Genomic DNA, 55,069 nt, shown 5'->3' with positions numbered 1-55,069 from the left:
GTAGATGCAAAAATTTTGCAATTTCGCAGCATGACGTTTCGCATTTTGACGCCGGCAAACCCGGTGCTAGCGTCTGTCCCAAGCAAGATCGGAACAACCGACGCGCCAGATGGCACTTGGAGGAACCGAACATGACTGCCGAAAGCTCCGACCGCGACCCCCTGCCGTTCGCCGTGCGCCACGCCTTCCCCATCGTCGCCGAGACGGTCGAGGCGCTGGTCCGCGCCAGCCATCCCGGCGCCCTGGCGACTGATCCGGGCAAGGCGAGCCTGGTCATCGCCACCCTCGCCGATCTCGACGGCCTCGACCTCGCCGAGGGGACGCGCGTCGTCGTCCTCATCGACCACGCCGACCGGCGGCCGGTCCAGGAGGCCCGCGCCCGCGGCGCCGTGGCGGCCATTCCGCTGGATCTTCCCGCCGACCATCTGCGCGCCGCCCTGGCGAGCGTCCTGTCTGCCCGCTCGTGGTGGCCGGTCGTGACCGCCGTGGACCCCGACGGCGACCTGTCGTCGTCGCGCAAGCTCGACGCCCTGTCGGGCCAGCAGTTCAAGGTGCTCGACCTGATGAGCCGCGGCCGGCTCAACAAGCAGATCGCCTATGACCTCGGGATCTCCGAGGGCACGGTCAAGTCGCATGTCTCCTCGATCCTGAGGAAGCTCGGCGTGGAGCGCCGCACCCAGGCGATCGCCACTTTCATCACCGCTCACGAAGCCAGTGCGCGGATGCCGGTGCGTGGCGTGCCGGACGGCGCCGCCACCCATCTGTCGCGCGCCACCCACGCGGCGCGCTGAAACACTCCGCAGCATCCCTCATAGATTGCCGCACGCCGCTGCCCTAGGGTGGCGGCGTTCACCCGTCTGAATCATCAGGGATCGCCATGTTCGCTGCGTCACCACGGGTCGCCCCTTCAAAGATCGCTGCCGCCGCGATCATCCTCGCCGCATCGACGGCCAGCCTCGCCGCCCAGGACTATCGCGGATGGTCCTGTCGCGATCTCTGGATGGAGCGCAACCAGATCTACAAGGATGCCGGCTATTGCTTCTCCACGCCGCGCGCCATCCGCACCTTCGGCAATGCCGGCTGCGTCTATGACCGGCAGGGTGACGTGCCGCTGTCGAACACCCAGCGCCGCATCATCCAGGCCATCGTCCGGGCGGAACGGTTCAACGGCTGCACAGACTGACGGCCGTGGCTGTCTCGCGGCGCACCGTCCTCGGCGCTGTGCTGGCGCCGGTCATCCTGCCGCGTCCTGCAGCTGCGGAAGCGGGCCTTGCCCGCCTCGTCGCCGCCTATCCGGACCATCTCGCCGGGCTGGACGGCGACGTCCTCGTCTGGACCGACGGCACGCGCATGGAAACCGGGGCGGGCCGCCCGGAGCGGCCTTTCGACGTCATGCTGCGCGACGCGACCCTTGCCGACCAGTTGCGCCAGGCCTATCCGGCCGGCCCTCCGGCGGGGCCGCCCGGCCGAAACCACAGCCCGGGCCGGATCCGAAGCACCGCCTTCTTCGTCAAGATGTATGGCGACTGCCGAAGGGGCGGCGCAGGCAGACGCCACCGCACCGTCACCTGGATGCCGCAGACGCGGCCCCAGCCCCTGCCGGTGACCATGGATAACGACGTCGCGACGCGGCTGGAGCGCGTCATCGCCGAACTCGAGCGCCTGCCTGACCGGCTGAAGGCTTATCTCGTCCCATCAGCCGGCACGTTCAACTGCCGGACCGTGGCCGATACCGGGCTCCTCAGCATGCATGCCTATGCCGCGGCCGTCGACATCGCCGTCGCCCATTCCGACTACTGGTCCTGGGCACGGGCACGCGGCGACATCCGCTATCGCAACCGCATTCCCTTCGCGATCGCCGAGGTCTTCGAGGCGCAGCGCTTCATCTGGGGCGGTAAATGGTATCATTACGACACCATGCATTTCGAATATCGGCCGGAACTGATCGACGGGGCCTAACGCTCCCAGGCCATCTTGCCGCCATAGGCCATCATGACGAGACCCGTTCCCATGGCGAGCACGCGTCCCGTGGCGCCGGGTCGGCGGGCGAAGGGCAGGGTCCGGAGCGCCACGCCGAGAACGACATAGTAGAGGGTCGACATGGCGATCATCACGCCGACGCCGGCGAGACCGATCGCCAGCGGCTGCTCGGCGAGGCGTGTCACCGCGAAGAGCGAAGAGACGAATACGAGGCTCTTCGGGTTGCCGAGGGCGGTGGCGAGGCCGGTGAGGAAGGCCCGCCGCGGCGTCAGCATCGCCGCAGGCTCGCGCGCGGTGTCCGGTGACGGGGCGAGGTTTCGCCGGATCAGTCCGAAGCCCATCCAGGCGAGATAGAGCCCGCCGGCGACCTTCACCGCCTTGGCGGCGGCGGGAAAGAGCTCGAACAGCCAGAACAGGCCGAAGAGCCCGGCGAGCCCCCAGAGGAACGTGCCTAGCACGATGGCGGCCGCCACGGCAAGGATGGACGCGGCCGGCGAGGACAGGCCCACCGCCATGAACAGGATCATGTTCGGGCCGGGCGTCAGGACGGCGACGAGCCAGAGGCCGGCAAGGGCGAGGAGGGTATCGGCGGGCGACATGGTGTCCGTTGCCTGGGCATTTCGCGCGGCACCCTATCCGTCATGGTCGGGCTTGTCCCGGGCAGGGCGACAAGGCGGCGTTCAGCCCGCGATCCCATCCATGCGGATGGGCAGGCCCGCGGCCTGCATGTGGCGCTTCACCTCTCCGATGGTGAAGGTACCGAAATGGAAGACCGAAGCGGCGAGAACGCCGGTGGCGCCGCCCCTGGCGACGCCGTCGACGAAATGATCGAGCGTGCCGACACCGCCCGAGGCGATGACCGGCACCGGCACCGCATCGGCGACGGCGCGGGTGAGCATGAGGTCGAAGCCCGACTTGGTCCCGTCGCGGTCCATCGACGTGAGGAGGATCTCGCCCGCCCCCAGCGCCACCACCTCGCGGGCATAGGCCACCGCGTCGATGCCGGTCGGCTTGCGGCCGCCATGGGTGAAGATCTCCCAGCGCTCCGCTTCGCCCGCTGCAGACACACGCTTGGCGTCGATGGCCACAACGATGCACTGGTTGCCGAACTTGTCGGCGGCGCGGCCGACAAAGGCGCGGTCGTTCACCGCCGCGGTGTTGATCGACACCTTGTCGGCACCGGAGACGAGCAGCGCGCGGATGTCCTCGACGGTCCGGACCCCACCGCCGACGGTCAGCGGCATGAAACAGGCTTCCGCCGTGCGCGTTACCACGTCGAACATGGTGCGGCGGTCGTCGGAACTCGCGGTGATGTCGAGAAAGGTGAGTTCATCGGCGCCGGCCGCGTCATAGGCCCTGGCGGCCTCGACGGGATCGCCGGCATCGATGAGGTCGACGAACTGGACGCCCTTGACGACCCGGCCGTCCTTGACGTCGAGGCAGGGGATGATGCGGACCTTGAAGCTCATGCGGCGCGCGCTCCGCGGATCAGGGCCATGGCTTCGGCGGGATCGAGCCGGCCGTCATAGAGCGCCTTGCCGGTGATGGCGCCCGCAAGCCTCGCGGCGCGCGGCGTGATCAACTGGCGCACGTCGTCGAGGGAGGCGAGGCCGCCGGAGGCGATGACGGGGATGGCGACGGCCTCGGCCAGCGCGACCGTGCCGTCCCAGTCGATGCCGGTCAGCATGCCGTCGCGGGCGATGTTGGTGTAGACAATGGCGGCGACGCCGGCATCCTCGAAGCGGCGGGCGAGATCATGGGCGGCGAGCGTCGAGGTCTCGGCCCAGCCCTCCACCGCGACCCAGCCGTCGCGGGCATCGATGCCCACCGCCACCTGCCCGGCAAAGGCCTTGGCGGCTGTCCTGACGAAATCAGGATCTCGTACCGCAGCTGTGCCGATGATGACCCGGGAGACGCCCTTGGCCAGCCAGCCCTCGACCGTCTTCATGTCGCGGATGCCGCCGCCGAGCTGGACCGGGAAGGCGGTCGCCGCGCGGATGGCCTCCACCGCCGCCGCATTGACCGGCTTGCCGGCAAAGGCGCCGTCGAGATCGACGACGTGGAGATAATCGAAGCCCTGGGCCTCGAAGGCGCGGGCCTGGGCGGCGGGATCGTCGGCATAGATGGTGGCCTGGGCCATGTCGCCCTGGCGCAGGCGCACGCAGCGGCCGTCCTTCAGGTCGATGGCGGGGAAGAGCCTCATGATGGGGTCCCGGCAGAAAGGTGAAGGACAGGTCGCGCCGGCTGGGCAGGCCCGGTCACGGCCGCCACTCCAGGAAGTTGCCGATGAGAGCCAGACCCAGGGTCTGGCTCTTCTCGGGATGGAACTGCGTGCCGACCATCGTGTCGCGGGCGATCATGGCCGTGACCCTCGCGCCGTAATCGGCCTCGGCGAGGACCACGTCATCGGCCGTCGCGGTGAGGTGATAGGAATGGACGAAATAGGCGTGGAGACCGTCCGGGCCGGTGGGAATGCCGGCAAGAACCGGGTGGTCGCGCGTCACGTTCAGCGTGTTCCAGCCCATATGCGGGATCTTCAGGGCGGGATCGGCCGGACGGATCAGGTCGATATCACCCGGCACCCAGCCGAGGCCTGCCGTCGTGTCCTTTTCCAGGCCACGGCCGGCCATAAGCTGCATACCGACACAGATCCCGAGGAAGGGACGGCCGCGGCCGCGCACCGCTTCCGTCAGGGCCTCGATCATGCCGGGGACACCGGCGAGGCCGGCCTTGCAGTCGGCGAAGGCGCCGACGCCGGGCAGGACGATGCGATCGGCCCGGCGCACGCTGTCGGGGTCGGCGGTCACCAGAACCGGAACATTGAGGCCGCGCTCACGGGCCATGCGCTCGCAGGCCTTCTGGGCCGAATGAAGGTTGCCCGAGCCGTAATCGACGATGGCGACGCTCACCGCCGGCCCCGCACGCTCGGATCGGCCTCCGGAAAGAGGCCGAGAACGGGCTGCGGGCCCATGGGGGCGGCGACCGCCGGCTGCGATGCCGCGAAGAGCGGTTCCGGGCGGGCGGGGGGAACGGTTCCGCGCTCGGCGAAATAGCGCCGCTCGGCCTCGTCCTGCGATCCGGCGACGACCACCGCCACCTCGCGCCAGCCGCGGCGGCGCAGCGTCCAGCGTTTCAGGTTGGTCGCCTCGAGCCCGATCAGCAGGCTCAGGGCGGTCGTGATCATCGTCCGCAGCAGCGGCGACAGGCCGGCAAAGGACAGCGCCAGCAGCGTCAGACCCAGCAGCGCGAGATAGGCCAGCGTCACCAGCCACATGCGCTGCAGCGGAAACCACGCCCAGGGAAACAGGAAGGCGAGCGGCGCGAAGGAATCCGGCACGAACTGGACGGCGTCGTCGCCGGTCCGTCCCGCCGGGGGGAGATGGACGGTGTAGCTCGTCTGGCGCGCCATCAGAGCACTCCCTTGGTGGAGGGGATCTCGGTCGCCCGCCGGGCATCGATGGTGAAGGCGGCGCGTAGCGCGCGCGCGAGACCCTTGAAGCAGCTCTCGGCGACATGGTGGGCATTGTCGCCGTAGAGCGTCTCGACATGCAGGGTGATGCCGGCATTCATGGCGAAGGCCTGAAAGAACTCGCGCACCAGTTCGGTGTCGAAGGTGCCGATCTTGTGACGCAGGAACTCTGTGCGGAAGACGAGGAAGGGCCTACCGGAGACGTCCACCGCAACGCGGGTCAGCGTCTCGTCCATGGGCAGATGGACGTCGGCGTAGCGGGTGATGCCTTTCATGTCGCCGAGGGCCTGGCGCACCGCCTGTCCCAAGGCGATGCCGACGTCCTCCACCGTGTGGTGGTCGTCGATATGCAGGTCACCTTTTGCGCGGATGGAGATGTCGATCATCCCATGACGCGCGATCTGGTCGAGCATGTGGTCGAAGAAGCCGACACCGGTCGCGACCTCGGCGCGGCCGGAGCCGTCGAGATCCACGGACACCGTGATGTCCGTTTCCTTGGTGGTGCGGGTGATCTGGCCCTTGCGCATGGCTTTCTCCGGCGGTTGGCCGGACTTCTAACAGCGGCGGCGGCGGTTTGAAAGGCGGAGCGGTCCGGCGGGCGGCGGAGCCCGCCTTGCGCCGCGCCGCGTTCGGCCTACATCTCGTGCTTTCCGGAGGTTCCATGTCTTCGCAGAACGACGCCTTTCCCGGCTGGCACGCCACGACCATCTGCACCGTCCGCAAGGGCGGAAAGGTGGTGATCGGCGGCGACGGCCAGGTCAGCCTCGGCCAGACCGTCATCAAGGCCAATGCCAGGAAGGTGCGCCGGCTCGGCCGCGGCGACGTGATCTCGGGCTTCGCCGGCGCCACCGCCGACGCCTTCACCCTGTTCGAGCGGCTGGAGGCCAAGCTCGAGCAGTTTCCCGGCCAGCTCACCCGCGCGGCGGTGGAGCTTGCCAAGGACTGGCGCACCGACCGCTATCTCCGGCGGCTGGAGGCGATGATGATCGTCGCCGACAAGGACGTGTCGCTGATCCTCACCGGCACCGGCGACGTGCTGGAGCCGGAGAACGGCATCGCCGCCATCGGGTCGGGCGGCAATTACGCCCTTGCAGCGGCAAAAGCGCTGGCCGATACCGACCAGGACGCCGAGGCCATCGTCCGCAAGGCGATGACCATCGCCGCGGAGATCTGCGTCTACACCAACGGCAACCTCGTGCTCGAGAGCATCGGCTGACAGCATTCGACACAGGGATGTTCGGGCCACGCGCTTTTGCGTCCCCGTCACGTCATGACTTGCGACGCGCCGGCGGCTAGGCTCTCTCCATGACGATGACATCCTCCCCCTTCCAGCCGATCTCTGCGTCCCCTGGCTCGTCCCATCGTTCGAGCGGACCGGCCGGCGGCTTCCCCTGGTGGCAGGCGCTGCCGCTGATCCTGCTTCTCCTGGCGATCCAGGCCGGCGTGCTCTACGCCATGGGGCGCCTGCCGATCTGCGCCTGCGGCAGCATCAAGCTCTGGCACGGCCTCGTCCTGAGTTCGGAGAACTCGCAGCACCTCGCCGACTGGTACACGTTCAGCCACGTGGTCCACGGCTTCCTGTTCTATTTCCTCGCCTGGCTGGTGCTGCCGAAAAGCTCGCTATGGACCCGGCTGGTGCTCGCCGTCGTGATCGAAGGCGCCTGGGAGATCGCCGAGAACACGCCGATGATCATCGAGCGCTACCGGGCGACCACCATCTCGCTCGGGTACAACGGTGACACCATTGTCAATTCGATCGCCGACACGCTCGCCATGGTCGCGGGCTTCCTCGTCGCCGCGCTGCTGCCCGCCTGGGCGACGCTCGGCCTCGCGATCGCGCTGGAGGTGGGCCTCGCGGCGGTGATCCGTGACAACCTCATCCTCAATATCATCATGCTGGTCCATCCGGTCGAGGCGATCCGGCTGTGGCAGCAGGGTGGCGGTTAGCGCCAGTCCTTGATCGGCGGGCGACAATCGCCATCTCTCCGCTCGTCCAAGCCCCTCAGCCCAAGGTCCCGATGACCGACTTTTCCCCCCGCGAAATCGTCTCCGAGCTCGATCGGCACATTATCGGCCAGAAGGACGCCAAGCGCGCCGTGGCCATTGCCCTGCGCAACCGCTGGCGCCGCCTGCAGCTGGACGAGAGCCTTCGCGAGGAGGTGCTGCCGAAGAACATCCTGATGATCGGCCCGACGGGGGTCGGCAAGACGGAGATCTCCCGCCGCCTGGCGAAGCTGGCCCATGCCCCCTTCCTGAAGGTCGAGGCGACCAAGTTCACCGAGGTCGGCTATGTCGGCCGCGACGTCGAGCAGATCGTCCGCGACCTCGTCGAGGTCGGCATCGGGCTGGTGCGCGAGGGCAAGCGCAAGGACGTGCAGGCCAAGGCGCATCTGGGCGCCGAAGAGCGCGTGCTCGACGCCCTGGTCGGCAAGACCGCCTCGCCCGCCACCCGCGAGAGCTTCCGCAAGAAGCTGCGCGACGGCGAGATGGACGACAAGGAGATCGACATCGAGGTGGCGGCGGGCAATCCGCAGGGCCTGCCGATGATGGACATTCCCGGCATGCCGGGCGGCCAGATCGGCATCGCCAACCTCAACGACATGCTCGGCAAGATGATGGGCGGGCGCACCAAGCAGCGCCGCACCACCGTGAAGGAGGCCTACGACCCGCTGGTGCAGGAGGAGGCCGACAAGCTGGTGGACCAGGACAACCTGGTGCAGGAGGCGATCCACCTCGTCGAGAACAACGGCATCGTCTTCCTCGACGAGATCGACAAGATCTGCGCCCGCGAGGGCAATCGCGGTGGCGAGGTATCCAGAGAAGGCGTGCAGCGCGACCTCTTGCCGCTGATCGAGGGCACGACGGTGGCGACCAAGCACGGGCCGGTGAAGTCGGACCATATCCTGTTCATCGCCTCGGGCGCCTTCCACGTCGCCAAACCCTCAGACCTGCTGCCGGAACTGCAGGGCCGTCTGCCGATCCGCGTCGAGCTGAAGCCGCTGACGCGGGAGGATCTGCGCTCGATCCTCACCGAGACCGAGGCGAGCCTCACGCGGCAGTCCATCGCCATGATGAAGACGGAGGGTGTCGACCTCGTGCTCACCGACGACGCCGTCGACGCCATTGCCGATCTCGCGGTGGAGGTGAACGCCTCGGTGGAGAATATCGGTGCGCGGCGGCTGCAGACGATCATCGAGCGGGTGCTCGACGACATCTCCTTCACCGCCGCCGACCGGGCCGGCGAGACCGTGACGATCAACGGCGCCTATGTGCGCAAGACGGTCGGCGACCTCGCGCGGAACGCCGACCTCAGCCGCTTCATCCTCTGAGCGGCGGCCTCGTGCGCCTAGAGCGCGAAGCCGTTCTCGGCGGCGAGGGCCTTGAGATTGGCCTCGGGGCGGGCGCCCATATGGCTGATGATCTCGGCGGCGCAGAGCGCGCCGAGGCGCAGCGAGGTCTCGTGCGGCAGACCACGGGACAGGCCGGCGAGGAAACCGGCGGCGAAGAGGTCGCCGGCACCCGTCGTGTCCACCACCTTGTCGACCGGGACGGCCGGCGCGGCGACGAGGGTGGCGCCCTCGACGGCGACGGCGCCCTGCTCCGACCGGGTGACGACGGCGAGAGCGGCATCGGCGCGTAGCGCGTCGAGCGCCGTGGCGAAATCGGCGGTCTGGTAGAGCGACTTCAGCTCGCTCTCGTTGGCGAAGACGATGTCGACGGTCTTCGCCTTGATCAGGCCGAGGAACTCGTCGCGATAGCGGTCGACGCAGAAGGCGTCCGAGAGGGTGAGCGCCACCTTGCGGCCGGCGCCATGGGCGATCTCGGAGGCCTTCAGGAAGGCCTTCTTGGCCTCCGGCGGATCCCAGAGATAGCCCTCGAGATAGGTGATGCCCGAAGCGGCGATGGTCTCGGCGTCGACGTCGGCGGGAGCGAGGTTCTGGGCCGCGCCGAGATAGGTGTTCATGGTGCGCTCGCCGTCCGGCGTTACCAGGATGAAGGAGCGGGCGGTGGCCGGACCCTCAGTCGCATCGGCGGTGGGAAAGTGGATGCCGGCGGCCTTCATCCCGTGGCGGAAGGAGGCTCCGAGATGGTCGTTGCGCACCTTGCCGAGAAAGGCCGGCTTCAGGCCGAGCACGCCGATGCCGGCGATGGTGTTGGCGGCCGACCCCCCTGACATCTCGATCGTCTGGGCCATGGCCGCATAGATCGCCTCGGCCCGCGGCTCGTCGATCAGCATCATGGCGCCTTTCGGGACGCCGAGGCGGGCGAGGACATCGTCCTCGGTGCGGGCGAGCACATCGACGATGGCATTGCCGATTCCGGCGACGTCGTAGCGGGTCTGGGACATGAAGGGCTCTCGCGGCGAAACTCTGGCGCCCTCTACACGCTGGGGCGCCATCCGGCAACGGCGCGCCATTGACTTCTCGGCGAAGTTCGGTTGCTTCGACGGGAAGAAAAAGACGGGCGCGGAGGACGTGGATGCAGATCGGCGTGGTGGGGCTCGGGCGGATGGGCGCGAATATCGCCCGCCGGCTGATGCGGGCGGGCCATGCCTGCGTGGTGCATGATGCGCAGGCGGCGACCACCGAGGCGCTGGCAGGAGAAGGGGCGGTGGGTGCTGGCTCCCTTGCCGCGCTGTGCGGGGCGCTGGCGGCACCGCGGGCCGTCTGGGTCATGCTGCCGGCCGGCGACGCCACCGAAACCGCCATCATGGAACTCGCCGACCTCCTGTCGCCCGGGGATACGGTGATCGACGGAGGCAACACGTTCTGGAAGGACGACATCCGCCGCGCCAGGGCGCTGGCAGCGCGCGGGATCACCTATCTCGACATCGGCACCTCCGGCGGCGTCTGGGGCCTGGAGCGCGGCTATTGCCTGATGATCGGCGGCGAACGGCAGGCCGTGCAGCGGCTGGATCCGATCTTCGCGGCGCTCGCCCCCGGCCGTGGTGCCATTCCCGCGACGCGCCATCGGGACGGGCGCGAGAGCACCGCCGAGCAAGGCTATCTCCATTGCGGGCCGAGCGGCGCCGGCCACTACGTCAAGATGATCCACAACGGCATCGAGTACGGGATGATGCAGGCCTTTGCGGAGGGCTTCGACATCCTGCGCAACGCCGCCTCGCCGCGCCTGCAGGAAGACCAGCGCCTCGATCTCGATGTGGCCGACATCGCCGAGGTCTGGCGGCGCGGCTCGGTCGTCACCTCCTGGCTCCTCGACCTGACCGCAGAGGCGCTCGCCGCCGATTCGGCCCTGGCGCAGTTTTCGGGCCATGTCGCCGATTCCGGCGAGGGCCGCTGGACCGTGGAGGCGGCGATCGAGCAGGCGACGCCGGCCGAGGTGCTGACCTCCGCGCTCTACACGCGCTTCCGCTCGCGCCAGGACCACACCTTTGCGGAAAAGGTCCTCTCCGCCATGCGCAAGGGCTTCGGCGGCCACCAGGAGCCGAAATGAAGGCCGGCCTTTCGGCAGCGGCAGCCGCACATCCGCCCCTTGCCACGGCACTGATCGTCATGGGCGTGTCGGGCTCGGGCAAGTCGACCATTGGCCTCGGCCTGGCACGGGCGCTCGGCTGGGACTTCCGCGACGGCGACAGCTTCCACCCGCCCGCCAATGTCGCGAAAATGCGCTCCGGCGCGCCGCTGACCGATGACGACCGCTGGCCCTGGCTCGACGCCATCGGCCGCCACGTCGCGGGGCTGGAGGACGGCGGCGGCCATGTGGTCATCGCCTGTTCGGCGCTGAAGCGCGCCTATCGCGACCGGCTCAGGGCCGGCGGCGCGCGGCTGCGCTTCGTCCATCTCGACGGCTCATTCGACCTGATCGGCGGGCGCATGCGGGCGCGGCGCGACCATTTCATGCCGCCGAGCCTGCTGGAGAGCCAGTTCGCGACGCTGGAAGCGCCGGCGCCCGACGAGAAGGCCGTGACCGTCCCCATCGAAGACGATCCGGAAGCGATCGTCGCGGCGATCCTCGCCTGCCTTGCGGCCTGAGGTCAGCGCCGGCCGGGGAACCGCGCCCTGTTGCGGGCGAGATCGGCGAGGGCGCCGGCCCGCACCGCAGCCATGTCACATTCGCCGATGACGATGCCGTAGCCGCGCTCGGCGAGCATGAGCGGGTCGCGGCCGGGGATCGGGATCGTCCCCAGAACCTTGCCGGCCTTGAGCGTCGCGTCCGCTGCCCGGTCGATGCTCGCCAGCACATCCGGCTCGGTCAGGCGTCCAAGCTTGCCGAGCGAGCCGGCGAGGTCGTTGGCGCCAATGAACAGGCAGTCGGCGCCCGGCAGCCCGGCCATCGCCGCGGCATTCCGCGAGGCGAGGTCGCTCTCCACCTGGAGGGCGAGGAACGTGTCCTCATGGGCGGTGTCGATGTAGTCCTCGGCGAAGCCATAGAGCCCCGAGCGGGCGACGGAGGCGGAGTAGCCGCGGCGGCCGCGCGGCGGATAGAGGCAAGAGGCGATGATGCCCTGCGCCTGGTCCACGGTGTCGATCATCGGGACCATCAGCGAATGGATGCCAGCATCGAGCATCCGTTTGAACATGCCGGAATCGTGGCTCGGCACACGCACCATGGCATCGCCACCGCCAGCCTCGACCGCGCGCACGCAAGCCAGCGTCTCCGCCATATCGATCGGCGTATGCTCGGCGTCGATCAAAACGATGTCATAACCGGCCAGCGCATAGGTCTCGCAGACCGCCGGCGCGCCGGAGAAAACCCAGGCGCCAAGAAGTTTCTCGCCCGCCAGGGCGCGGCGCTTGACGCGGTTGCGGGTCATGGGGTCGTCCTCCGGTTTGGCGGGTTTCTCTGTTCCGCCAGGATGGCAGCTGCCGCATCGATGGCGGCGAGATCGGGGATGCTCGTCTGGGCGCCGGGCCGGCTGCAGGCGAGCGAGCCTGCGGCCGCGGCGAATTCGAGGGCGGTTTCCAGGCCGCGGCGGCGGTCGAGCGCCGCGGCGAGCGCACCGCAGAACGTGTCGCCGGCGGCGGTCGTGTCGACCACCGCGACCGGATAGGCCGGGGATTCGTGGCGGATGCCGTCGGCCCAGCAGATGGCGCCCTCCGCGCCAAGCGTGACGGCGACGGCGAGGCCATGGCGCGCCGAGATCTCCGCGGCGACGCCATCCGCGCCGCCGTCGACAAGGCCGAAGCCGGTGCCCAGCGCCAGCACCTCGTGGGCATTGACGACGATCACGTCGACGAGGGCTGCCAGGTCCGGCGAGACCGGCCCCGCCGGCGCGCGGTTGAGGATGACGCGCAGGTCGCGCGCGCGGGCCCAGCGCGCCGCGGCGAGGATTTCCGCCTCGGGCACTTCCCATTGCAGGAGGAGCGTGTCGCGCGCGGCCGGCGCGAGGCGTTCGAGCGCCGTCGCCCGGACGGCGGCATTGGCCCCGGCGGCGACGACGATCTGGTTCTCGCCCGCGGCGTCGACCGCGATGAAGGCAACGCCGGTCGCCGCATCGACCGGGGCGACGGCGGACAGATCGACGCCTGCCGCTGCGAGGAGGGAGAGCGCCGGCGCGGCGAAGCCGTCCCTGCCCACCGCTCCGACCAGCGCGACCGCGGCGCCGGCCCGTCGCGCCGCGAGGGCCTGGTTGGCGCCCTTGCCGCCGGGGATCAGGGCATAATCGGATCCCGCCACGGTCTCGCCCGCGCGCGGGAGGGCCGGGACGCGGGCGACCAGGTCGATGTTGATGGAACCGAAGACGATGATCATGACGGGCGGGGGCAGCAGGGAACCAAGGCTTGCGCCGCGGCCGGGACAGGGTCAAGCCGATGGAAGCAGGGCGGCCTTGCACGCTGCGGGACGTCCATCACCGCTTTTCATTTGCCCTGACCGGGCAACCGCCCCATGTGAACCGTCATGAGCCCTCCTACCGCCGCCATTGAGGTCGAGAACCTGATCAAGGATTACGGACCCGTCAGGGCCGTCGCCGGGCTGAGTTTTGCCGTGGCCGGCGGCTCGACGACGGCGCTGCTCGGCGGCAACGGGGCCGGCAAGTCGACGACGATCGGCATGATCATGGGGCTCGTCCTGCCGACATCCGGCACGGTCCGCGTGCTCGGGACGGACATGGTGCGGCGACGCCACGACGTGCTGCACCGGATGAATTTCGAGAGCCCCTATGTGGACATGCCGCACCGGCTGACCGTCCGGCAGAATCTCCAGGTCTTCGGCATGCTCTACGGTGTGCCGGACCTGTCCGCCAGTATCGCGAGGCTGGCCGACGAACTCGACCTTACCGCCCTGCTTGACCGGCCTTCGGGTAAGCTCTCGGCCGGACAGAAGACGCGGGTGGCCCTCGCCAAGGCCCTCATCAACGAACCGGAGGTCATGCTGCTGGACGAACCGACAGCCTCGCTCGACCCGGATACGGCCGACTGGATCCGCGGCCATCTGGAGCGCTACCGCGACCGGCGCGGCGCGGCGATCCTCCTGGCGTCGCACAACATGGGCGAGGTCGAACGGCTCTGCGACCGCGTGATCATGCTGAAACAGGGGCGCATCGAGGACGACGCGTCGCCCACCGACCTCATCCGCCGCTACGGCCGCAGCAGCCTCGAGGAGGTCTTCCTCGACGTGGCGCGTGGCCGCCGGGAGAATGCCGCATGAGTGCCCGCACCCGCATCAAGATCTGCTGCATTTCCTCGCTGGCCGAGGCCGAGATGGCGATCGCCGCCGGCGCCGATGCGCTCGGCATGGTCGCCGCCACGCCGCCGGGATCGGGCATGGTCGATGATGCGACCATCCGGGCGATCACCGCGGAGGTACCGCCGCCGATCGCGACGTTCCTCCTCAGTTCGCGGTTGACCGGGCTCGAAATCGCAGAGCACGTGCGGCATTGCGGTGCCAGCACGATCCAGATCGTCGACCATATCGATCCTGCCGAGATCGCCGTCCTCGCCGTGTCCCTGCCCGCCATCCGCCGGGTCCAGGTCATTCATGTCGACGGCCCGGCAGCGCTCGACCTGATCCCGCGCTACGAGCCCTATGTCCATGCCTTCCTGCTGGATTCGGGCAAGCCGGGCGGCACGATGCGCGAACTCGGCGGGACCGGCCGGACCCATGACTGGGACGTCAGCCGCGCCTTCGTCCGGGCAACGCGCCGGCCGGTCTTCCTCGCCGGTGGCCTGACGCCGGCCAATGTCGGCGAAGCGATCGCAAAAGTGGCGCCCTTCGGCGTCGACCTGTGCACGGGGGTCAGGACCGACGGCCATCTCGACCCGGAAAAGCTCGCCGCCTTCATGGCGGCGGTGAGGGCTGCATGAGCTTTTCCATCCAGCGCGTCGGCGCGCTCTGCCTGCGCTACATCTATCTCCTCGCCTCGTCCTGGCCGCGGCTTCTCGAACTTGTCTACTGGCCGGTGCTCAATCTCCTGACCTGGGGGTTCCTGCAGACCTATGCCATGAGCGCGACCAACAGCACGCTGTTCGTCGGCGGGGCGCTGGTATCGGGCCTGCTACTTTGGGAGGTGCTTTTCCGCGGACAGATCGGCTTCTCGATCTCGTTCCTCGAGGAGGTCTGGTCGCGCAATCTCGGCAATCTTCTGATGAGCCCGCTGCGGCCGGCCGAGTTCGTCGCCGCCCTGATGGTGATGAGCCTCGCCCGGCTCGCGGTCGGCATGATCCCGGCGACCATCCTCGCCATCGCCTTCTTCGGCTTCGACCTGGCGCGGCTGGGAATCGGCTTCGCCGCCTTCTTCGCGCTGCTCGTCGTCACCGGCTGGGCGGTCGGGCTCGTCGTCTGCGGCCTGATCCTGCGCCACGGTCTCGGCGCGGAGAGCCTCGCCTGGACCATTATGTTCGTCTTCTGGCCGCTCTGCTGCGTCTATTATCCCCTGAGCGTGCTGCCGGCCTGGCTGAAGCCCTTCGCCCTGGCGTTGCCGCCGACCCATGTCTTCGAGGGCATGCGAGCGGTGCTGTCGGAGGGCGTGCTGCGCCTCGACCTGCTGGTGGCCGCCGCCGCGCTCAACGTGCTGTGGATCGTCGCGGCCTCCTTCGCCTTCGCAGCCCTGCTGGATAGCGCGCGGGACGCTGGAACCCTCTTGTCCAGCGGCGAGTGACGGCCGCACTTCGTCTTTCGTCTGATGTCACTCGAATACCACGTTCATTGCGGGTTAACGCCTGACCCTGCACGCTTCAGGTTGCCTGGGCTGGAGCAAGTCCGTTACAAATTTTGGCAGTGCAGCAATCGAGATTGGAACTGTGCGGGTTTGTGGGCCTTTTTCTGACGCCAAGACCCGACAGGTCGCCCGACCGGACTGAAGCGACCTGCCCCAATCCTCCCCGTCCCCGGAGGCATTTGCGTGCTTTACCACTGGTACGAAGCCACCCACGCCATGCTGTCGCCCTATCGGGCCATGGCCGACGCCACCAAGCTGGCCCTGAACAGCCCGGTCAATCCCTTCTCGCACATGCCGATGGCCAAGCAGATGGCCGCCGGCGCGGAAATGTTCGAGCGCGCCACCCGGCGCTACGGCAAGCCGGGTTTCGATCTGCCGACGGCGCTTGTCGGCGGCGAACGCGTCGCGGTGACCGAGACCGTCGTATGGAAGCGGCCCTTCTGCGACCTGGTTCATTTCCAGCGCGCGGTTCCGGCGCGTCGCCGGCCAGACCCCAAGGTGCTGATCGTCGCCCCGATGTCGGGCCATTACGCGACGCTGCTGCGCGGCACGGTCGAGGCCTTCCTGCCGAACCACGAGGTCTACATCACCGACTGGCTCGACGCCCGCATGGTGCCGCTGGCGGACGGGCGCTTCGACCTCGACGACTATGTCGACTACGTCATCTCGATGCTGCATTTTCTCGGCCCGGACACCCATGTCATGGCGGTCTGCCAGCCGGCGGTGCCGGTCTTCATGGCCGTGGCGCGCATGGAGGCCGAGGACGATCCCTATGTCCCGACGACGCTGACCCTGATGGGCGGCCCGATCGACACCCGGTCCAACCCCACCGCGGTCAACAAGCTCGCCGAGGAGCGCGGCACCGACTGGTTCCGGCGCAACGTCATCACCACCGTGCCGTTCCCGCATCCCGGTATGATGCGGCCGGTCTATCCGGGCTTCCTGCAGATCAACGGCTTCATGTCGATGAATCTCGACCGCCATGTCGACGCCCATCGCGAAATGTTCCACAACCTCGTCAAGGGCGACGGCGACAACGCGCAGAAGCACCGTGGATTCTACGACGAATATCTGGCGGTGATGGACCTCACCGCCGAATTCTACCTGCAGACCATCGAGCGGGTCTTCGTCGAGCATCACCTGCCGCGCGGCACGATGATGCATCGCAGCCAGCGGGTCGATCCCAAGGCGATCAAGCGCGTCGCGCTGCTGACGGTCGAAGGCGAGAAGGACGACATCACCGGCGGCGGACAGACGCTGGCGGCCCACGGGCTCGCCACCTCGATTCCCGAGGACATGCGCCATCACCACCTGCAACCGGCGGTCGGACATTACGGCGTCTTCAACGGCTCGCGTTTCCGGGCCGACATCGCCCCCCGCGTGATGGATTTCATGCGCACCCATGCCTATCGCAAGGCCCAGGCCGCCAAGGCTCCCGCCAAGGACAAGCCGTCCGCCAAGGCGACGGTGCTCAAGATGATCCACGGCGGGCGCACCGCGGACGCGGCGAAGGGCGACTGACCCCGGCGGACGGGATCCGCCGGTCGCGTATTCCCGCTCCGGGCTGGCAGCAGACCGTGGCGGTGTCCGGACGGCCCCGTCTTCGCGGCTGGCCTCCGCACAGCCGACTCGGTTAATCTGATCGCATGTCGATCATCCGCAGGCTGTTCCAGCGCGAGCCCGATCCGCAGGCGATCACCGTCTCGCATGAGGGTGTGCCCTATGCGGTGGAACTGCGCCGCCTGCCGCAGGCGCGCCGTTTCACCCTCAGGGTGCGCGCCGCGAGCCGCGACGCCGTGCTCTCCATGCCGGCGCGGGCCAGGCTCGCCGACGCCATCGGCTTCGCCGAGCGGCATGGCGCCTGGATCGCCACCCGGCTCAACCGCATTCCCGAGGCACTCGGCTTCGCCCACGGCGCCGTGGTGCCGCTCCGCGGCGTGCCCCACACGGTCGTCCACAGCCCGGAACGACGCGGCACGGTTTCGGTGGAGGAAGGCGCCATCCTCGTTTCGGGCGATGCGGCCTTCCTGTCCCGCCGCGTGCAGGACTTCCTCAAGCGCGAGGCCCGTAAGGACCTCGAGGCGGCGACGCGGCACTATGCCAAGCGGCTCGGCGTCAAGGTGACCCGCATCGGCATCCGCGACCAGGCGAGCCGCTGGGGCTCGGCCTCCTCGTCGGGGGCGATCAATTATTCCTGGCGCCTGATCCTCGCCCCGCCCTTCGTGGTCGACTATCTGGCCGCGCATGAGGTGGCCCATCTCCGGGAGATGAACCATTCGGCGCGGTTCTGGCGGATCGTCCGGGATCTGTGTCCCGGCATGGACGCGGCCAAGGCCTGGCTGCGCAGCAATGGGGCGACCCTGCACCGCTACGGGGCGGATTGAGCGGCACCGCGGGCGGGCCGCTCAGGCGATCTGCTTCTGCACGAAGACGAGATCGAGCTTGCGGCCGAACTTCTCGCCGATGCCCGGCATGCGGCCGACCTCGATGAAGCCGGCGCGCCGATGCAGCCGCAGCGAGGCGGTGTTCCGGCCCTCGATCCCGCCGATCATCACATGCTTGCCGGCGGCCTTGGCGCGCGCGAGCAGGCCCGCGAGCAGCACCGAGCCGACGCCGGAGCCACGCCGGTCGTCGCGCACATAGACGGAATGCTCGACGGCATTGCGGTAGCCAGACCAGGCGCGAAACTGCAGGTAGGAGCCGAAGCCCACAACGGCGCCGTCGTCCTCCGCGACCAGCACCGGACTGCCTGTTGCCAGGCGGTCGCGCAGCCAGGCCTGGCGGCTGGCGAGATCCACCGGCTCGTCCGACCAGATGGCGGTGCTGGTGGCGATGGCGTGGTTGACGATGGCGAGGATGGCCGGCATGTCCGCCGCGGTCGCGTCGCGCACGCTTGCCGCCGAGACGGGCGTCCCGCGCGGCGGTGACAGGTCCTTCAGATAGTAGGTGGTGTCGCAGAAGCCGCCATCCGGCAGCAGCGCGAAGTCGGGCACGAAGCCGAAACGCGACCAGCCGCCACGCTCGTAGACGCGCCTGGCCTCCTCGCTCGCAGTATCGAGGATCAGGAGATGGCGGCCGCGTGACAGCGCCTCCTCCTCGACACGCCGCAGCATCGAACCGGCAATGCCCTGACGGCGCCCATGGGAATGGACAAGCATCTTCTTCACCTCGGCCCTATGGGGCTGGTTCGGCGGCATGTCGAGCCCGAGCTGGGCGGTGCCAATGACGCGGTCGCCGAGAAAGGCGGCGACGAGAACGGTATCCCCGGCGGCGACGCTGTCGGCGACGCGCCCGAAAAAGGCTTCGCCTTCCGCCTGGCCGAAGGGCTTCATGAAACTGACCGAGGCCCCATGGGTGACACAGTCGACCAGAACCGCCGCCAGGTCCGGCCGGTGGTGCCTGATCGCCGCGGCATCGAGCGTTTCGATCGTGATCATCGGCGCAGTCCCGGAGGCGCGGCATGGGACACCAGCACGACGCAGTAGCGCGCCGGCGCATCGGTGCGATTCTCGAAGACCAGTGGGGTGTCGAGCCGCATCACCCGGCAATCACCGGGTCCGAGGTCGGTGGTCAGGCCGTCATAGGTCAGGGTCAGCGTCCCCGCGAAGACCCAGACGAACTGCTCGACCGGGATGACGACGATGTTGTCATAGGCGACACGTTTGCCCGGCGGCAGCATGACCTCGACGATATCGGTGCCGGAGGCATTGGGCGGGGCGACATTGCGGCGGGTGTAGCCGGTTTCGGGGTCGGTGCGCACGGCCGAGCTGGCGGCACGGCGGACCGGATCAGGCCGCGGCTGCGGCCTTTCGAAAAGCGCCCCGAGGGTAACGCCGAGGGCCGCACCGAGCTTGACCAGGAGAACCGCCGTGGCGCTCGCCTCGGCGCGCTCGATCCGCGAGATCATGGCACGGGACACGCCCGACAGGGCCGCCAGCTGATCCAGGGTCAGGCCCTTGGCGGCCCGCAGATCGCGCACGCGCTGGGCGACGATCTGGTCGAGGTGGTCGGTCGAATCCGCGGCGCTGTCCATGTTCCGAGAGTATCATTCCCGGATAATGGAATCAACGATGGCCGGCGCCTATGGCGCCATGGCGGCGACCGCCTCTTCGAGCCTCGCGATGTCCTCGTCGCGGGACAGGCGATGGTCGCCGTCCTTGACCAGCGTCAGCACCACGTCGTCGCGGGCTATCTTTTCGGCGAGCAGCATGGCGTGGCGCCAGGGCACGTCCGGATCCTGCATGCCCTGCAGGATGTGGACAGGGCAGCCCGTCTCCACCAGGCCGCCGAGGACGAGGTTGCGGCGCCCGTCCTCGATCAGGGCCCGGGTGATGGGATAGCCGCCCGGATCATAGGCTGAGGGACGGATCCAGCAGCCCTCGGCCATGATCGTCCGCCGGACCTCCTCGGGGAAGGACGGCCACATCAGCGCCTCGGTGAAGTCCGGAGCGGGGGCGATCAGCACCATGGCGGTAGGGGGGATGGCCATGCGACGGGCGACCAGGAGAGCGATCCAGCCGCCCATGGAGGAGCCGACGAGGACCGGTCGCGGTCCGGCCCGCGCGACCATGGCGGCGGCTTCCTCGGACCAGCGGGAGATGGTCCCCTCCTGGAAGGAACCTTCCGATTCGCCGTGGCCGGAATAGTCGAAGCGGAGGAAGGCCCGGCCCGTCCGCGCGGCGAAAGCAGCGAGCGCCTCGGCCTTGGTGCCCTTCATGTCGGACTTGAAGCCGCCCAGCCAGACGATGGTCGGTTCCCGCCCCGGAACATGGCGCCAGGCGATGCGGCGGGCGGCAGCGCCAGTTCCGACCGTCAGGAAATCCGGTTCGGGGAGGGTGATCACGGTGGCATATCTCCGAAACGGGAAAGCCGGGGGCGGTCCTGACTACCCGGCCGCGCGCCCCGGAGGCAAGACAGGCGCACAAAACGCCGGCAACCATTGACTTTCGCGGCGTTTCTCCCGATCTTCCCCAGCCTCCGGATGATCCGCAGGTGGGTATGCGTCTTTCCCCGTCGGCAGGGGCGCGGCCTGCGGCGATCCGGTCCCAGAAACGTGGCAAGGAGACGCCCCCATTCGCAGACCCATGAGAGCCGCCGCCCCCGTCGAGCGTGACGGGCCGCGCATCAACGACATGATCCGTGTCCGCGAAGTCCAGTTGATCGATGCCGAGGGCGAGAACCGCGGCGTGATCCAGACTCGCGATGCCGTCCTGATGGCTGTGGAGGCCGGGCTCGACCTTGTCGAGGTCGCCCCGAACGCCGTGCCGCCTGTCTGCAAGATCATGGACTACGGCAAGTTCAAGTTCCAGGAGCAGAAGAAGGCTGCCGAGGCCCGCCGCAATCAGAAGACGGTCGAGGTCAAGGAGATCAAGCTTCGCCCCGGCATCGACGATCACGACTATGAGACGAAGATGAAGGCGATGAAGCGCTTCTTCGAGGAAGGCGACAAGGTTAAGGTGACCCTGCGCTTCCGCGGTCGCGAGATGGCGCATATGGATCTCGGCGTGAAGGTTCTCGACCGGGTCAAGGGCGATACGGTCAACATCGCCAAGGTCGAACAGGAATCGCGGCTCGAGGGTCGCCAGATGATCATGGTGCTCGCGCCGAAATGAGGCTTGCCGGCCTCCGGCGCGACCCTGCATTGTCACCGACGCCTGCGATCCGATCGCAGGCGTTTTCGTTTCGGGATCAGCCCGAGCACATCAGATCCGGGAGACAGGCATGTCCGCCACCGCCGATATCGGGACCTTGCGGCGCGACCTCGCGGCAGCGCTGCGGCTGGCCGCACGGTTCGACCTCAACGAGGGCATCTGCAACCACTTCTCCGTCGTGGTGCCCGGCGCGGACGAGCGCTACCTGATCAATCCCTACGGCATCCACTGGGGTGAGATGCGCCCCGACGACCTGCTGCTGATCGACGGCGAGGGCACGATCCACCAGGGCTGGGGCGAGGTGGAGGCGACCGCCCGCAACATCCACGTCGCCGGCCACCGCGCCAATCCGCGCCACCAGGCGATCCTCCACGTGCACATGCCCCATGCCACCGCCCTCACCATGGTGGAGGGCGGCCGGTTGGAAATGGCGCACCAGACGGCCTGCCGCTTCCTCGGCCGGACCGCCTATCAGGGCTTCGGTGGCGTGGCGCTCAACGCCGATGAGGGAGAACGCATCGCCCAGGCGCAGAAGGATAATCCCCATGCCGACGTGATCTTCCTCGAACATCACGGCGTGACCATTGGCGGGCCGACGGTCGCGGTCGCCTTCGACGATCTCTATTACCTGGAACGTGCCTGCCGACAGCAGGTTCTGGCCCTGTCGACCGGACTGCCGCTGAAGATCATCCCCGACGAGCAGGCGCGGCAGACGGCGCGGGAGTGGATGCAGGTCCTAGACTACCAGGCGACCAAGCATTTCCAGGCGCTGATGCGGATCAACGGTTTGTGACGGCCCGCGACCATCGGTGCATGGCGGACCAGTTTGGAACGGTGCTAATCAGCGTGCGCGGTCCTTGATCAACGTCAAGGCCGAAACGGACGTGCTTCGGCACATTCTGACATCCCCCGACCTGTCGCCGGGGCTCGCACGGATCGACGAGCCATGACCTACGCGCATTTTTTCGAGCAGGCCGTCTCGCGGCTGAAGGACGAACGCCGCTACCGGGTCTTCGCCGACCTCGAACGCAAGGTCGGCCAGTTTCCGCAAGCCATCTGGCATTCTCCGGCCGGCCCGCGCGATGTCGTCATCTGGTGTTCCAACGACTATCTCGGCATGGGCCACCACCCCAAGGTGGTGGAGGCCATGGCCGAGACCGCCCGCTCCATGGGCGCGGGCGCCGGTGGCACGCGCAACATTTCCGGCACGTCGCATCCGATCGTCGAGCTGGAGCGCGAACTCGCCGATCTCCACGGCAAGGAAGCAGCTCTGGTCTTCACATCCGGCTACATTTCCAACCAGGCCGGCATCTCGACCATCGCCAAGCTGCTGCCCGATTGCCTCATCCTGTCGGATGCCCTCAACCACAATTCGATGATCGAGGGTGTCCGTCAATCCGGCTGCGAACGCGTCATCTTCCGCCATAACGACCTCGCCCACCTGGAAGAGCTGCTGATCGCGGCGGGCCCCGCCCGCAACAAGCTGATCGTCTTCGAGAGCGTCTATTCGATGGACGGCGACATCGCACCGATCGCCGCGATCTGCGATCTCGCCGCGCGCCACCGCGCCATGACCTATATCGACGAGGTCCATGCCGTGGGCATGTACGGGCCACGGGGCGCGGGCGTCGCCGAACGCGACGGACAGATGAACCGGCTCGACGTCATCGAAGGCACGCTCGGCAAGGCCTTCGGCGTCATGGGCGGCTATATCGCGGGATCGGCGGCGGTGATCGACGCGGTGCGCTGCCATGCGCCGGGTTTCATCTTCACCACCGCCCTGCCGCCGGCCATTGCCAGTGCCGCGGCCGCCGCCATCCGTCACCTGAAGGGCTCAGCCATCGAGCGCGACATGCAGCAGCGTCAGGCAGCCCGGACCAAGCGCGTGCTGGCGCTCGCGGGCCTGCCCGTCATGGTGTCCGACACCCATATCGTGCCGGTCCTGGTGGGGGACGCGGAGCGCTGCAAGGCGGCAAGCGACCGGCTGCTGGCCGATCACGGCATCTACATCCAGCCCATCAACTACCCGACCGTGCCCAAGGGAACCGAGCGCCTGAGGATCACGCCAGGCCCGGCCCATACCGATGCGATGATCGACGATCTGGCCGGCGCCCTGCTGCAGGTCTGGCTGGATCTCGGCCTGCCGGTCCAGCGATATCAGGCAGCCGCCGAATAGGCCGCTGCCACTCAGGCGGACACCACCTCGGTGGTGCGCATGCGGGCTAGCGGCAGGCGGGAGATGACCCGGTCGATCTCGGCGGGACGCATCAGCCGGAACCGCACCGGCGCCTTGTGAACGTCGGTCATGGGTTTGCCGGCGGTGACGCGCCAAGCGGTGACCAACATCTCGTAGGTCTCCGCATCGACCCCGGCGATATGGCAGATGGCGCCCAGCGCCTTCTCGTCGTCACGCTCAAGGATCTTCCGGCCGGCATCACGGTCGCGACCGATGCAGCGCATCAGCAGGTCCACCGCGGGAACGATCTGCCGCTCTTCGGAGAGTTGCTGCAACTGTTCCAGAAGCTCCTCGCCGGTCGGGATGTCCCGCGAAGTGGCGGCGCCGAATTTCGTCGCCAGATCGACCGGACAGTCGGGACGCTGGGTGAGCATGGAACGGACCGCGGGATCGGCCCCGTGGCGCGCCACGATCTCGGCGAAACCTTCCGAGGTGAGGTGCGCGCCTGCATTGCGCACCAGCGTCAGGACGGTGGCGGCCTCCCCGTTCTCGACGATGGCCCGCGAGATCAGCGCAGAGACCTTCTGCCGCTTGGCAATGATCTGCATATGCTCCTGGCGGTCCGAGGCGCAGACACGCAGCATGATCTCGTCGGGCAGGTCGGGCGCGTTGAGAATGGCTTCGGCGACGGTGATCACGTCGCAGGCGAGAGTCGTGGACGCTTCCGGCAGGCTGGCCGCGCAGCGGGCGAGACGTGGAGAGGCGCGGACGCGGCTGGACATCGGCGCGTCCCGCAGCGCCTCGGCGACTATATTGTCGAGCACCAGCGCCTTGCGCGAATCCGCATTCAGCCGCTCGCGGGAGATTTCGTCGACAAGCTCCTCCACCAGCGCTCCGCGCAGCTTGGGCGCGAGAGCGCCGATCATCGAATTGATCGGCTTCAGGGCTTCGTCGAATTGCGCTGTCATCCACCACAACCTTTGGGATCGCAGGATGCCGCAGATGTCTTAATCAGACCTAAACCATCTGTTGCCACGCCAAGGGGCGTCAGGCGTCCCGGGGCTCACCGGCTGGGGTGAAGCCGAGACCGACCAGCGCCGGAGCGGCTGCCGCCAGCGCCGCCTCGAAGCGGACGAGAGCCGCCGGGCGTCGCGGCACGGCAGCGACGGCGAAATCGTAGTGTTCCAGGCCGAGCGGGATGAAGCCGAGACCGAGGGCGGCGGCGGCCGGCGCGATGGCAAGGCCCCAATCGGCCCGGCCCTGGGCGATTGCGGCCACCACCGCATTGTGGGAGCGCGGCTGGTTCCAGTAGCCTGGCGGCTTGCGGCCGGCGAGGAGCCCGTCCAGGAGCACCCGCGTACCGGCACCGGTATTGCGGTTGACCATCAGGCAGTCGGGATCGGCCACGGCCGCCGCCAGAGCCGCCTCGGGCACGGTGTGGCCATCGAAACGGCTGTCGCCGGGGCGATAGACAAGGCCCTGCATGCGGCGCCAGCCTGGAACGAGGCGCATGCCATCCGTCAGGAAGGGCGCGTTGTAACGGGAACTGGCGGCATCGAGGAGGTGGATCGGCGCGATGTCGCATTCACCCCGCCTGAGGGCGGCGAGACCGCCGAGACTTCCCAGGGCATGGGAGCGTGCCGTAACGCCGCTATCCGCCAGACGCTCGATCACCGCGTCAAGGCCGGTGCAGTGGCTGCCCATGATGGTGAGGTCGGGCGCGGCGATATGGGGGGCGAAGAGCGTGACGCTGGTCTCGGCGCCCGGCGCCATGGCTTCACTCAGCGCATCGATGGTGAGAAACCCGTCCGCCTGGCTGAAGGCGGTGACCGCTCCCGAGCCCTTGCCGACGGGATAGGCGGCAAGGCCCTCGGGGCCTTGTGAGAGCGCCACCATGACGAATTCGGTCCGGCCGAGATCGGAGGGAATGCGCGCCGCGGCGCGCGCCGTGACACCGATTTCCGCCCGCTCCGGCAGACCTGCCAGAAGGCGCAGGACCGGGGCGACGATGTCGTGGAAGGTGAACATGGCCGAGGTCGGGAAGCCCGGCAGGATAACCACCGGCTTGCCCTCGCAGACGGCGAGGCAGAGCGGCTTGCCCGGCTTCAGGGCGACGCCATGGGCAACGATGCCCGGCGCGCCGAGCTTCTCGACGATGCGGTAGGTGAGGTCGCCGGCGCCCTTCGAGGTGCCCCCGGACAGGATCACGGCATCGCAGGTGGCATGGGCTTGCCGAATGGCCGCCTCAAGCGCCGCTGCGACATCGGGGATGGCGCCGAAGCGGATCGGGGTGCAGCCGTTCTCCTCCAGGGCAGCGGCGACGATGGGGCCGTTGGAATCGTAGATGGCGGCGGGCCTTAGTGCGTCGCCCGGCGCCACCAGTTCGTCGCCGGTGGAAATGACCGCGACCCGCGGCTTGCGCCAGACGGGGGCCGCCGCGGCACCGACCGCCGCGAGCATGCCGATCTCTCGCGAGCCGATCACCGTGCCGCGGCGCAGGAGGGTTTCGCCACGGGCGATGTCGGAACCGGCGAAGGCGATGTTCTGCCCCGGCGCGACGGCCCGCTGGACGGACAGGCCCCGCCCCGGCTCAAAGGCGGTATGCTCGATCATCACCACCGCATCGGCGCCGCGCGGGATGGGACCGCCCGTCGCGATGGGCGTGGCCGTGCCGGCGGCCACGGCGAGACCGGGCGGGGTTCCGCAGGCGATGGTCTCGGCGTTCAGCTGCAGCCAGACCGGGGCCGCCTCGGACGCGGTCGGCACATCGGCGGCGCGCAGGGCGAAGCCGTCGACCACCGAACGGTCGAAGGGCGGCGCGTCGACCGGGGCGGCGATGGTTTCGGCGAGGACACGTCCCACCAGCCCGTCGAGGGCCACCGGCTCCGCCCCGAGCGGCGTGAGGTCGAGCGCCGCGCGGAATCGGGCGATGGCCTCGTCGCGGGACAGGACTGTCAGGAACTGGTCCTGAACGATGGCGGCATTCGGGGTCATAGCGGTTCGAAAGGCTCCGTGACGGGGATCGCGGCGAGCGGCGCGCCGGCCGCGGCACCCTCGCTCGCCGGATCGAGGATAGCGACCGCATCGGCGGCGAGCAGGGCCGACAGGGTGACACGGCCGATGCCGAGAGGTTCGAAGGCATCACCGGTGTGGCGCAGCAAGGCGATGTCGGCAAGACCCACCTGCGAAACGATCTTGCGGGTGAGCGGACGGGAGACAAGGCGGGGCCGCCGCGCCGTGGCGCCTGCGACGAAAGGCAGAACGAGGGCATAGAAGCCCGTGACGACGGCATCGAAACGCGGCGCGAGGACGAGCATCCGGCCGGCGGCATCGCCGGACAGCGCCATGTCGCCGCCCGGACGGACGGCGATGCCGGACAGGTCCACCGTGATCCCGGCCGGGTCCGCCGCCAGGTGCAGGGTGAGATCGGCGGGCGGTGCGGTGACGACGGCGCAGCCTGCCGCCGACAGCCGCGCAGCGAGCCAGGCCGCTTCACCACCAGCGCTGTCGCCGGTCACGGCGATGCACGGGCGGCGGATGGCCACGGTGGTGATGCCGGACAAGGCCAGCGCCAGGGCCATCTCGGCGGTGATCGTGACGCCGCCGGCGACGAGCACCGCGTCCTGCGCCAGGTCGCTTCCGGCCAGCGCCGCGCCTTCGCCGGGATAGGCCGCCTGGCCGATCTCGTGGACCGATCCCGAAACGGTGACGGCATCGGCGGGAAGCACCGCATCGGCGCCGTCAGGAAGGTCATCGCCATGGAACAGCCGGCGCGGCGCCGAGGCCATCAGGGCAGGGGTATAGGGTGAGGCGCCGACGAGGTCGGCGCTGGCCACCGCAATGCCGCTCCGCAGCGCGACCGACCGGGCAGGCAGGGCCCTCGCGGCCCGCACCGTCCCGGCCGCGACCCATCCGATCGCCGCGCCCACAGGCACGGTTTCGGCCGCCACGGGCGCGAGACCGGCGAGAAGGCGGGCGAGGGCATCGCCGAGGGGCGTGAGCGTGGGACCGCTGGACATGAGGTTCATATGGGGCGCGCGCCGTTCATGTCACCGGTTGAGCTTTACGATGCCCGCTGGCGCCACGTCATATCCACCCAGGGCCTCGGCGCGGCGGGCGAAGACCGGCTCGCGCAAAAAGGCGAAGAGCCGCTGGGCCGGAGGCTCGAAATAGGTGCGACGGCGCAGCACGAGATCAAAGGTTTCCCAGACCAGGGGCACGAAGCCGAGACCATGCAGGGCGGCGACGGCGCGGGTGGCGATGCCGCAATCGATCTCGTCACCCCGGATGGCAAGAGCGAGGTCCGGCCCCGTCGGATAGGGTACCGGCGCGTGCCGGAGACGGTCGAGGGCCATGCCGGATCGCGCCGCCACGGCCGCCAGCAGCAATTGGGCGCCGGCGCCGGCCGGGCGCAGCCCGATGCGCGCCTCGCGCCGGGCCACGTCATCGAGCGTACCGATGGCCAGCGGGTTCCCGGGAGCGACGAGAAAGCCCTGCTCGCGACGGGCGAAACCAATCACCACGGCGTCGTGAAGGCCCGCCCGGGCGATGACGCCGGAACGGTTCGCAGCCGCGTCGTCGCCGGAGTCGTGCAGGTGAATGGCGGCGGCGGCGACCTCGTTGCGTTCCAGCCGGTCGAGACCCGCCTCGGACCCCTCGGCGAGAAGCGCCAGGCCCGATCCCGACTGGCGCAGAGCCCATTCGAGCAGGGGATCGTGGCTGCCCCCGACGATGGGCGGGGCCGGCTCGGCAACAAAACCGTCGGGCCGGGCGAGACCGGCGGCCACCCAGCGGTCGAGCGCCGCACGGGGAAACAGCCATTTGCCGCTGACCTTCGAACAGGGCACCGCGCCATTGGCCACAAGCTCATAGAGCTTGCGCTCCTTCATGCGGAGATAGACTGCCGCTTCGTCCGTGGTCAGGAAGACATCATCCTGCATAAACATGCCCTTAAGTGCATTGATTCCATATTTGCCTATTCCTATGCATTTTTTGTAGAGTTCGCAATAGTTTGCCTCCGACACTGGATCTTATCCTCCCTTGGACATCTCCCAGTCCTTCGCGGCCGCCATCGGGCTCATCCTCGGCGGCGACCCGGCCTTCCTCGCCATTGTCGGCCTGTCGCTGACCGTGACGCTGTCCGCCGTGGCCATCGCCGCGCTCATCGGCCTGCCGCTCGGTGCGCTGCTGGCGCTCGCGCGATTTCCCGGCCGCGGCGCGGTCATCGTGCTGGTCAATGCGCTGATGGGCCTGCCGCCCGTGGTCGCCGGGCTCCTCGTCTTCCTGCTGCTGTCGCGCTCGGGACCGCTCGGGCCGCTCGGCCTGCTGTTCACCCCGACCGCAATGGTGGCGGCGCAGACGCTGCTGGTCCTGCCTATCGTCATCGCCATCACCCGGCAACTCACCGAGGATCTCCACGGTGAGTATCGCGAGCACCTGGCCTCGATCGGGCTGACTGGCATCAGCGCCATTCCCACCCTGCTCTGGGACGGGCGTTTCGCCCTCGCCACCGCCATCCTCGCCGGGTTCGGCCGGGCCAGCGCTGAGGTCGGCGCCGTGCTCATCGTCGGCGGCAATATCGCCGGCTATACCCGCACGATGACGACCGCCATCGCGCTGGAGACCTCCAAAGGCGACCTGCCGCTGGCGCTCGGCCTCGGCATCGTGCTCATCCTGCTGACCCTCGCCATCAATGCCGTCACCTATGGCGCGAGCCGTGTCGGCGCGCGCTTCGCGGGATGAGCGACATGCGCGACACCCTCTCCGTCCTGCCGCTGACGGTCACCGATCTGGTCTTTGCGGCCGGCGGGCGCCCTCTGGTGGATGGCATCGGCTTCACCCTGCCGAAGGGCGGTCTGACGGTGCTGATCGGGCCCAACGGGTCGGGCAAGTCGCTGACCCTGCGGCTCTGCCACGGCCTGCTGACGCCGACCTCCGGGGTCGTCTCGTGGGCGGCGGCTGATGGGGTCGTCGGTGGCGTGAAACGTCATGCCATGGTGTTCCAGAAGCCGGTCATGCTGCGTCGCTCGGCCCGCGCCAACATGCTGCACGCGCTGGCCGCCTTCGGCCTGTCGCGCAGCGAGAGGGCGACGCGCTGCGCGGAGGCGCTCGAGCGCTTCGGGCTCGCCGGCCTCGCCGAGCGTCCGGCGCGGCTCATGTCGGGCGGCGAGCAGCAACGCCTCGCCATTGCCCGGGCCTGGGCGCTGCGCCCGCAGGTCCTGTTCCTCGACGAGCCGACCTCGCAGCTCGATCCCGGCGCCACGCGCCAGATCGAGGAGATGCTGATGGCGCTCAGGGGCGAGGGCATGACGCTGGTCATGGCCACCCACGACATGGGGCAGGCGCGGCGGCTCGCCGACCGGGTGCTGTTCCTCAACCGCGGCCGCCTCGGCGAGGACGCCGCGGCCGCACCCTTCTTCGCCGGTCCGGCCAGCCCCGAGGCCCGCGCTTTCATCGCCGGTGACCTCGTCTGGTGATCCGGTCCGACAAACCTGAGGAGACAACCATGCTGACCAAGAGACATCTGCTGGGCGCCACGACGGCGTTGCTGGCCTTCGGCGCCGCGGCGCTGGCCCAGGACGCCCGTCCCGCAGCGACGGCAGCGACACCGGCTCAGGCAGGCACCCGGTTCATCACGGTGGCCTCGACCACGTCGACCGTCGATTCCGGCCTGTTCAACCATCTGCTGCCGCTGTTCAGGGCGAAGACCGGCATCGACGTCCGGGTCATCAGCCAGGGCACCGGCCAGGCCCTCGACACCGGGCGGCGGGGCGATGCGGATGTCGTCTTCGTGCATGCGCGCGCGGCGGAGGAGAAATTCGTCGCCGACGGCCATGGCGGCCCGCGCCGCCCGGTCATGTACAACGACTTCGTGCTCATCGGTCCGAAGAGCGACCCGGCCGGTATCAAGGGCTCGCGCGACATCGCCGCCGCCCTGACCGCCATCCAGACCAAGGCGGCGCCCTTCGTGTCGCGCGGCGACCGCTCCGGCACGCATCAGGCCGAACTCGCCCTGTGGCAGGCGGCCCGCATCGATCTCGCCGCCACGCGTGGGACCTGGTACCGCGAGATCGGCCAGGGTATGGGCGCCGCCCTCAACACGGCGGGCGGCATGAATGCCTATGTCCTGTCCGACCGCGCCACCTGGCTGTCGTTCCGCAACCGCGGCGATCTCGACATCCTCGTCGAGGGCGACCGCCGTCTGTTCAACCAGTACGGCATCATGCTGGTGAACCCGCAGCGTCACCCTCATGTGAAACAGGCGGACGGCCAGACTTTCATCGACTGGATCGTCAGCCCGGAGGGCCAGAAGGCCATTGCCGACTACAAGATCAACGGTCAGCAGCTTTTCTTCGCCAATGCCTCGGATACGGGGGCTTGAGATGCGGACGCTGATCATTGCGGCTGTCCTGGCATTGAGCACAGGTTCGGCCCTGGCCCAGGAGACAGTCCTCCTGCACGCGGCGGGGAGCCTGCGTGGCGCCCTGACGGAGGTCTCGTCGGCCTTCGTGGCGGCGGGCGGGCCGAAGGTGACGCAGGTCTATCGCCCTTCGGGGCTGATCCGCGAGGCCATCGCCGGCGGCGAGCGCGCGGAGGTCTTCGCCTCCGCCAACATGACCCATCCCCAGGCCTTGGCGAGCGCAGGCAAGGCGGGGCCGGTGGTCCTCTTCGCGCGCAATGCGCTCTGCGCCTTCGTGCGGCCGGGGATCGAGGTGTCACCGGCCACCCTGCTCGACCGCATGCTCGACCCGGCGATCAAGCTCGGCACCTCGACGCCGCGGGCCGATCCGGCTGGCGACTATGCCTACCAGGTCTTCGCCCGGGCCGAGGCGGTGCGGGCGGGGGCGCGGGCGGCATTGGAGGCCAAGGCCCTGCAACTGACGGGAGGACCGACCAGCGCGCCGGTCCCGGCCGGTCGCAATGCCTACGGCCATGTCCTGGCCGAGGGCAAGGCCGACCTCTTCCTGGCCTATTGCACCAATGCGGGTCCGATCGGGCGCGAGCAACCCGGCATCCGGATGGTGCATCTGCCCGAGACCCTGGCGGTCGGCGCCGATTATGGCATCACCGTCATCGCCAGCGCCTCGCCCGCCGCTTACCGGCTGGCCCTGTTCGTCCTGTCCCCGCCCGGCCAACAAATTCTCGCAAGGCACGGCTTCGTCGCCCCGGGCCTGCCGAAGGAGTGAGGCTCCGGGCCGATGGCACGGCGCCGCGGCGCCGTGCTATGGACGCGGGTTCCATTGTGACCCCGGTGCCATGTCCCAATCCGCCCCGCTCATCGTACCCAACCCCGCCGACCCGCGCCTCACCGAGAGGGTCACCGGCATCAATGAGAGGGGTGAGCGGATCGAGACCGCGGTGACGGTGGAGCGGCCGCTGACGCTCTATCTGAACGCCCAGGAGATCGTCACCATGATGACGATCGGCGATTATCCCGACTATCTCGCCATCGGCTATCTGCTCAACCAGAACATGCTGAAGCCCACCGACGTGGTCACCGGCGTCGATTATGACGAGGATCTCGAGGTGGTGGTGGTGCGCACGGAAGAGCACACCAATTTCGAGGCCAAGCTGAAGAAGCGGACCCAGACCTCGGGCTGCGCCCAGGGCACGGCCTTCGGCGACCTGATGGAGGCCCTGTCGGAAATCTCCCTGCCCCGCTCCGCGTTCCGCACGTCGTGGCTCTACCGACTGACCCACGCCATCAACACCATGCCCTCGCTCTATCTCGAGGCCGGCGCCATCCATGGCTGCGTGCTGTGCCGCGAAGACCAGCCGCTGGTCTATATGGAGGATGTCGGCCGTCACAATGCGGTGGACAAGATCGCCGGCTGGATGTTCCGCCACGGCGAGAGCGGCGCCGACAAGATTTTCTACACGACGGGGCGGTTGACCTCGGAGATGGTCATCAAGACGGTACGGATGGGCATTCCGGTTCTCGTCTCGCGCTCCGGCTTCACCGCCTGGGGTGTGGAACTGGCGCGCCAGTGCGGGCTCACCCTGATCGGCCGCGCCAAGGGCAAGCGGTTCGTGGCGCTGGCCGGCGAGGATCGAATCGTCTTCGATCAGGACCTCGCCTATGTCGCGGACGAGAGCGCCCGTCACCGGCGCAAGGGCGCGGAGGACTGAGGCGTGAACCATCCCGAAACCCTCGGCGTGCTTCTGGCCGGCGGCCTCGCCCGCCGCATGGGCGGCGGCGACAAGCCGCTGCGCAGCGTCGGGGGTGTGACCCTCCTCGATCGCGCCGTGGCCCGCATCGGCCCGCAATGCGACGGTCTCATCGTCAACGCCAATGGCGACCCGGCGCGCTTCGCCGGTCTCGGCCTGCCGGTCGTGGCGGACACGGTGGAAGGGTTCGCGGGACCACTCGCCGGCATTCTGGCAGCCCTCGAATGGATGGCCGCGCAGCGGCCCGGGATGGACTGGCTCGTGTCGATCCCGACGGATTCGCCATTCCTGCCGGCCGATCTCGTGCCGCAATTGCATGCGGCGCGCGCGGCGGCGGGAGCGGCGCTCGCCTGCGCCCGCTCCGGCGACCAGGTCCACCCGGTGGTCGGGCTCTGGCCGGTATCGCTGGCCGCCGACCTCCGCCACGCCCTGGTGGTCGAGGACATGCGCAAGATCGACCACTGGACGGCGCGCCACGGCATCGCCGAGGCCGCCTGGCCGACCTTGCCCTATGACCCCTTCTTCAACGCCAACAGCCCGGAGGATCTGGCTGAGGCCGAGGCGATCCTCGCCCGCTTTCCCGAGGCCTAGGGTTCAGCGCAGCAGGCCATAGGCAAGGAAGGCAACGGTATCGCCGGCGGCGACGCGCTCCACCGGTTCGGGCAGTTCGATCAGGCCGTCGGTCTCGGTCAGCGAGGTGATGACCCCGGCGCCGTCGCGGGGATGTTTCACCGCTTCCATCATCCCATCGCCGCCGCGACGCAGGGCGACACGGACATATTCCCGCCGGCCGGCCTTCTTCCTGTAGGGGAAGGCAGCGCGCACCGGCAGCGCCATGGGCGCAGCGGGCGTGCCGCCTGCCAGAACGGCCAGGAACGGCCGGACCACATGGGCGAAGGTAACGAAGACGGCGACGGGATTGCCTGGGAGGCCGATGAAGGCGGCGGCCTGGCCGGGCCTCTCCGAGGGGATCACGCCCATGGCGACAGGGCGACCGGGCTTGATGGCGAGGCGCCAGAATGTGAGGCTGCCGACGGCCTCCACTGCCGTCTTGACGTGATCCTCCTCGCCGGTGGAGACCCCTCCGGAGGTCAGGATGAGGTCATGGTCCGCGGCAGCCGCGCGCAGCGCGGCGGCGATCACCGTCCGGTCGTCGCCGAGGATGCCGAGATCAGTCACGGCGACGCCGAGGCGGCGGAGCAGGGCCTGAAGCATGAACCGGTTGGAATCATAGAGCTGGGCGGGTCCAAGCGGCGTGCCCGGCGAGACGATCTCGTTGCCCGTCGAGAAGACCGCGACGCGGACCCGGCGGCGGACCGTGATCTGGGTCAGGCCAAGGGCGGCCGCCAGCGCGATGGTTTCCGGTGCCATCAGCCGGCCGGCGGCCAGGGCCAGACCCCCTGCCGGCAGGTCCTCACCCGCCGGGCGGCAATTGGCTCCGGCGGCAAGGCCCGGCGGGAGAACGACGGCGTCGCCTTCAACCCGGACATCCTCCTGCATGAAGACGGTGTCGCAGCCCTCCGGCATCGGCGCACCGGTGAAGATGCGCACCGCCTCCGCCGACCGGGAGGCGGCGGCAACGGCCCCGGCGGCAACGCGCGAGCCGACGGCGAGGCGCGTCTCGGCCCCGGGTGTCAGGTCGGCGAAGCGGACGGCATAGCCGTCGACCGCGGAGTTGAAGAAGGGGGGCAGGCTGACGGGCGCAACGATGTCGCGGGCGAGGATGCGGCCGTCGGCCTCAAGCAGGGGGACCTCTTCTGTCTCGGCGACAGGAGCGAGGCCCGCTCCGACACGGGACAGCGCCGCCTCGACGGACAGAAGCTGGCCGCCGAAGGCGAACTGGTCGGAGGAAAGCTGGGCCATGGCTATCCCGTCCGTGATGCCTTGCGCGGCTGGCGCGCCAGTTCCAGCGGCGGGGTGGCCATCAGGCGCGCGATGACGTCAGCGAGCGGCTCGGCGGCATCCAGCAGCAGGCCGGCAGCCGCTTCGGCGGCGTCCAGGCTGACCCGGGGACCGCTCCACTGCGGTGGATCGGCATCGCAGATCAGCCCATGGACATGGGAGATGTCGGGAAAGAGCCAGGGTTTGCCGTTGGCGGCGCGATGGATCTCGATCTTGGGATGGGCCTCGCGCTTGAAGCCCTCGACGATGACGAGGTCAACGGGGGAGAGCCGCGTGAGGAGTTCGGCCAGGCGCGGCTCCTCGGCTGTGCGCAGTTCGTGCATCAGGGCCCAGCGTCGGCCGGAGGCGACCAGAACCTCGGTGGCGCCTGCCGTGCGATGGGCGTGGGAATCCTTGCCGGGCTGATCGATGTCGAACGCATGATGGGCGTGCTTGACTGTCGAAACAGTGACTCCCTGGCCGGTCAGGACAGGAATGACGCGGGCGAGCAGCGTGGTCTTGCCCGCCCCACTCCACCCGGCAAGTCCGACGACCTTCATGAACGCTCCCGCGGCCCGCGCCCGGGCAAGGTCCCGGCGACCGCGGGAAACTAGGGTGTCGGCCGCGCTGGCGCCAGCCCCTGACGCAAAGACGCCCGACCTTTCGGCCGGGCGCGCATCGCATCACCTGACGGATAGGTTTACTCGGCGGGCTGGGCTGCGGCGTGAGGATGAATTGACCCTTTGCCCATCTTCTCCTCGACCCAGAGCGAATGATGCTCCTTGGCCCAGTTGAGATCGACCTCGCCGGAGGTCATGGCATCCGCCGCGCCCTCCATGCCGATCGAGCCGATATAGATGTGAGCGATCATGGCAGCGATCAGCAGAACGGCAACGATCCCGTGGATGATGTTCCAGAACTGCAGGGCGAGAACCCCGCCCGCCCATTCAGGGAACAGGAGATAGACACCCGAGAGCGACAGAAGGCCACCGCCGATGATCACGGACCAGAAGATGACCTTCTGGCCGGCGTTGAACTTCTTCGCCGGCGGATGCTCGCTGCCGACCAGACCGCCGCCCTTCTTGATCCAGTTGACGTCCGTGCTGTCCGGGAGGTTGTGGACAACCCAGGTGACGAACATGAACACCAGACCCAGCATGAACGGCCATGCGAGGAAGTTATGGGCATATTTGGCCCATTGCGACATGGCGGCGAAGGCGTCCTCGCCGAAGAGCGGCGCCAGGACGAACTTGCCGAAGGTTACGTTCAGTCCCGACAGCGCCAGGATGATGAAGCAGCCAGCGGTCAGCCAGTGGATGAAGCGCTCGAAGGTGGAGAAACGCAGGATCGTGGCGCCGGACCGGCCAGCTTCGATCATGATGCGGCCGCGCGTCATGTAGAACACGACTAGAAGGACCAGCATGCCGAGAATGGCGATGGCACCTATCCAGTGCATGGCGCCCTGGTGGAAGACCCGCCAGGCCTGGCCCTGCGGCTGGATGAGATTGCCGGCGCTGGCGTCGGGGATGGTGATGCGGCCCGACAGTGTCGTGCCCTGGCCCGGCGTCCCCGCGCGCAGTGCATCGAGAAGCTGGCGCTCCTGCACGGCGGACGCGGTCGGATTGACCGAGCTTGGCTGCTGGGCAAAGGCCGGCACAGCGGCGAATAGGGCCATTGCAACCGCAAAGGTGGCAACGAGAGACCGAAGCGAGAAGCGCATCGGATGGTCCTCCCTGCGAATGGACCGCGCCTGCGGTCATCCGGAATTGACGGCGATGAGGGCGGCGGGCGAACCCGCCGCCGCAGCGGGTCAGATGGCGATCGTTTCCTTGTAGGCCGTCTGCCAGCCCCAGGCGCCTGAGCCGTAGCCACGCTTCAGCACACGCTCCTTGTAGATGGTCGCGATCATGTCGCTGTCACCCGCCAGGAGGGCCTTGGTCGAGCACATCTCGGCGCAGAGCGGCAGCTTGCCCTCGGCGAGGCGGTTGGCCCCGTAGGAGGCATATTCAGCCGCCGAGCCGTCAGCCAGCGGACCACCGGCGCAGTAGGTGCACTTGTCCATCTTGCCGCGCGTGCCGAAGTTGCTGACGCGGGGATATTGCGGCGCGCCAAAGGGGCAGGCGTAGAAGCAGTAGCCGCAGCCGATGCAGAGCTCCTTGGAGTGGAGCACCACGGCGTCCGCGGTGGTGTAGAAGCAGTTCACCGGGCAGACCGCCGCGCAGGGCGCGTCGGTGCAGTGCATGCAGGCCATGGAGATGGAGCGCTCGCCGGGCTTGCCGTCATTGAGCGTGACGACGCGACGACGGTTGATGCCCCAGGGCACGTCGTGCTCGTTCTTGCAGGCGGTGACGCAAGCGTTGCACTCGATGCAGCGATCAGCGTCGCAGAGGAATTTCATACGGGCCATGGATCAGGTCCTCCCTCTCACGCTGCCTGGATCTGGCAGAGCGTGGCCTTGCCTTCGTGCATGCCCGTCACCGGGTCATAGCCGTAGGTGGTCACGGTGTTGACGCTCTCGCCGAGGACGATCGGATCCGTCCCCTGCGGATAATTGCGGCGCTGGTCGACGCCCTGGTACCAGCCACCGAAGTGGTAGGGCATCCAGGCGACGCCGGGCCCGACACGCTCGGTGACCAGCGCCTTGACGCGGGCACGACCGCCCTCGGGACCCGCGACCCAGACCCAACCGCCATCGGCGATGTTCCGCTGGGCCGCGTCACGGGGGTTGATCTCGACGAACATGTCCTGCTGCAGCTCGGCGAGCCACTTGTTCGACCGGGTCTCTTCGCCGCCACCTTCATATTCGACCAGACGGCCGGAGGTGAGGATGATCGGGAACTGCCGGGCGATCCCCTTGTCCACGGCGCCCTTCTGATAGGTCGTGTGGAGGTTGGGCATGCGCAGCGTGCGCTCGTCCGCGCGGGCCGGATATTTGGCAACGAGGTCGGTGCGCGGCGTGTAGATCGGCTCGCGATGGATCGGCACCGGATCGGGTAGGTTCCAGGCGATGGCGCGGGCCTTGCCGTTGCCGAAGGGGCAGACGTTCTTCTCGAGGCAGACCCGCTGGATGCCGCCGGAGAGGTCGGTCGCCCAGGAAACGGCGCCGGGATTGGCTCCACCCTGACGCTCGATCTGCGCCTTCTCCTCGGGAGTCAGCACCGCGTCCCAGCCGAGCCGCTGGAAGATGGCATAGGTGAACTCCGGATAGCCGTCCTGGATTGCTGAGTCGAGGCTCCAGGAATTCTGCGCCAGAAGCGTCTCGCCGTTACGCTCCAGACCGAAGCGCGGGCGGAAGGTTCCGCCGCCATCCTTGATGGTGACATTGGTGTTGTAGAGGATATGCGTGCCGGGGTGGCGCAGTTCGGGCTTGCCCCAGCAGGGCCAGGGCAGGCCGTAGAAGTCACCGCCGACGTCAGCCAGTTCCTTCGGCGCACGCAGGGTGACGATGTCGAACTTGTCCTGGTTCGCCATGTGCGCCTTGATGCGCTCCGGCGACTGGCCGGTATAGCCGGTCGACCAGCCACCGCGGTTGATCTCGCGGAGAATGGATTCGGCCTGGGGCTCGTCGCCGTACTTGCCCTTAATCATCGTGTAGTTCTTGAACATCTCGGCGGCGAAACCGAGCTTCTGGGCGAACTTGTAGATGATCCAGTAATCGGTCGCCGATTCGAAGATCGGCTCGACCACCTTCTCGCCCCACTGGACCGAGCGGTTGGACGCGGTCCGCGAGCCGTCACACTCGAAATTGGTGCAGGCCGGCAGGACATAGGTGCCGTCTCGCCGGTTGTGCAGCGACACGAAGTTTGTCGGATGCGGGTCGACCACAACCAGCAGCTCGAGCTTGCCGAGGCCCTCAACGGCCCCCGGGACGCGCGGGATGGTGTTGCCACCGTGCCCCATGACGAACATCGCCTTGACGTTGTCCTTCTGGTCCACCTGCTCGCCGGGCAGAAGGGCGGCGTCGAACCAGCGAGTCGAAGGGATGCCCGAGACCTCCATGTTCTGCTTGCCGGTGCGGGCGGCGCGGCCACCCTTGGCCGGCACGTCGTCGAAGCGCGACACGAAGTAGTCGTAGGGCACATCCCAGACGCGCGACCAATGGCGCCAGGCACCCTCTACCAGGCCGTAATAGAGCGGCAGGTTGCCGACATCGAGGCCCAGATCGGTGGCGCCCTGGACGTTGGTGTGGCCGCGGAAGATGTTGGCGCCATTGCCCGCTCCGCCGACATTGCCGGTGAGCAGCAGCAGATTGCAGTAGGCGCGCACATTGGCCGTGCCGACCGTGTGCTGGGTCGCGCCCATGCACCAGATCAGGGTCGAGGGCTTTTCAGTGGCGAAAAGCTTGGCGACCTTCTCAAGCTGGGCGCCGGGAACGCCGGAGACGTCCTCGACAGTCTTCGGGTCCCACTTCTCGACTTCCTTCAGCACCTCGTTCATGCCGAACACGCGCTTGGCGAGGAACTCCTTGTCCTCCCAGCCGTTCTTCACGATGTGCCACATGATGCCCCACATCACCGGAATGTCGGTGCCGGAGCGGATACGCACATATTCCGTCGCATGGGCGGCGGTGCGGGTCATCCGCGGATCGATCACGATCATGTTGGCGCGGTTCATCTCCTTGCCGACCAGCACGTGCTGCAGCGAGACGGGATGCGCCTCCGCGGGGTTGCCGCCCATGATGATCATGGTTTTGGCATTGCGGATGTCATTGTAGGAGTTCGTCTGGGCGCCGTAGCCCCAGGTGTTGGCGACGCCGGCCACCGTGGTGGAGTGGCAGATGCGGGCCTGGTGGTCGACGTTGTTCGTGCCCCAGAAGGCGGCGAACTTGCGGAACAGATAGGCCGCCTCGTTGGTGAACTTGGCCGAGCCGAGCATATAGACGGAATCGGCGCCGGACTTGCCGCGGATCTCCATCATCTTGTCGCCGATCTCGTTGAACGCCTGGTCCCACGAGATGCGCTGCCACTGGCCGCCGACAAGCTTCATCGGATATTTGACGCGGCGCTCACCGAACACGAGCTCCCGCGAGGCGGCGCCCTTGGCGCAATGGGTGCCGCGGTTGATCGGGCTCTCCCAGGCCGGCTCCTGACCGGTCCAGACGCCGTTCTGCACCTCGGCCTTCACCGTGCAGCCCACCGAGCAATGGGTGCACATGTTCTTCTTCACCGTGATCGCGACACCCGGCTGGGGCGCAGCGACGGCCTCAGCGCGACGGACCGCGCCGAGGGTCAGCGAGCCGACGGCGATCGCGCCGGCGGCGGTGAGACCGGAGCGGGCGAGGAAGGTGCGGCGATCCATCACCCCGGAGGTCAGGCCACCGGCAAGGCCGGCGAGGCGGGTGCGGGAGGCGTCCTGGGACTTTCGCTTGATGAGCATGGGGAACGCCTCTCAGTAGCGGTTGGTGCGGTAGAAGGCCTGGACATACGCAGAATTGGCCTGATAGCGGGCCTTAGTGCGTTCGTTCCGGCTTTCGCGCGTGGCTGTTTGGGCTTCGGCCGGCGCGGCGCCGACAACAGCGGCGGCGGTGACGACTGACGCCCCCGTCATCGCCTTGAGGAAATCGCGGCGGGCCGGAGCGGCGGCGTTTCCTTGGTTCTTGGCACTACCCGACATGGTCGCGTCCTCCCGTTCGTCCCTCGCGCCTCAGGCGTCGAAGGAGAAAGCCTCGTCTTCAATGGCGACGAACAGGCGACCGACCGCGCCGACGGCGGCGTAGAAGGGTCTGCTCGTCATTGATTCCAGATCGGCGAAGAAACGGCCGGCCCAAGGCTTCAGATGCGCCTCGAAGAAGGCCTTCTCCGTCTCGTAGCCCTGACCGATCTCACGGGAGGCGAGATTCGCCATCACGTCGAACAGCAGGGCAATGTGGTCTTCCGGCTCGCGCGAATCGTCCTCGCGGATGATGCCGAGGTCGACGAAGGACTGGCGCACCGCGGCCAGCGGCCGCTCGTGCAGGAACCCCGTCAGATAATAGGAGGCGTAAGGCAGGAGCTCACCACGACCGACGCCGATGAAAAGGTCGAAGAACTCGCGGTTGACCGCCTCGACCGAGACCTCGCCGGCAGCTTTGGCGAGGGCCAGATGGGCCATGCCAAGCGGCGAGGCATCGCCCTTGAGCGCGGCGACGCGGCGGAGCACATCGGCGGTCGGAACGCGGAACAGAAGCAAGGCCAGAAGGCCGTATTCGGCCGACCGCAGCCTGTCCATCTCGTCGACGGCGGCGCGATCCTGGGCCGCCTCCATGGCAACGGCGATGCTGGACCGGCTCTCGGGATAGAGATCGGGGCGCAGCACGTGGCGTCCAACACCGGAGATTTTCTCGACCGCGATCACTCGTTCGGGCGGCACACGGCTCCAGCTCGAAACAGAAGGCTGCGAAATGCCAAGCGCACGCGCCAGGGCACCAACCCCGCCGACCGCCTTGATCGCTTCCTCTAGTCCCCGCTCACGCACTGTTGTGCCCGTTTCTCGCTCTTGGCCGGCGCTTGTCGGCGCGCCTTAGGCCATAGGCTTTCTACATTTGCCTTAGAATAGGTACAAGCTATGGGCCCGCTTGGCAAGCGCTTGTCAGCCCGGCAGCGCGCTGCCGTGACGCCGTGCGACAGGCCGCAAGTCATTCGTATCGCTGGCATTGTTGTGCGTTGCAGCACGACCGGAACCCGATTCAACACCGGTCTGGCGTGGCTTATCCGCGTCATCGCCGGACTCCCCGGCTCCCGGGCTCCCGGAAACCCGCACGGCGGGTGGGACTTGTTGCAATGCAGCATGTTCCGGTGCTGGGTCGGCCGGCGCTTGCGACACATTGTCGTCGTCGCCGGATTTGCCGACCGGTTCCCCCGCCGCGTCGCGCGCGAGCGCCCGGTCGAACATCTCGGCCACTTCGCGGATGGCGTCCCGGCCCGTCTCGATGGGGCCGAAGCCCGGCGCGGCGCCCGGCGTATTGTAATCGTAGGCGTAGTCCAACGCCGGGCTGACATAGTCGCGGATAGCCGGATCGAGCAGCCACATGCGCTGCAGCGCGGCGTTGCGCAGACCGGTCGGCACCCAGGGCTGCATGAAAGCGGCCAGGCTCTGGCCGGGCACGAGGTGCTCGAGCTTCGGAAGTTCCGCCAGGAGGTCGTCCAGCGTCCGGCCCTCGGGAAGGGCCGGCGGCGGTGCCTCGCCGGCGGGCTGCTCAGCCGGGGCCGCAGCCGGCTCGGGCTCGCGCTTCAGCCGCGACCAGCGTGCGATGAACCCTTCATGGCTGCGGCTCACGAGCGCCTCCCCGGGGCCTGACGCCCCGGATGTCCGAGACCGAATTCGGGCTCGGCATGAGGATCCTTGCGGTCGCGCTTGCGCTTGAAGAAGGGCGCATCGACATGGTGCGCATCGACGAAGGCTTGCAGTTCGACGGCGATCTCGTGCGGCATGGCAAGAGGTTCGACCTTGTCCGACACCACATCGACGAAGGCCTCTCCCTCGTAGGGGTCGACGGTGGCTCCCGCCACGAACCAGCCGCCCTCTGCGCCTTCGCGCAGGGCCACCCAGACGGCAGGCCGGGCGGACAGGAGATTGTCGCGGTAATGGGCGGTCTCACCGGAATGGAAGGTCAGCTCCGCCGGGCCCAGATACCAGCGCTCGACGCTGCCCTCGGCGCTGATGAGCGTGCCCGGCGCCACCGCCGGCAGGCCCGGCAGCACGGCCTCGGGGAGCCATTCGAAATCAACCCAGGGATTGGTCAGCTTGCGCTTCACGGCGACGATGCCGACGGTGACGATCTGGACGGGCATGGATGTCTCCCTCAGGCCGCCTGCCGGCCAACGATCGGCAGGCCGACGATCAGGTTCTGCGGCTTGATCCGGAGGATCATGTCCTCGGTCAGCGCCATGATGAGATAGACCGGCTTGCCCGCAAGCTTCGGGTCGACCATGCGGGCATCGGCGAAAACGAGACGGAACAGGCCACAGACGCGGCTCTGGTCGGCCGGATCGATCGCCTCGCCGCGCCACAGCCGGTTGCCGAGGGCAGTGGCCTCGGCATCAAGGCCGACGAACCAGCGCCAATCGGCATCCTCGATGCGATCGACGGGAACGATGGTCGTCTCGACCCCGAGCATATGGGCGATCCATGTTTCCAGCGCCCGGCACAGCGCCTCGCGGGAGCGCGGGTCGCCGCCGACGTTGAAGACCATCGAGAAGGCATCGGAGCGCGACCAGTAGGTCGGCGCGGTCTCGTCCGTCATGATCTCCAGATCGCCCAGGCCGTCGGTGCCCATCATGGCGGCCAGCGGCGAGGTTTGCAGCAAGGCCTGGCGCTCCGCCTCGTAGGCCTCGATGAGCTCCTGGTCCGCCAGGAGCAGGGTTCCGTCCTTCAGCGAGCCCTTCTGAGGGCGGAAGAAGAGTTCCGCCGCGCGCAGCACAAAGGGGTCCTCGCAGCCGTCCAGCGCATTGCGCAAGACGAGATGGACGAGCTGGTTGAGAAAGAGCGGCGGCACGCCCCTGGCGCCCTGGCGGACGATGGCGAGATAGGCCGCCTCGATGCTGGGATGGGCCATCAGCTTGTCGCGGAAGCCGATCATGAACTGCCAGTTCTCACGGGCATCCTCGTCCGCGACGGCGGCAATCATGGCGGCGGTCACCGGGCGGCGCGGGTCGCGCATCAGGTCGGCGTGCAGCGCGCGCTCGGCATCGCAGGCCTCGGCAGGCGGGATCAGTTCCGGGCGGGCGAGATAGGCCAGAATCATCTCGTCGGTAACGGCTAGGCCGCCGCCTTCGACCCGGCGCGTCATGTGATGGCCGGAGGAGACCCAGAATTCAGTGACGGTGCGCGTTTCGGTGGTCATTTGCGGGCTGCCATCATGTCGATCAGGTCGACCCGCTCTTCGGGTCCATCGTCCTCCACGATCTCGTGAAAGGTGAAGGCGCGGGCCGTCGCATGCAGGCTGTCGGCACCGGCGGTCTTTTCGCGGGCGGTGAGGGTGCGGAACTGCTCGCGGATCTCGCCGTCGTCGAGGGCGCGGTGCATGGCCACCAGCGTGCCCTCGTCATGCTCGGCGAGGGATGCAGCGAAGGCGATCTCCTCCGCCGCCGCGGCCCGGGCCGCCTCGATGTCGGGCGCGCCGAGCTTGTCGACCAGGTGGCGGGCAAGGCAGTCGATCGCGGCGGTGCGCTCCTCCGGCCGGATCGGCTGCGCGACGACGAGTGTCGAGAAGCCGAGCGAGGCGACACCGACGAAGCCCGAGCGGAAGGCGGCGCGCTCCTTGCCGGCGAGGCCGGCGACATCGCGGCCCCAGAACAGGAACGTTCCGGTCACCGCCCATTCGCCGGGTTCGGCCGCCCTGGGGAAGACGAAGGTGTCGGAAGGGTCGAGGCGGATGGTGCGCAGCATCATCAAAGCTTCGGCCCTCCCGTCTCGCGGTCGAGCCAGGCAGCGGCCTTCAGCCCGTCGAGAAAGCCGAGGCGGCGCTCCATGTCGCCGACGGCCGGGCGGATCATGAGGTCGCCGGCGGGCGAGAGCGCCAGGGTGTCGCCGGGCCTGTCCTTGGCAAGGCGCTGCACATAATCGGCGAGGATCGGTGCGAAGCCCTGATGCTGGAAGACATCGACGAGCCGCAGGAAGAAGCGGGCGAAGCTCTCGATCAGCATGGAGGGGCCGACGCCCTCGAAACCCTCCTCGTCAAGGGCTGCGGCGGTGGGTGCCTGCCCGGGCTCAACCAGACCCGAAAAGGCGACCCGGATGCTCGCCGAAAAGACCATCCAGGCGGGAACCTCGTCCTCGCCGCAGCGCTTGGGCCAGCCGAGCCGGCCGCCACCAACCAGACCACCGTCGAAGCGGATGGCGTCGGGGAAGCCAAAGGAGACGCTGCGCTCGGGCGGGCAGAGCGCGGCGATGGCGTCGGCGGCAGCGTTCATGCCGATGAAGAAGGCCTTGCGCGCCTCGGCCAGCGGCTGATCGGGCTCGAGGATCACGGCGAACTCGGCGAGGTCGAAACGCCGCACCCACACGAGCGTGCCGGCACCGTCCTCGGCTGCGATCCGGCAGGCATGGGCGAAGGCATCCCCGGATTCGCGCAGCGGGACGGCCCGAAAGCCGGGGGGCAAGTCGAGGGTCGAAGGGGCGCGGAGCGTGACGAGGGCCATGGAGTCCCTTGTTTCGGGGGAGCGGCGACAGGCCGGACTGGTTCTTTTGACTCCTTCCAATATATGGAGAATAGCCGTGGCGGGAAGAGCCGCGGACCGGAGAGCACAATGACGGCAGGCACCACGTTCCTCTGCTCCTGCGAGGAAACCATGCCCTTGCATGGGGAGACGGTGGCGAAGGCGTGCCGGACCAAGGTCCGCACGGCCGACCAGCTCTGTCGCAAGGAGCTCGATTTCTTCAAGGCGGTGGTCGCTCAGGGCGGTGATGTGACCGTCGCCTGCACCCAGGAGGCACCGCTGTTTTCGGAGGTGGCGGAAGATCTCGGCCATGCCGGCCGCCTGTCCTTCGCCAATGTGCGCGAACAGGCGGGATGGTCGGCCGAGGCGCAAAGGACCGGGCCGAAGACCGCCGCGCTCCTCGCCGCGGCAGCCGAGGACATGCCACCGATCCAGGCGGTGTCGCTGACCTCCAAGGGCGTGGCGCTGATCTATGGCCGCGACGAGGAGGCGATCCAGGTGGCGCGCCGCCTCGCGGCGACGCTCGACGTCACCGTCCTTCTCACCCGGCCCGGCGAGGTGACGCCGCCGCGGGAAACCGCCTTTCCGGTGGTCAAGGGGACGATCATCGCCGCCCACGGCCATCTCGGCGCCTTCTCCTTGGACGTCGACGACTATGCTCTCGCCTCGCCGTCGTCGCGGCGCACCTATGTCTGGCAGGTGCCCCGCAACGGTGCCTCCTCCACCTCGGATATCGTCATCGACCTGTCAGGCGGGTTGCCGCTCTTCCCGGCGCATGAGCTGCGACCGGGCTATCTGCGCGCCGACCCGCGCGATCCCGCAGCCGTCGAACGCCTGATCGGCGAGGCGAGCGGCCTCGTCGGCACCTTCGACAAGCCGCGATTCGTCACCTTCACGGCCGATCTCTGCGCCCATTCGCGCAACCAGATTACCGGCTGCACGCGCTGCCTCGATCTGTGCCCGACCGGAGCGATCATCCCCGACGGCGACCATGTCGCCATCGATCCCGCGGTCTGCGCCGGCTGCGGCCAATGTGCCGCGGCCTGCCCGACGGGCGCCGCAGCCTATGCGCTGCCGCCGGTCGACGCGCTGTTGCGCCGCTTGCGGACCCTGCTGACGACCTATGCCGCGGCCGGCGGGGCGGGCGCCGTCCTGCTGATCCATGACGGCGACCACGGCCTGCCGCTGATCGACGCGGTGGCGCGGTTCGGCGCCGGGCTGCCGGCCCATGTCCTGCCGCTACAGGTCAACGAGATCACCCAGGCCGGGCCGGAGGTCTTCGCCGCCGCCCTCGCCTATGGCGCGGCGGGCGTGGCGGTGCTGGGCCGCGCCAAGCCGAAGCACGATCTCCTCGGGCTGACGCGGACGCTGGAGACGACGCGCACTATCACCCAGGCGCTGGGCTACGGCGCTGGCGTGGTGCGGCTGATCGAGACAGACGATCCCGACACGCTGGCGGAGGCACTCGCCCTGCCCTTCACCGGCACCCCGTCGCCCAAGCCTTCGACCTTCCTGCCGATGGGGACGAAGCGCGGCCTGTTGGAACTGTCGTTCCTGGAACTGCATGCGGCGGCACCCGCCCCGGTCGAACGGATCGCCCTCGCCAAGGGGGCGCCCTTCGGCAAGGCCGAGGTCGATCTCGCGGCTTGCACCCTGTGCCTGGCCTGTGTCTCGGCCTGCCCGACGGCGGCGCTGTCCGACAATCCGGACAAGCCCATGCTGCGCTTCACCGAGAGCCTGTGCGTCCAGTGCGGGCTCTGCGAGCAGACCTGCCCGGAGGACGCCATCGCCCTCATTCCGCAACTCGACTTCGTCGCCTGGCAGGAGCCCCGGCGGATCGTGAAGGAGGAGGAACCGTTCCACTGCACCACCTGCAACAAGGCTTTCGGCACGAAATCCACCATCGAGCGGATCGCCGCCAAGCTCGAAGGACACTGGATGTTCTCCGGCGCCAATGCGGGGCGGCGCGAGGCGCTGTTCATGTGCGAGGACTGCCGCGTCGAGCGCGTCGTCAACGAGGGCTTCGACCCCTATGCGGCGCAGCCGCGCCCACGGGTGCGCACGGCCGAGGACTATCTTGCCGAGGCGAAGGCCGGCAAGGACGGGCTGCACTGAACTATTCGGCGCCCGTCGCCTTGGCGATGAAGTCGACGAGCGCCTTGAGATCGTCGGGATCGGTCACCTGCTGCTCCGGCATCTTGGTGCCCGGCGTATAGGCGTTGGGCCCGATCTCGAAGAGGCGGGCGATGGTCTCCTTGGTCCAGACGATGTCCATGCCGCGCAAAGCCGGCGAAAAGTCGTAACCGGGGGCGGTGCCAATGCGCCGGCCGATGACGCCGTGGAGCGTCGGACCGGCGCGGTTGCCGTCGTCGGGATCGAGGGTGTGGCAGGCCGAACAGGCGCGGAAGACCTCGGCCCCGGGATGGTCGGCGAGGCGGGCGACACGGTCGGACGGTCGCGCCAGCACCACCGCGCCGAGATGTTCGCCGGTCGTCGCCAGCCAGCGGCGCACCAGCCGGTCGCCACCACCGGTCATCACTTCGTCGGTCCCCGGACGGAAGGCGAGCGACCAGACCGGCAGCCCCGGGCCGACCAGCACGCGTTCGATCCGGCGCGACGCCCGGTCGACCAGCGCCACCGATCCGCGAATCCCGGCCGCGGCGATCCGCTGGCCGTCGGGCGACAGTGCAACCGCGACGATGGGCGTTTCAGCCGCCGCGATCTCGCCGACCCGGGTGCCGTCGGCAAAGAGGATGCGCAACCGGCCATCGGCGCCGCCGGCAACGATCTCGCCATCGGTCGCGACAACAAGACTGGCCACGGGAAGACCGAGATCGATGCTGCGGGGCGTCGCGCCGTCGAGCGGCGTGACCCGCAGCGTGGCGTCGTGGCCGCCGGTGACGATGGCGCGTCCGTCGGGCGTGAAGGCGACCGTGTTCACGGGCCCACGATGGCCGGAAAAGACCCTGGCCTCTCCACCCGCCAGCGGCGTCACCCGCGCCGTGCCATCCCAGGCGGCGGAGGCAAGGAACCGTCCGTCCGGCGACAGGGCAAGGCCCGCGATCGGTCCGGTATGGCCCTCGATGCGCCCTTCCGGCTCGGGGCGGCCCGCGCGCCAGAGGAGGATGCGGCCGTCCTCGCCGCCGGTGACGAAGCGCCCGTCGGGCAGCGCCAGCACCGCATTGACCGAGCTTTCATGGCCGCGCAGCACGGCCATGGCCAGGCCGCGCTCGATATCCCACAGGATTGCAGACGTATCGAACGAGCCGGAAAGGGCGACACGCCCGTCCGGCGCCGCCGCGAGGGCGCGGACCGGGCCGCCATGGCCCCTGAGTTCCTGGGCGGCGGCGGGCGCGGCGATCAGGGCGGTGACGACGAGAAACAGGCGAAGCATCGGCGATCCGGAACTGGGGCACACAGCCTACAGGGTGGCGGAGAACGGCACGGGATCAAGTCTGGCGTCAATCACAAGGTTCCCGGCGCGACCGATGGGCAGCTGATCCCCGCGGCGGCGGCTCGACACAGGGGACGTGCTCCGTAAGATCACCTTGCCTCCGTTCGTGTTCCGCATCGAGACCTGCCATGACCTCCGTCGCTGCCGCCGGCCCTTTCGACCTCGTGATCCGCGGTGGCCGTGTCGTCGATCCGGACAGCCGGCGCGACGAAGTCTGCGATCTTGCCGTGACGAAGGGCCGCATCGCCGCCGTCGGCGCGGTCTCGGGTCCGGGGGCCCGCGAGATCGATGCCCGTGGTCTGGTGGTTGCTCCCGGCTTCGTCGATCTCCACGCCCATGGCCAGACGGTCGCCGCCGACCGGATGCAGGCCTTTGACGGCGTCACCACGACGCTGGAGCTGGAGGCCGGCGTGCTGCCGGTGGCGCTCTGGTACGAGAACCAGGCCAGGAAGGGCCGGGTGCTCAATTACGGCACCGCGGCGAACTGGGCCTTTGCCCGGATCGCGGCGATGATCGGCGTCGAACCGGAGGCCGATCTCGGCTTCATGGGGCGCCATGCCAAGGACAAGCGCTGGATCGACAATGTCGCGACCGATGCGGAGATGGCCGAGATCCTGCGACGCCTGCGGCAGGGCCTGGACGAGGGCGGCATCGGCATCGGCATCCTCAACGCCTATGCGCCAGGCGCCGGCGTGAAGGAGATGTCGGCCGTCTGCTCGCTGGCCGCTGACTATGCCGTGCCGACCTATACCCATGTGGCCTATGCCTCGAACATCGACCCCAGGAGCTCGATCGAGGCCTATACGCGGCTCGTCGGTTATGCCGGCTCGACCGGCGCGCATATGCATATCTGCCATTTCAACAGCACCAGCCTGCAGGACGTGGAGCGCGCCGCGGCGCTGGTCCGCAAGGCCCAGGAGCTCGGCCTCAAGATCACCGTGGAGGCCTATCCCTACGGCACCGGCTCGACGGTGCTGGGCGCCACCTTCTTCGCCGATCCCGGCTTTACCGAGCGCACCGGCGGTCCCTACGAATCCATCGAGATGGTCGACACCGGGCGCACCTTCCACAACCGCGACGAATTGCTGGCGGCACAGGCGCAGGATCCGGGCTCGCTGGTGCTCTGGCATTTCCTCGACGTCGAGGCCAATCCGCGCCACCGCGACCTCCTCGACATCTCGGTCCTCTATCCGGGCGGGGCCATCGCCTCCGATGCCATGCCCTGGACCAATCCCGATGGCTCCGTCTATGACGGCGCCGACTGGCCGCTGCCGGAGGGCTCGAGCTCGCATCCGCGTTCGTCCGGCACGTTCACGCGGTTCCTGCGCCAGTATGTGCGCGAGCGCGCGATGCTGCCGCTCATCGACGGCCTCGCCAAATGCACGCTCATTCCCGCCGAGATCCTGGCCGAGAGCACGCCGGCCATGCGGGCGAAGGGGCGCCTCAAGGTCGACGCCGATGCCGACATCGTCGTCTTCGACTACGACAGTCTGACCGACCGGGCCGAGTTCAAGGCGATGAACCGTGCCTCGGACGGCATGCGCCATGTCATCGTCAACGGCGAGGCGGTGATCGCCGATGGCGAACTCGTGCATGCCGCGCGGCCGGGCCGGCCGGTGCGCCGGCCGGTCAAGGCGGCGTGACCCGGCCATGAGCATTCCGGTCATCCTCGTCACCGGCTTTCTCGGGGCGGGCAAGACGACGCTGATCAACCACCTCCTCACCGCCAATGGCGGCCGGCGACTCGCGGCCGTCGTCAATGATTTCGGCGCCATCAATATCGACGCCGAGCTGATCGCCGAGCAGGCCGACGGCGTGGTGAGCCTCGCCAATGGCTGCATCTGCTGCTCGCTGCAGGGCGACCTCCTGCGAACCCTGTCGAACCTCCTCCGGCGGATGCCGCCGCCCGAGGGCATCGTCATCGAGACGAGCGGCGTTTCGGACCCGGCGGAGATCGTGCGGAGCCTGCTCGATCCCGTGATCTGGCGGGATGCGGCGCTGGAGACCGTCATCGCGGTGGCCGATGCCCGGGCCCTCTCCGACGATCCGGCGCTGCTCGACGACGCGCTCTGCCGGTCGCAGCTCGCCAGCGCCGACATTGTCGTGCTGAACAAGGCGGATCTGGTGGGTGAGGCCGAGCTGGCGGCGGCGCGCCGCGCCGTGGCGGCGCTGAAGCCGGAGCGGGTGATCTTCCCCGCAGCGGAGGGCCGCATCGCCCCGGAACTCGCCTTCGCCGGCGGAGGACACGAACCCAGGGTCGCCGATCCGCGCGCCGCAGCGCGGGCACGCTTTGCGACGCCGCGCTTCGCGACAACGACCTTCACGGCGGGTCGCCCCTTCGTCCTGGCGACCTTCCAGGCGGCCATCGGCCGGCTGGCGCCGCAACTGGTGCGGGCCAAGGGTTTCGTGACCTTCTCCGGCCAGCCGGACCAGCCGATGCTGTTCCAGCTTGTGGGGGAGCGCGCGACGCTCGGCCCCGCGCCGGCGGTGGCACGCGGCGAGGCGGTGCGGCTTGTCTTGATCGGCGAGATGGGGCGTATCGCGCCGGAAGCGATGCGGGCGGCGCTAGCCGCCTGCGTGGAAGGCTGAAGGACGATTGATCAGCCCTTGCCGCCAGGGCATTCGCTCGCTCTGCGTGATCATCGCGCAATGGCTGTTCGAGCGCCGGTTCCTGCGCTTCTCCCCACAGCCGCAATCTTGACCTTGCGGCAGAATTGACTCGGTCCAGCTCCCAGCGGTAGCTGAACCGCATGGGGCTTTTCCGTAGCGATCATTTCCGGACGGCGCGCAGCATTCTCGCTGCGACGCTGGTCTATGTGATCGCCGCCACGGGCCTCTTGGGCTCGGTCGCGCGGGCTGCCGGCGGGCTCGAATCGTCCGGCTTCGTCGTCATCTGCACCGTCGAGGGCCAGTCCATCGCCCATGATGGATCGCCGCCGGCGACCAAGGCCGCCGCCGCGCATCATTGTGGTCTGTGCAACGTCACGCCCTGGGACCCATCGCGCATGGTGTCCGCCGTCGGTGCGCCGGTGGAGACCCCAGCCGCGCCGCGGTCCCCCGTTCACAGCTATGATCCGCTCCTGCCGGCCCATGCCTTCGAGGGCTGGCTTGGCACGCGATCCCCGCGAGCTCCCCCCTTCGCCAGCTGATCACGACCCTTCCCCCGGCGCATGGCCCGACGGCCTGCGCCCGTCGTCATCTCGTGTCGAAGTCCCACATCATGATCCGCTTTCCCTTGCCGCGCGCCGGGCTGATCGCCCTTGCCGCCGCCTCGCCTTTCGCCATCGCCACGGCCATGGCCCAGACCACCCAGCTTCCCACCATCACCGTCGAGGGCCGGCCGGCCCCAGCCGGACAGGGCGGCGGCACGCTCACCTCTCCGCCGGTGGCCGAACAGCGCCGTGCGGTGAACAGCACCGCCGGCTCGGTCACCCACATTGACGCCGAGACCACCCGCAACATCTATGCGACCAACCTGCGCGACGTGCTGCAGGATACGCCGGGCATCCTGGTGCAGAACCGCTACAGCCAGGAGGTGCGCCTCTCGATCCGCGGATCGGGCCTTGCCCGCGCCTTCCACACCCGCGGTATCGAGATCCTGCAGGACGGCGTGCCGACCAATCTCGCCGACGGGTCCGGCGATTTCTACCAGATCGACCCCCTGGCGCTGCGCGCCATCGAGGTGTTCCGCGGCGGCAATGCCCTGCCCTTCGGCTCATCGACCCTTGGCGGGGCCATCAATTTCGTCACGCCGACCGCCCATACGGCGACGGCCCCGAACGTCTTCAGCCTCGAGGCCGGCTCCTTCGGCACGATCCGCGGCCACGGCTCGGTGTCGCGCGTCATGGGCGACTGGGACTTCCATGCCTCGGGGACGGTGACGCATTCCGACGGCTGGCGCGCCCATGAGCAGCAGACGCTCGGCCAATTCAACGCCAATGTCGGCCGGCGCATCTCCGACCGTGTGGAGACGCGCTTCTATTTCGGCGCCTATTACACCGACGTGAAACTGCCGGGCTCGCTCACTTTTAGCGCGGCCATGACCAATCCCCGCCAGGCCGCGACGGCGGCCGTCACCGGCGACCAGGCCCGTAACACCTATGTGCAGCGCCTTGCCAATGTGACGAGCATCAAGTTGGACATCGGCCAGCTCGACATCACCTCCTGGGTCATCCACAAGCACCTCAACCATCCGATCTTCCAGGTGCTGGACCAGGACGGCTGGACCTACGGCATCTCGCCGCGCTTCACCGGCTCGTTCAATCTCGGCGGCTACCGGAACGACCTGATCGTCGGCGCCCGCATCTTCGCCGGCAACAACCAGGCCCTGCAGTTCGTCAATGTCGGCAATGCAGTGCGCGGCGCCCAGACGGTGAACGCCCGCCAAGTCGCCACCAATTACGAGGCCTGGTTCGAGAACCGGTTCTTCATCCTGCCGCAACTCGCCTTGACCGCGGGCCTCAAGGCCTATGTGGCGAAGCGCGACTTCGCCGGCCGGCTCAACATGAACACCGCACCGGTCACCGTCGATACGGGCGTGACCTATTCCGGCGTCAATCCGCGCCTCGGCCTCCTGTGGGAGCCGATCCGCGACGTGCAGCTCTTCGCCAACGTCACCCGCTCCTCCGACGTGCCCGACTTCTCCGATCTGACGCAGACGGCGGCGGCGACCACCGCCTTCGTGCCGCTGAAGGCGCAGACCGGCACGACCTTCGAGATCGGCACGCGCGGCCGCTGGGGCGTCTTCTCCTGGGAGGCGACGGCTTACCGGGCCGACCTGCGCAACCAGATGCTGCAGTTCAATACCGGCGTCGGCATCCCCGCCGCCACCTTCAACGCCGCCCGGACGCAGCTGCAGGGTGTCGAACTCGCCGGCAGCGTCGATCTGGCACGCGATCTCACCGGCCATGGCGATCGCCTCACCCTCAAGCAGGTCTGGACCTGGTCGGACTTCCGCTTCGTGCGTGACCCCATCTATGGCAATAACCGCCTGCCGCTGGCACCGGAGCATGTGCTGCGGACCTCGCTGACCTATGCGCATCCCGCCGGGTTCTCGATCACACCGTCGGTCGACATCGTCCCGCAGGGCGCCTTCGTCGACTACCGCAACACGTTCCGCGTGCCGGGCTATGCCCTGTTCAATGTCAGCGCGGCGGCCAGGCTGCCTAATGGCGGCGAGGCCTTCGTCGATCTGCGCAACATCGCCGACAAGCGGTACATCTCCGATTTCGGACCGGTGGTGCTCTACAATGCGGCCACGACCACGAGTTTCTTTCCAGGCACAGGCCGCAGCATCTATGGCGGCCTGCGTATGAAGTTCTGATGTTATGATGTTACATATGGCCGGGCCTTCGGGCCCGGCCGTTGCCGCCAACCCGTGCTGAGCCCCGAAGGCCCATGCTGCTCGACAGCGCCATCCGCGAGAGATGTGGCGACCCGCCGGACGGCGGGCCGTTTCCGCATGCTCCGTTGCTGCGGCCGGTGGAGCAGCCGGCGCTGCACCAGGCCCCGCCGGTGCTGATCCGTACCGGCCAGGCCGGCGCCCCACCGCCACTCGGCCTCGTGCCTGTGCCGCCGGAGAGACCACTGCAGCCGGGGAACCGCTGGCTCGCACCGGCGACGAACCTCGTCTCCATCCTGCTGCACGGCGCAGCGCTCGCCGGCTTCCTCGCCTTCGCCGTCCCGACCCTGCCGCGGTCCGATCAGCCCTCCGTCGAGGTCGAGCTGGTCCAGCCTGATGCCGAGCCACCGCCGGCGGCCGCGGCTCCGGAACCACCGGCCGAGACGGCGCCTGTCGAGACGCCACCGGTCGAGATCGCCCTGCCGCCGGTCGAAGACCTCCCGCTTCCCGCCGAACTGATCCCGCCCGAGCCTGTCGCAGCGGCCGAACCACCGCCGATCGACCTGCCGCCGCCGGACCTCGAGACGCCGCCACTGCCGGCGGAGCTGCTGCCGCCGGAACGGCCGGCCATCGACCCTGCCACCGTCACCATCGATCCACCACCGGTCGCCGACCTTCCCCTGCCCGCCGAGCTGATGCCGCCGCCGCGCCGTGACGAGATCCCGCGGGTCGAGCCGGTACCGCCGCCGCAGGCCGCGCCACCGGTGCGGCGGGACCAGGCACGACCGCCCGTCCAGCGCCAGCAGAGCGAGCGCCAGCCCCCCAGGCGCCAGCCGCCGCCGAGCGCTCGCCCCCCTTCGGCGGCCTCGGAGGGTCGCGGCGTGAGCGCGCAGGCGTCGGCGCGTACGGTGACGCCACCCCCGAGCTATCTCGGGAGCGTCATGGCCCAGCTCCACCGCGCCAAGCCGGCGGGATCGGGCCAGCAGGGTCGCGCCGTGGTGCGTTTTTCCATCCAGCGTTCCGGCGCGGCGGCCGGCATCGGCCTCGCCGCCTCGTCGGGCAATCCGGCGATCGACCAGGCCGCCCTCGCCATGGTCCGGCGCGCCGCGCCCTTCCCGCCCCTGCCGGCCGAATACGGGCCGGCCTCGATGCCCCTGACAGTTCCCATCAACTTCCGCTGACCGAGATTTCCCGATGAAACACGCCATCCTCGCCGGCCTTCTTGTCGCCTCGGCGATTGCGCCGCCCGCCTTCGCCCATGTCACCCTGGAGCGCGGCGAGGCCAGTCCCGGCTCCTACAAGGCCATCCTGCGGGTGCCGCACGGCTGCGGCCGGGAACCGACAACCGGGCTGACCGTGACCATTCCGGAGGGTGTCCATTCGGTCAAGCCGCAGCCGAAGCCCGGCTGGGCGCTGGCGACAACCGTGCGGCCCTATCAGCGGATCTATGTCAATCACGGCCGCGAGGTGCGCGAGGGCGTCACCGAAATCTCCTGGTCCGGCGGCTCGCTGCCGAACGAGCACTATGACGAGTTCGTCTTCGTCGGCCAGATCGACGCCTCGCTGGCCGGTGCCGGTCGCATCTTCTTTCCCGTCGTGCAGACCTGCGCCAACGGCGAGAACCGCTGGGTCGAGGTCCCGGTCGCCGGCCGTTCGGGCCCTCTGGCCGCGCCCGCCCCGGCGCTGCGGATCG

Annotated in this window: 58 protein-coding genes and 1 pseudogene; 29 read left to right on the top strand and 30 right to left on the bottom strand. The window is 68.7% G+C overall.

Annotated features, from left to right (window positions below):
* Positions 1–131 precede the first annotated feature (131 nt).
* The 3 genes from Q0C57_RS12640 to Q0C57_RS12630 all read left to right on the top strand — a co-directional run bounded on the left by Q0C57_RS12640 (position 132) and on the right by Q0C57_RS12630 (position 1,959).
* Complete coding sequence (locus tag Q0C57_RS12640; protein WP_296576785.1) at positions 132–791, top strand: response regulator transcription factor; 660 nt, start codon at positions 132–134, stop codon at positions 789–791.
* A gap of 86 nt (positions 792–877) precedes the next feature.
* On the top strand, positions 878–1,183 hold the full coding sequence (locus Q0C57_RS12635; RefSeq protein WP_296576784.1) for a YARHG domain-containing protein: 306 nt from the start codon (positions 878–880) through the stop codon (positions 1,181–1,183).
* A gap of 5 nt (positions 1,184–1,188) precedes the next feature.
* Positions 1,189–1,959, top strand: coding sequence for a M15 family metallopeptidase (locus Q0C57_RS12630; RefSeq protein ID WP_296576783.1), 771 nt, complete (start codon positions 1,189–1,191; stop codon positions 1,957–1,959).
* On the opposite strand, the gene Q0C57_RS12625 is transcribed toward Q0C57_RS12630, so the two are convergent.
* The 6 genes from Q0C57_RS12625 to hisB all read right to left on the bottom strand — a co-directional run bounded on the left by Q0C57_RS12625 (position 1,956) and on the right by hisB (position 5,976).
* Positions 1,956–2,579, bottom strand: a complete 624-nt coding sequence (locus Q0C57_RS12625; protein WP_296576782.1) for a LysE family translocator — start codon at positions 2,577–2,579, stop codon at positions 1,956–1,958. The two genes, Q0C57_RS12630 and Q0C57_RS12625, sit on opposite strands and share 4 nt — an antisense overlap.
* A gap of 81 nt (positions 2,580–2,660) precedes the next feature.
* On the bottom strand, positions 2,661–3,449 hold the full coding sequence (gene hisF, locus Q0C57_RS12620) for an imidazole glycerol phosphate synthase subunit HisF (protein ID WP_296576781.1): 789 nt from the start codon (positions 3,447–3,449) through the stop codon (positions 2,661–2,663).
* On the bottom strand, positions 3,446–4,183 hold the full coding sequence (gene hisA / locus Q0C57_RS12615; protein WP_296576780.1) for a 1-(5-phosphoribosyl)-5-[(5-phosphoribosylamino)methylideneamino]imidazole-4-carboxamide isomerase: 738 nt from the start codon (positions 4,181–4,183) through the stop codon (positions 3,446–3,448). The genes hisF and hisA overlap by 4 nt, the downstream gene beginning before the upstream one ends.
* A gap of 55 nt (positions 4,184–4,238) precedes the next feature.
* Entirely contained in the window at positions 4,239–4,889 is a 651-nt protein-coding gene (hisH, locus tag Q0C57_RS12610) for an imidazole glycerol phosphate synthase subunit HisH (protein WP_296576779.1), read from the bottom strand.
* A complete protein-coding gene (locus Q0C57_RS12605; RefSeq protein ID WP_296576778.1) occupies positions 4,886–5,389 on the bottom strand; it encodes a DUF2628 domain-containing protein in 504 nt (167 codons plus the stop codon). The genes hisH and Q0C57_RS12605 overlap by 4 nt, the downstream gene beginning before the upstream one ends.
* Positions 5,389–5,976, bottom strand: a complete 588-nt coding sequence (gene hisB, locus Q0C57_RS12600; RefSeq protein ID WP_296576777.1) for an imidazoleglycerol-phosphate dehydratase HisB — start codon at positions 5,974–5,976, stop codon at positions 5,389–5,391. The genes Q0C57_RS12605 and hisB overlap by 1 nt, the downstream gene beginning before the upstream one ends.
* A 134-nt stretch (positions 5,977–6,110) precedes the next feature.
* Here hisB and hslV point away from each other — a divergent pair, with 134 nt between their 5' ends.
* From hslV to hslU, 3 genes are all read left to right on the top strand, one after another.
* Positions 6,111–6,665, top strand: a complete 555-nt coding sequence (gene hslV, locus Q0C57_RS12595) for an ATP-dependent protease subunit HslV (protein ID WP_296576776.1) — start codon at positions 6,111–6,113, stop codon at positions 6,663–6,665.
* Between the two features lie 89 nt (positions 6,666–6,754).
* Positions 6,755–7,396 carry a DUF2585 domain-containing protein gene (locus tag Q0C57_RS12590; protein ID WP_296576775.1) on the top strand — a complete coding sequence of 214 codons (642 nt, stop codon included), beginning with the start codon at positions 6,755–6,757 and terminating at the stop codon, positions 7,394–7,396.
* Between the two features lie 71 nt (positions 7,397–7,467).
* The gene (hslU, locus tag Q0C57_RS12585) at positions 7,468–8,778 is read left to right on the top strand and encodes an ATP-dependent protease ATPase subunit HslU (protein WP_296576774.1); all 1,311 of its coding nucleotides are present in this window, start codon (positions 7,468–7,470) and stop codon (positions 8,776–8,778) included.
* Between the two features lie 17 nt (positions 8,779–8,795).
* On the opposite strand, the gene Q0C57_RS12580 is transcribed toward hslU, so the two are convergent.
* Positions 8,796–9,797, bottom strand: coding sequence for an adenosine kinase (locus tag Q0C57_RS12580; protein WP_296576773.1), 1,002 nt, complete (start codon positions 9,795–9,797; stop codon positions 8,796–8,798).
* Between the two features lie 131 nt (positions 9,798–9,928).
* Between Q0C57_RS12580 and gnd the strand changes: the two genes are divergently transcribed.
* Positions 9,929–10,903, top strand: coding sequence for a phosphogluconate dehydrogenase (NAD(+)-dependent, decarboxylating) (gene gnd, locus Q0C57_RS12575; RefSeq protein WP_296576772.1), 975 nt, complete (start codon positions 9,929–9,931; stop codon positions 10,901–10,903).
* Entirely contained in the window at positions 10,900–11,442 is a 543-nt protein-coding gene (locus Q0C57_RS12570; RefSeq protein ID WP_296576771.1) for a gluconokinase, read from the top strand. Before gnd ends, Q0C57_RS12570 begins: the two co-directional genes overlap by 4 nt.
* Before the next feature lie 2 nt (positions 11,443–11,444).
* On the opposite strand, the gene Q0C57_RS12565 is transcribed toward Q0C57_RS12570, so the two are convergent.
* Positions 11,445–12,224, bottom strand: coding sequence for an aldolase/citrate lyase family protein (locus Q0C57_RS12565; RefSeq protein WP_296576770.1), 780 nt, complete (start codon positions 12,222–12,224; stop codon positions 11,445–11,447).
* Complete coding sequence (locus tag Q0C57_RS12560; RefSeq protein ID WP_296576769.1) at positions 12,221–13,162, bottom strand: ribokinase; 942 nt, start codon at positions 13,160–13,162, stop codon at positions 12,221–12,223. Before Q0C57_RS12560 ends, Q0C57_RS12565 begins: the two co-directional genes overlap by 4 nt.
* Before the next feature lie 147 nt (positions 13,163–13,309).
* Here Q0C57_RS12560 and Q0C57_RS12555 point away from each other — a divergent pair, with 147 nt between their 5' ends.
* From Q0C57_RS12555 to Q0C57_RS12535, 5 genes are all read left to right on the top strand, one after another.
* Positions 13,310–14,059 (top strand): ABC transporter ATP-binding protein, encoded by a 750-nt coding sequence (locus Q0C57_RS12555; RefSeq protein ID WP_296576768.1) that lies wholly within the window; start codon positions 13,310–13,312, stop codon positions 14,057–14,059.
* Positions 14,056–14,715 (top strand): phosphoribosylanthranilate isomerase, encoded by a 660-nt coding sequence (locus tag Q0C57_RS12550; protein ID WP_296576767.1) that lies wholly within the window; start codon positions 14,056–14,058, stop codon positions 14,713–14,715. The genes Q0C57_RS12555 and Q0C57_RS12550 overlap by 4 nt, the downstream gene beginning before the upstream one ends.
* Positions 14,712–15,509, top strand: coding sequence for an ABC transporter permease (locus Q0C57_RS12545; protein ID WP_296576766.1), 798 nt, complete (start codon positions 14,712–14,714; stop codon positions 15,507–15,509). The genes Q0C57_RS12550 and Q0C57_RS12545 overlap by 4 nt, the downstream gene beginning before the upstream one ends.
* A gap of 243 nt (positions 15,510–15,752) precedes the next feature.
* Positions 15,753–17,090 carry a polyhydroxyalkanoate depolymerase gene (gene phaZ / locus Q0C57_RS12540; protein ID WP_296576765.1) on the top strand — a complete coding sequence of 446 codons (1,338 nt, stop codon included), beginning with the start codon at positions 15,753–15,755 and terminating at the stop codon, positions 17,088–17,090.
* Between the two features lie 125 nt (positions 17,091–17,215).
* A complete protein-coding gene (locus tag Q0C57_RS12535; protein ID WP_296576764.1) occupies positions 17,216–17,953 on the top strand; it encodes a SprT family zinc-dependent metalloprotease in 738 nt (245 codons plus the stop codon).
* Between the two features lie 21 nt (positions 17,954–17,974).
* On the opposite strand, the gene Q0C57_RS12530 is transcribed toward Q0C57_RS12535, so the two are convergent.
* From Q0C57_RS12530 to Q0C57_RS12515, 4 genes and pseudogenes are all read right to left on the bottom strand, one after another.
* Positions 17,975–18,460, bottom strand: a complete 486-nt coding sequence (locus Q0C57_RS12530) for a GNAT family N-acetyltransferase (RefSeq protein ID WP_296576827.1) — start codon at positions 18,458–18,460, stop codon at positions 17,975–17,977.
* A gap of 123 nt (positions 18,461–18,583) precedes the next feature.
* Positions 18,584–18,901: pseudogene (locus tag Q0C57_RS12525) on the bottom strand (GNAT family N-acetyltransferase); the annotation flags it as partial.
* Between the two features lie 101 nt (positions 18,902–19,002).
* Entirely contained in the window at positions 19,003–19,602 is a 600-nt protein-coding gene (locus Q0C57_RS12520) for an XRE family transcriptional regulator (RefSeq protein ID WP_296576763.1), read from the bottom strand.
* Between the two features lie 48 nt (positions 19,603–19,650).
* Positions 19,651–20,409 (bottom strand): alpha/beta hydrolase, encoded by a 759-nt coding sequence (locus tag Q0C57_RS12515; RefSeq protein WP_296576826.1) that lies wholly within the window; start codon positions 20,407–20,409, stop codon positions 19,651–19,653.
* Between the two features lie 244 nt (positions 20,410–20,653).
* On the opposite strand from Q0C57_RS12515, the gene infC reads away from it, so the two are divergent.
* The 3 genes from infC (at position 20,654) to hemA (ending at position 23,396) form a co-directional block, all read left to right on the top strand.
* Positions 20,654–21,181 carry a translation initiation factor IF-3 gene (gene infC / locus Q0C57_RS12510; RefSeq protein ID WP_296576762.1) on the top strand — a complete coding sequence of 176 codons (528 nt, stop codon included), beginning with the start codon at positions 20,654–20,656 and terminating at the stop codon, positions 21,179–21,181.
* Between the two features lie 109 nt (positions 21,182–21,290).
* Positions 21,291–22,013, top strand: coding sequence for an aldolase (locus tag Q0C57_RS12505; protein WP_296576761.1), 723 nt, complete (start codon positions 21,291–21,293; stop codon positions 22,011–22,013).
* Positions 22,014–22,166: 153 nt separating this feature from the next.
* Positions 22,167–23,396 (top strand): 5-aminolevulinate synthase, encoded by a 1,230-nt coding sequence (gene hemA / locus Q0C57_RS12500; RefSeq protein ID WP_296576760.1) that lies wholly within the window; start codon positions 22,167–22,169, stop codon positions 23,394–23,396.
* Positions 23,397–23,407: 11 nt separating this feature from the next.
* Here hemA and Q0C57_RS12495 read toward each other — a convergent pair whose 3' ends face one another.
* The 4 genes from Q0C57_RS12495 to Q0C57_RS12480 all read right to left on the bottom strand — a co-directional run bounded on the left by Q0C57_RS12495 (position 23,408) and on the right by Q0C57_RS12480 (position 28,336).
* On the bottom strand, positions 23,408–24,364 hold the full coding sequence (locus tag Q0C57_RS12495; protein WP_296576759.1) for a DUF2336 domain-containing protein: 957 nt from the start codon (positions 24,362–24,364) through the stop codon (positions 23,408–23,410).
* 79 nt (positions 24,365–24,443) lie between these two features.
* Entirely contained in the window at positions 24,444–26,390 is a 1,947-nt protein-coding gene (locus tag Q0C57_RS12490; protein WP_296576758.1) for a molybdopterin biosynthesis protein, read from the bottom strand.
* Entirely contained in the window at positions 26,387–27,415 is a 1,029-nt protein-coding gene (locus Q0C57_RS12485; protein WP_296576757.1) for a hypothetical protein, read from the bottom strand. The genes Q0C57_RS12490 and Q0C57_RS12485 overlap by 4 nt, the downstream gene beginning before the upstream one ends.
* Positions 27,416–27,445: 30 nt before the next feature.
* Complete coding sequence (locus Q0C57_RS12480) at positions 27,446–28,336, bottom strand: helix-turn-helix transcriptional regulator (RefSeq protein ID WP_296576756.1); 891 nt, start codon at positions 28,334–28,336, stop codon at positions 27,446–27,448.
* Between the two features lie 106 nt (positions 28,337–28,442).
* Here Q0C57_RS12480 and Q0C57_RS12475 point away from each other — a divergent pair, with 106 nt between their 5' ends.
* The 6 genes from Q0C57_RS12475 (at position 28,443) to mobA (ending at position 33,155) form a co-directional block, all read left to right on the top strand.
* The gene (locus tag Q0C57_RS12475; RefSeq protein WP_296576825.1) at positions 28,443–29,138 is read left to right on the top strand and encodes an ABC transporter permease; all 696 of its coding nucleotides are present in this window, start codon (positions 28,443–28,445) and stop codon (positions 29,136–29,138) included.
* 5 nt (positions 29,139–29,143) lie between these two features.
* Positions 29,144–29,872 (top strand): ATP-binding cassette domain-containing protein, encoded by a 729-nt coding sequence (locus tag Q0C57_RS12470; protein WP_296576755.1) that lies wholly within the window; start codon positions 29,144–29,146, stop codon positions 29,870–29,872.
* Positions 29,873–29,901: 29 nt separating this feature from the next.
* The gene (locus Q0C57_RS12465; protein ID WP_296576754.1) at positions 29,902–30,777 is read left to right on the top strand and encodes a substrate-binding domain-containing protein; all 876 of its coding nucleotides are present in this window, start codon (positions 29,902–29,904) and stop codon (positions 30,775–30,777) included.
* A 1-nt stretch (position 30,778) separates the two neighbouring features.
* Positions 30,779–31,582 carry a molybdate ABC transporter substrate-binding protein gene (locus Q0C57_RS12460; protein ID WP_296576753.1) on the top strand — a complete coding sequence of 268 codons (804 nt, stop codon included), beginning with the start codon at positions 30,779–30,781 and terminating at the stop codon, positions 31,580–31,582.
* 70 nt (positions 31,583–31,652) lie between these two features.
* Positions 31,653–32,525, top strand: coding sequence for a formate dehydrogenase accessory sulfurtransferase FdhD (locus tag Q0C57_RS12455; protein ID WP_296576752.1), 873 nt, complete (start codon positions 31,653–31,655; stop codon positions 32,523–32,525).
* 3 nt (positions 32,526–32,528) lie between these two features.
* The gene (gene mobA, locus Q0C57_RS12450; protein ID WP_296576751.1) at positions 32,529–33,155 is read left to right on the top strand and encodes a molybdenum cofactor guanylyltransferase MobA; all 627 of its coding nucleotides are present in this window, start codon (positions 32,529–32,531) and stop codon (positions 33,153–33,155) included.
* 3 nt (positions 33,156–33,158) lie between these two features.
* Here mobA and glp read toward each other — a convergent pair whose 3' ends face one another.
* From glp to Q0C57_RS12390, 12 genes are all read right to left on the bottom strand, one after another.
* The gene (gene glp, locus Q0C57_RS12445; RefSeq protein ID WP_296576750.1) at positions 33,159–34,427 is read right to left on the bottom strand and encodes a gephyrin-like molybdotransferase Glp; all 1,269 of its coding nucleotides are present in this window, start codon (positions 34,425–34,427) and stop codon (positions 33,159–33,161) included.
* 2 nt (positions 34,428–34,429) lie between these two features.
* Complete coding sequence (gene mobB, locus Q0C57_RS12440; protein WP_296576749.1) at positions 34,430–35,005, bottom strand: molybdopterin-guanine dinucleotide biosynthesis protein B; 576 nt, start codon at positions 35,003–35,005, stop codon at positions 34,430–34,432.
* Positions 35,006–35,145: 140 nt separating this feature from the next.
* Entirely contained in the window at positions 35,146–36,165 is a 1,020-nt protein-coding gene (locus tag Q0C57_RS12435) for a formate dehydrogenase subunit gamma (RefSeq protein ID WP_296576748.1), read from the bottom strand.
* A 90-nt stretch (positions 36,166–36,255) separates the two neighbouring features.
* Positions 36,256–36,852 carry a formate dehydrogenase FDH3 subunit beta gene (fdh3B, locus tag Q0C57_RS12430; RefSeq protein ID WP_296576747.1) on the bottom strand — a complete coding sequence of 199 codons (597 nt, stop codon included), beginning with the start codon at positions 36,850–36,852 and terminating at the stop codon, positions 36,256–36,258.
* Between the two features lie 17 nt (positions 36,853–36,869).
* Positions 36,870–39,821 carry a formate dehydrogenase subunit alpha gene (locus Q0C57_RS12425; protein WP_296576746.1) on the bottom strand — a complete coding sequence of 984 codons (2,952 nt, stop codon included), beginning with the start codon at positions 39,819–39,821 and terminating at the stop codon, positions 36,870–36,872.
* A 12-nt stretch (positions 39,822–39,833) separates the two neighbouring features.
* Positions 39,834–40,058 carry a formate dehydrogenase gene (locus Q0C57_RS12420; RefSeq protein ID WP_296576745.1) on the bottom strand — a complete coding sequence of 75 codons (225 nt, stop codon included), beginning with the start codon at positions 40,056–40,058 and terminating at the stop codon, positions 39,834–39,836.
* Between the two features lie 30 nt (positions 40,059–40,088).
* The gene (locus tag Q0C57_RS12415; protein WP_296576744.1) at positions 40,089–40,898 is read right to left on the bottom strand and encodes a Cro/CI family transcriptional regulator; all 810 of its coding nucleotides are present in this window, start codon (positions 40,896–40,898) and stop codon (positions 40,089–40,091) included.
* 114 nt (positions 40,899–41,012) lie between these two features.
* A complete protein-coding gene (locus tag Q0C57_RS12410; protein WP_296576743.1) occupies positions 41,013–41,699 on the bottom strand; it encodes a DUF3306 domain-containing protein in 687 nt (228 codons plus the stop codon).
* On the bottom strand, positions 41,696–42,214 hold the full coding sequence (locus tag Q0C57_RS12405; protein ID WP_296576742.1) for a DUF3305 domain-containing protein: 519 nt from the start codon (positions 42,212–42,214) through the stop codon (positions 41,696–41,698). The genes Q0C57_RS12410 and Q0C57_RS12405 overlap by 4 nt, the downstream gene beginning before the upstream one ends.
* An 11-nt stretch (positions 42,215–42,225) precedes the next feature.
* Positions 42,226–43,266 carry a DUF6352 family protein gene (locus Q0C57_RS12400; protein WP_296576741.1) on the bottom strand — a complete coding sequence of 347 codons (1,041 nt, stop codon included), beginning with the start codon at positions 43,264–43,266 and terminating at the stop codon, positions 42,226–42,228.
* Positions 43,263–43,814 (bottom strand): DUF6505 family protein, encoded by a 552-nt coding sequence (locus Q0C57_RS12395; protein ID WP_296576740.1) that lies wholly within the window; start codon positions 43,812–43,814, stop codon positions 43,263–43,265. The genes Q0C57_RS12400 and Q0C57_RS12395 overlap by 4 nt, the downstream gene beginning before the upstream one ends.
* Complete coding sequence (locus Q0C57_RS12390; protein ID WP_296576739.1) at positions 43,814–44,563, bottom strand: biotin/lipoate--protein ligase family protein; 750 nt, start codon at positions 44,561–44,563, stop codon at positions 43,814–43,816. The genes Q0C57_RS12395 and Q0C57_RS12390 overlap by 1 nt, the downstream gene beginning before the upstream one ends.
* Before the next feature lie 108 nt (positions 44,564–44,671).
* On the opposite strand from Q0C57_RS12390, the gene Q0C57_RS12385 reads away from it, so the two are divergent.
* Positions 44,672–46,696, top strand: coding sequence for a 4Fe-4S binding protein (locus Q0C57_RS12385; RefSeq protein ID WP_296576738.1), 2,025 nt, complete (start codon positions 44,672–44,674; stop codon positions 46,694–46,696).
* A gap of 1 nt (position 46,697) precedes the next feature.
* Here the strand turns inward: Q0C57_RS12385 and Q0C57_RS12380 are convergent, their stop codons facing one another.
* Complete coding sequence (locus Q0C57_RS12380; protein ID WP_296576737.1) at positions 46,698–47,975, bottom strand: c-type cytochrome; 1,278 nt, start codon at positions 47,973–47,975, stop codon at positions 46,698–46,700.
* Positions 47,976–48,163: 188 nt separating this feature from the next.
* Between Q0C57_RS12380 and Q0C57_RS12375 the strand changes: the two genes are divergently transcribed.
* The 6 genes from Q0C57_RS12375 to Q0C57_RS12350 all read left to right on the top strand — a co-directional run.
* Positions 48,164–49,678 carry an amidohydrolase family protein gene (locus Q0C57_RS12375; RefSeq protein WP_296576736.1) on the top strand — a complete coding sequence of 505 codons (1,515 nt, stop codon included), beginning with the start codon at positions 48,164–48,166 and terminating at the stop codon, positions 49,676–49,678.
* A 7-nt stretch (positions 49,679–49,685) separates the two neighbouring features.
* Positions 49,686–50,624, top strand: coding sequence for a GTP-binding protein (locus Q0C57_RS12370; protein WP_296576735.1), 939 nt, complete (start codon positions 49,686–49,688; stop codon positions 50,622–50,624).
* A 161-nt stretch (positions 50,625–50,785) separates the two neighbouring features.
* On the top strand, positions 50,786–51,184 hold the full coding sequence (locus Q0C57_RS12365; RefSeq protein ID WP_296576734.1) for a DUF2946 family protein: 399 nt from the start codon (positions 50,786–50,788) through the stop codon (positions 51,182–51,184).
* 71 nt (positions 51,185–51,255) lie between these two features.
* Positions 51,256–53,358, top strand: a complete 2,103-nt coding sequence (locus Q0C57_RS12360) for a TonB-dependent receptor (RefSeq protein ID WP_296576733.1) — start codon at positions 51,256–51,258, stop codon at positions 53,356–53,358.
* A 74-nt stretch (positions 53,359–53,432) separates the two neighbouring features.
* On the top strand, positions 53,433–54,557 hold the full coding sequence (locus Q0C57_RS12355; protein WP_296576732.1) for an energy transducer TonB: 1,125 nt from the start codon (positions 53,433–53,435) through the stop codon (positions 54,555–54,557).
* Positions 54,558–54,570: 13 nt separating this feature from the next.
* On the top strand, positions 54,571–55,069 hold a 499-nt coding region (locus tag Q0C57_RS12350; RefSeq protein WP_296576731.1), incomplete at its 3' end, for a DUF1775 domain-containing protein.

Source organism: Phreatobacter sp. (assembly GCF_022843985.1).
In the GTDB taxonomy this organism is placed as follows: Bacteria; Pseudomonadota; Alphaproteobacteria; order Rhizobiales; family Phreatobacteraceae; genus Phreatobacter.
This window is presented reverse-complemented; position numbering and strand designations above follow the sequence as displayed.

Bases quoted from the DNA above. Each gene is read 5' to 3' on its own strand.
- Q0C57_RS12640 (WP_296576785.1), top strand. From the start codon at position 132: ATGACTGCCGAAAGCTCCGACCGCGACCCCCTGCCGTTCGCCGTGCGC.
- Q0C57_RS12635 (WP_296576784.1), top strand. From the start codon at position 878: ATGTTCGCTGCGTCACCACGGGTCGCCCCTTCAAAGATCGCTGCCGCC.
- Q0C57_RS12625 (WP_296576782.1), bottom strand. From the start codon at position 2,579: ATGTCGCCCGCCGATACCCTCCTCGCCCTTGCCGGCCTCTGGCTCGTC.
- hisF (WP_296576781.1), bottom strand. From the start codon at position 3,449: ATGAGCTTCAAGGTCCGCATCATCCCCTGCCTCGACGTCAAGGACGGC.
- hisA (WP_296576780.1), bottom strand. From the start codon at position 4,183: ATGAGGCTCTTCCCCGCCATCGACCTGAAGGACGGCCGCTGCGTGCGC.
- Q0C57_RS12605 (WP_296576778.1), bottom strand. From the start codon at position 5,389: ATGGCGCGCCAGACGAGCTACACCGTCCATCTCCCCCCGGCGGGACGG.
- hisB (WP_296576777.1), bottom strand. From the start codon at position 5,976: ATGCGCAAGGGCCAGATCACCCGCACCACCAAGGAAACGGACATCACG.
- hslV (WP_296576776.1), top strand. From the start codon at position 6,111: ATGTCTTCGCAGAACGACGCCTTTCCCGGCTGGCACGCCACGACCATC.
- Q0C57_RS12590 (WP_296576775.1), top strand. From the start codon at position 6,755: ATGACGATGACATCCTCCCCCTTCCAGCCGATCTCTGCGTCCCCTGGC.
- hslU (WP_296576774.1), top strand. From the start codon at position 7,468: ATGACCGACTTTTCCCCCCGCGAAATCGTCTCCGAGCTCGATCGGCAC.
- Q0C57_RS12580 (WP_296576773.1), bottom strand. From the start codon at position 9,797: ATGTCCCAGACCCGCTACGACGTCGCCGGAATCGGCAATGCCATCGTC.
- gnd (WP_296576772.1), top strand. From the start codon at position 9,929: ATGCAGATCGGCGTGGTGGGGCTCGGGCGGATGGGCGCGAATATCGCC.
- Q0C57_RS12570 (WP_296576771.1), top strand. From the start codon at position 10,900: ATGAAGGCCGGCCTTTCGGCAGCGGCAGCCGCACATCCGCCCCTTGCC.
- Q0C57_RS12565 (WP_296576770.1), bottom strand. From the start codon at position 12,224: ATGACCCGCAACCGCGTCAAGCGCCGCGCCCTGGCGGGCGAGAAACTT.
- Q0C57_RS12560 (WP_296576769.1), bottom strand. From the start codon at position 13,162: ATGATCATCGTCTTCGGTTCCATCAACATCGACCTGGTCGCCCGCGTC.
- Q0C57_RS12555 (WP_296576768.1), top strand. From the start codon at position 13,310: ATGAGCCCTCCTACCGCCGCCATTGAGGTCGAGAACCTGATCAAGGAT.
- Q0C57_RS12550 (WP_296576767.1), top strand. From the start codon at position 14,056: ATGAGTGCCCGCACCCGCATCAAGATCTGCTGCATTTCCTCGCTGGCC.
- Q0C57_RS12545 (WP_296576766.1), top strand. From the start codon at position 14,712: ATGAGCTTTTCCATCCAGCGCGTCGGCGCGCTCTGCCTGCGCTACATC.
- Q0C57_RS12535 (WP_296576764.1), top strand. From the start codon at position 17,216: ATGTCGATCATCCGCAGGCTGTTCCAGCGCGAGCCCGATCCGCAGGCG.
- Q0C57_RS12520 (WP_296576763.1), bottom strand. From the start codon at position 19,602: ATGGACAGCGCCGCGGATTCGACCGACCACCTCGACCAGATCGTCGCC.
- infC (WP_296576762.1), top strand. From the start codon at position 20,654: ATGAGAGCCGCCGCCCCCGTCGAGCGTGACGGGCCGCGCATCAACGAC.
- Q0C57_RS12505 (WP_296576761.1), top strand. From the start codon at position 21,291: ATGTCCGCCACCGCCGATATCGGGACCTTGCGGCGCGACCTCGCGGCA.
- hemA (WP_296576760.1), top strand. From the start codon at position 22,167: ATGACCTACGCGCATTTTTTCGAGCAGGCCGTCTCGCGGCTGAAGGAC.
- Q0C57_RS12495 (WP_296576759.1), bottom strand. From the start codon at position 24,364: ATGACAGCGCAATTCGACGAAGCCCTGAAGCCGATCAATTCGATGATC.
- Q0C57_RS12490 (WP_296576758.1), bottom strand. From the start codon at position 26,390: ATGACCCCGAATGCCGCCATCGTTCAGGACCAGTTCCTGACAGTCCTG.
- Q0C57_RS12485 (WP_296576757.1), bottom strand. From the start codon at position 27,415: ATGTCCAGCGGTCCCACGCTCACGCCCCTCGGCGATGCCCTCGCCCGC.
- Q0C57_RS12480 (WP_296576756.1), bottom strand. From the start codon at position 28,336: ATGCAGGATGATGTCTTCCTGACCACGGACGAAGCGGCAGTCTATCTC.
- Q0C57_RS12470 (WP_296576755.1), top strand. From the start codon at position 29,144: ATGCGCGACACCCTCTCCGTCCTGCCGCTGACGGTCACCGATCTGGTC.
- Q0C57_RS12465 (WP_296576754.1), top strand. From the start codon at position 29,902: ATGCTGACCAAGAGACATCTGCTGGGCGCCACGACGGCGTTGCTGGCC.
- Q0C57_RS12460 (WP_296576753.1), top strand. From the start codon at position 30,779: ATGCGGACGCTGATCATTGCGGCTGTCCTGGCATTGAGCACAGGTTCG.
- Q0C57_RS12455 (WP_296576752.1), top strand. From the start codon at position 31,653: ATGTCCCAATCCGCCCCGCTCATCGTACCCAACCCCGCCGACCCGCGC.
- glp (WP_296576750.1), bottom strand. From the start codon at position 34,427: ATGGCCCAGCTTTCCTCCGACCAGTTCGCCTTCGGCGGCCAGCTTCTG.
- mobB (WP_296576749.1), bottom strand. From the start codon at position 35,005: ATGAAGGTCGTCGGACTTGCCGGGTGGAGTGGGGCGGGCAAGACCACG.
- Q0C57_RS12435 (WP_296576748.1), bottom strand. From the start codon at position 36,165: ATGCGCTTCTCGCTTCGGTCTCTCGTTGCCACCTTTGCGGTTGCAATG.
- fdh3B (WP_296576747.1), bottom strand. From the start codon at position 36,852: ATGGCCCGTATGAAATTCCTCTGCGACGCTGATCGCTGCATCGAGTGC.
- Q0C57_RS12425 (WP_296576746.1), bottom strand. From the start codon at position 39,821: ATGCTCATCAAGCGAAAGTCCCAGGACGCCTCCCGCACCCGCCTCGCC.
- Q0C57_RS12420 (WP_296576745.1), bottom strand. From the start codon at position 40,058: ATGTCGGGTAGTGCCAAGAACCAAGGAAACGCCGCCGCTCCGGCCCGC.
- Q0C57_RS12405 (WP_296576742.1), bottom strand. From the start codon at position 42,214: ATGCCCGTCCAGATCGTCACCGTCGGCATCGTCGCCGTGAAGCGCAAG.
- Q0C57_RS12400 (WP_296576741.1), bottom strand. From the start codon at position 43,266: ATGACCACCGAAACGCGCACCGTCACTGAATTCTGGGTCTCCTCCGGC.
- Q0C57_RS12395 (WP_296576740.1), bottom strand. From the start codon at position 43,814: ATGATGCTGCGCACCATCCGCCTCGACCCTTCCGACACCTTCGTCTTC.
- Q0C57_RS12390 (WP_296576739.1), bottom strand. From the start codon at position 44,563: ATGGCCCTCGTCACGCTCCGCGCCCCTTCGACCCTCGACTTGCCCCCC.
- Q0C57_RS12385 (WP_296576738.1), top strand. From the start codon at position 44,672: ATGACGGCAGGCACCACGTTCCTCTGCTCCTGCGAGGAAACCATGCCC.
- Q0C57_RS12380 (WP_296576737.1), bottom strand. From the start codon at position 47,975: ATGCTTCGCCTGTTTCTCGTCGTCACCGCCCTGATCGCCGCGCCCGCC.
- Q0C57_RS12375 (WP_296576736.1), top strand. From the start codon at position 48,164: ATGACCTCCGTCGCTGCCGCCGGCCCTTTCGACCTCGTGATCCGCGGT.
- Q0C57_RS12370 (WP_296576735.1), top strand. From the start codon at position 49,686: ATGAGCATTCCGGTCATCCTCGTCACCGGCTTTCTCGGGGCGGGCAAG.
- Q0C57_RS12365 (WP_296576734.1), top strand. From the start codon at position 50,786: ATGGGGCTTTTCCGTAGCGATCATTTCCGGACGGCGCGCAGCATTCTC.
- Q0C57_RS12360 (WP_296576733.1), top strand. From the start codon at position 51,256: ATGATCCGCTTTCCCTTGCCGCGCGCCGGGCTGATCGCCCTTGCCGCC.
- Q0C57_RS12355 (WP_296576732.1), top strand. From the start codon at position 53,433: ATGCTGCTCGACAGCGCCATCCGCGAGAGATGTGGCGACCCGCCGGAC.